Origin of the sequence: Enterobacter cloacae complex sp. 2015409 (genome assembly GCF_041365315.1) — a bacterium.
GTDB lineage: Bacteria > Pseudomonadota > Gammaproteobacteria > Enterobacterales > Enterobacteriaceae > Enterobacter > Enterobacter pseudoroggenkampii.
In genome coordinates, this window is sequence record NZ_JBFTVM010000001.1 from 230,687 (window position 1) to 288,357 (window position 57,671).

A 57,671-nucleotide genomic window follows, 5' to 3' on the forward strand; every position below is an offset into this window, starting at 1 on the left:
TACCGCAGGCGAACGCCTGTCAGATACCCGGCAAACACCCGGCGCCATCGCAGGATGATGGCGCTTCACTACACAATGGAGAGTAATTCCATGGCAATTCCTGTTTATCTTTGGCTGAAGGACGACGGCGGCGCGGACATCAAAGGGTCTGTTGACGTTCAGGATCGTGAAGGCAGCATCGAAGTGGTTGCACAGGAGCATAACCTGTACATCCCAACCGACAACAACACCGGCAAGCTGACCGGCACCCGCATCCACACGCCGTTCCTGTTCACGAAGGAAATCGATTCCTCCAGCCCGTATCTGTACAAGGCGGTGACAACCGGTCAGACCCTGAAATCCGCTGAGTTCAAGTGGTACAAAATCAACGACGCGGGCCAGGAAGTGGAGTACTTCAACACCAAACTGGAAAACGTGAAGGTAGTGAAAGTGAATCCTGAAATGTATGACATCAAGGATCCTTCTAAAGAGAAGCACAACCACCTTGAACGCGTTGAACTGCGTTACGAAAAAATCACCTGGACCTACAAAGACGGCAACATCATTCATTCCGATTCCTGGAACGAACGCGCCACGGCGTAATCCTGATGCGGGCAGGTTTTCCTGTCCGCAGTTTTTTGCTGAGTGCCTGAGATGCGGGCACTCAGCAAAGAAAAAACAATCTGCCTGCCTGACCTTATGCGCTTTGGTGAACAGCGAGGGGCGGTAGCGTGTCCAGGAACCGACAAAGAGAGAATCTCATGGAAAATCCAGCCATCCTGTTACGTCGTCTGAACCCTTACTGTGCCCGAGCGATGGAAGGCGCAGCTTCGCTCTGTCAGACCCGTGCGCATGCCGAAATTCTGCCGGAGCACTGGCTGCTGAAGCTGCTGGAGCAGGGGGAAGGTGACCTGACGGTGTTGGCGCGTCGCTATGAATGGGATATGGATGGCATCTGGCAGGATTTGCTTGGCTGGCTCGACAGACAACCTCGCTCCGTGCGCCATCGGCCCCAGCTCTCTGATGACATCCAGACTCTGATGCAGCAAGCCTGGCTACTGGCCTCACTCAATGGTGAAGAGCACATTCGCAGCGTCCATCTGCTTATGGCGCTGGTGGAAAAACCAAAACTGGCACGTTGTGACGGCCTTTGGCCGTTGTTAACGCTTGCTCAGAGCCAGCTGGAACGTCTGCGACCTTTGCTGGATGCGCAATCGGATGAGCGTCCGGAAATGCAGCGCGAAGCCGAGCTGGCACAGAACCACGGTGGCGAGGTGGAGTTTGTCGGGCGTCCGGCTGGTGCGGAAATGAAAGAGGGGGAACTGAGTCCTGCGCTGCAGAACGCGCTGGATAAATTCACCCTCGACGTCACCGCCAAAGCGAAGGAAGGGAAGATCGATCCGGTGTTTGGCCGTGACACAGAAATCCGCCAGATGGTGGATATCCTCTCTCGTCGCCGCAAAAACAACCCGATTCTGGTCGGCGAGCCGGGCGTGGGGAAAACCGCACTGGTTGAAGGTCTGGCATTGCGTATTGCCGAGGGTAATGTGCCTGAATCCCTGAAAACGGTCACTCTGCGTACCCTTGACCTGGGCCTGCTGCAGGCCGGTGCAGGCGTTAAAGGCGAGTTCGAACAGCGGCTGAAAAACGTCATCGATGCGGTGCAGCACTCCCCGTCCCCGGTCCTGCTATTTATTGATGAAGCGCATACCATCATCGGCGCGGGCAACCAGGCGGGGGGCGCCGATGCAGCGAACCTTCTGAAACCGGCGCTGGCGCGTGGTGAACTGCGTACCATTGCGGCCACTACCTGGAGCGAGTACAAGCAGTACTTCGAACGCGACGCGGCCCTGGAGCGTCGTTTCCAGATGGTAAAAGTCGATGAGCCTGACGACGACACCGCCTGCCTGATGCTCCGTGGTTTGAAATCCCGTTACGCCGAGCACCATCACGTGCACATTACCGACGATGCGGTGCGCGCTGCTGTTACGCTTTCCCGCCGCTATCTGACGGGCCGCCAGCTGCCGGACAAGGCGGTTGATCTGCTCGACACCGCCGCAGCGCGCGTCCGCATGAGCCTCGACACGGTGCCGGAACAGCTGACCTGCATTCGCTCGCAGATTACCTCTCTTGAAATGGAGAAGCAGGCGCTGCTGGAAGATATTGCTGTCGGCAATCAGAGCCATGGTGAACGCCTGACCGTCATTGAGCAGGAAGAGAACGCTCTGATCGTTGCTCTCGACGAGCTTGAAACGCAGTACGGGCAGGAACTGAAACTCACCGAACAACTGCTGGAAAGCCGTCAGGATATCTCCCGTCAAAGCGAGACGCGCGCGCTGCAGCAGGAACTGAACGGCATGCAGCACAGCAACCCGCTGCTCTCCCTGGATGTGGACGTACGCACCGTTGCCAACGTGATTGCTGACTGGACAGGCGTTCCGCTGTCATCGCTGATGAAAGATGAGCAGACCGAACTGCTGACCCTGGAAAATGAAATGGGTAAACGTGTGGTCGGGCAGGATGTAGCGCTCGAGGCCATCGCCCAGCGTTTGCGTGCGGCAAAAACGGGTCTCACCTCCGAGAATGGCCCGCAGGGCGTATTCCTGCTGGTGGGACCGAGCGGGGTGGGGAAAACCGAAACCGCGCTTGCGCTGGCCGATGTCATGTACGGCGGTGAGAAGTCACTCATTACGATTAACCTCTCAGAATACCAGGAGCCGCATACGGTTTCCCAACTGAAGGGCTCACCTCCGGGTTACGTCGGTTATGGCCAGGGAGGGATCCTGACCGAAGCCGTGCGCAAGCGCCCGTATAGTGTGGTTTTGCTCGATGAAGTCGAAAAAGCCCACCGCGACGTGATGAACCTGTTTTATCAGGTATTTGATCGCGGCTTTATGCGTGATGGCGAAGGGCGTGAAATCGACTTCCGTAACACTGTTATTCTGATGACCTCCAACCTCGGCAGCGACCACCTGATGCAGTTGCTCGACGAACAGCCGGAGGCCAGCGAAGGCGATCTCCACGAGCTGCTGCGTCCGATCCTGCGTGACCACTTCCAGCCCGCGTTGCTGGCCCGCTTCCAGACCGTCATTTACCGTCCGCTGGCGGAAGCGGCTATGCGTACCATCGTGGAAATGAAGCTGTTACAGGTTAGCAAGCGCCTGCATCGACACTACGGCCTGAGCACGCACATTGATGAAAGCCTTTATGACGCGCTGACCTCAGCCTGCCTGCTGCCGGACACCGGCGCACGCAACGTCGACAGCCTGCTCAATCAGCAAATTCTGCCGGTGCTGAGCCAGCAGCTGCTCACGCACATGGCCACGAAGCAGAAGCCACACAGCCTGACGCTGGGCTGGGATGACGAAGAAGGGATTGTGCTGGCGTTTGATTAACTGGTTTATCTAAAGGGTAGCAATTATGGACAGCGCAAAAGAGATTGCCAGAGATATGCTTGAGGCCATTCATATCGATGGGGCTGGGTTTATCGGTGCTGTGGCGAAAGGTGTTATTTCCTTACCCGTCAGCCTTGCCTATCTTGGCTATGATTTTATAGATACGGAACACCGCAGAGAGAATCAGGATGATAAATTTCGGTTAGCAGCACTGGTTAAAAAAGTAACTTTTAACGATGAGGTTATTTATAAGGTTATTAAACCATTTATAGATGATTTTGTTTCTCATGTAGATACGCATAAAATTTCATATTTTTCAAGAAATATATCTGGTAGTGTTATAGGTAAAATGATGTTCTCGCAGTTTACGGGGGGTAACCTCGGAAGGGCGATTATATCTCAAGGAGTTGGTGCCTTTTTTTCTGGTTCTGTTGCTGGTGGTGTATTGGGAGTTGGTGCTGAAGCATCAAGATCTATTTATACATCGCGGTACTTGCGTGAAAGAAACCCCATAATGTATGAGAAATTATACAGTATGGGTGATTTTGATCTTTTTTATTATCTTGTTGAGGACATTGTTAGGCCTTATGAGACGGCTTGTGAAATTGAAAAGATAAATCCTGAAGAGTTTAATAATGTCTGCGAATACTTCTTTGGGGGTTTATGAATATAAAAGATTTTATACTTATCATTGTTTCACGGATCGTAGCCAGTATCGGGATGACGCTAGGAACTATCAGTATGGTTTACTCTTTCTACTGTTTCTTTTTTTCAGCCGATCCTTACCGCTTTATTCTGGGTGGGGCAGGTATAGTAGCCTTTCTCATAGGTTATGGACTTTATAAATTCGCCTTGAAATATATTTATGATGAATGGGAACATTATAGGTAATATTTATAATGTTTGTTGAGTTTGGTTCTGTTTAATATCATTCTAACCCAGGACAGGAATTATAGAAATGGAAAATACATTTAAAATGACAGAGGGCATCCTTAATCGCTATAAACTGGATATTCCTTCCTGCCCTTATCCATTGGATGTGGAACGTTTTGATGGTTTAGAACAAATGAGTGCTCTCTATCATTACACCATTCGTTTTACCAGTTCACATCCGGATCTTACGGCTGAAATGATGTTAAGTAAAACCGTTACCCTGAGCATGGGGGTGGGGAAACTATTAGATTCTGTTGTCGGTAAAATTGTTCATGGTGTGGTGACAAATTTCCGACGCCTGACCGGTTCACGCGATCAGGTTGCGTATGAAATTATTCTGGAACCTTTTATATCCTTACTGGATAAGCAGTTTCGTACTCACCGTTTCTTCGTCAACAAATCAGTGCCTGAAGTGGTAGAGCAAATTCTTGGTGAGCATGGTTTGAAGGGGTGGGAATATGAATTCAAGCTTAAACAAACCTACCCAAAACGGGAACAGATAAATCAGTACCAGGAAAGTGACCTCGCGTTTATCGAACGTCTGCTGGCTGAGGTGGGGATTTTTTACTTCTTCACCCTTCAACCGGATACCCAGACTGAAGTGGTGCACTTTGCGGATAAGCAGAGCGCCTGGACATTCGATAAAAAACTGCCACTTAACAGCCCTTCGGGCACCAATGACAATGCCGTTGACTCGGTGTGGGATATCCACGTCTGGCACAACGTGGTGGAACGTTCGGTCACCGCCAGCGACTATAACCATCGCGAAGCGCAGAATATTCTGACGTCCGTCCCGGCAGACATGACCCGGGGCGACGGTGACGGTATCACTTATGGTGATGTGTATCACTATCGTCCGCGTCACCTCGAGCGGGGTGACAAAATTACCCCTGCAACCGAAACCGGTAACTTCTGGGCTCGTCTGGAGCATGAACGTTTTTTGTCCGCCCAGACTACAGTGACCGGCAGCAGTACGGACCACACCCTGGGCCCGGCGCAGGTTCTTACCATTACCGAAACCGCTATCTCGCCGACACTACCCCGTGAAACGGAGAATGGTGTTGTTATTATCCGCACTGGCTACTACGGCAGCCGTAAGAATGCCTTGAAAGTGACATGGGTAGCGATGCCGTACTACGAGAACCGATGCTGGCGTCCAGCCGCGAAAAAGCGTCCGGTGGTCAGCGGCACCCTGATGGCGCGTGTGACCAGTGCCAAAGATAACGACATCTACGCCTGGCAGGATGCATCCGGCATGTACCGGGTGAAGTTTGATGCCGACCGTGATGATAAAAAGCAGGGCATGGAAAGCATGCCAGTGCGCTTTGCCAAGCCTTATGGTGGGGACAAATACGGATTCCACTTCCCGTTGATCCAGGGTACTGAAGTCGCCATTGCCTTCCATGAAGGCGATCCGGATCGGCCGTATATTGCCCATGCCATGCACGACTCCCGCCACGTCGACCACGTCACTGAGGCCAACAGCACGCGCAATGTTATCCGCACAGCCGGCCTGAACAAGCTGAGGATGGAGGACAAGCGGGGTGAGGAGCATATCAAGCTCAGCACGGAGTACGGGGGTAAGACGCAGCTTAATTTAGGACACCTGGTTAATGCAGAAAGGGCATTGCGCGGTGAAGGCGCTGAGTTGCGAACGGATGACTGGGTGAGTATCCGGGGTGGAAAAGGAATTTTCATAAGCGCCGATGATCAACCCAAAGCGCAGGGAAAAATGTTGGATATGAATGCAGCTGTTGCACAGTTACAGGACGCGCTACAGCTGGTGACCTCCCTGGCAGAAAGCGCCAAAGCATCCGGAGCAATGGAAGCCGATACGGGGTCTCAACAACAGCTTGGTAAGGTTCTTGCGCAATTAAAAGGGGCTGGACTACTGGCTTCAGCGCCTGCCGGTATTGGTTTTGTGACACCAAAAAATATCCAGATTTCTGCAGGTCATACGCTGACTGCAACTGCAGGTGAGAATGTGGATATGGGCATAATGAAAAAACTCACTGTAGCTGCGGGTGAAGCCATAAGCTTATTTGCCCAAAAGATGGGGATGAAGATATTCGCCGCAAGAGGCAAAGTGGATATTCAGGCGCAAACCGATGCCATGCGACTTCAGTCTGACAAAGCAATGAACCTCAACAGCGTCAGCAGTGAGATTGTGTTGAACGCGGCTCAGGGAATAACCCTGACTAGTAAAGGTGGTGCCTATATAAAAATCAAAGACGGCGCAGTGGAAATCGGAGCTCCCGGTAAAATAGATCTCAAAAGCGGGTCTATCTTATGGGGGGGAAGTGCGTCGCTTGAACAGGCTCTTTCTCCTGTGACGGTGAGTGATCCCGAGTTTCATAATCCTATGAATGGTGGATTCCAAATAAAAGATCAGGCTAATAATCAGCCTAAACCGTACATTCCTTATCGGATCGAGACAGAGGATGGACAGGTTATTCGTGGCGTCACGGATGAGAATGGATATACACAGGCCCATTATGGTGTGGATCCTAAAGCAATCAAATTATTTTTTGAATAATCAGGGGGGGATAGTGAACAAACAAGGAACACCCGTTGCGGAACATTCTTTAAGTAAAGTCGAAAAAAATGTTAAAGTTGTTCTGCACAAGTCATGTCAGTGTTATTTTCGCATAGAGACGCTTGAGTTAATTTTTATTGATGAGGGCGATGCCGCGGAGCTTGAAAAACTGATGAGCAAGCTTAGCGAGGTAATAGATAAACAACATAAGGCCAAGATCAATTATTCTCAGGCAATAGAGGATTATGGTAATAATCTGAAAGATATTGCGAATAAAGATAAATTGCCTGGATATGAGGATAAGATCACTACGGCTGAAGCTGCTCTCGACAAAGCAACGAAAAATCTTCAGGCTGAACTAGGTGAATTTGATGAGAGTACGGGTTATAAACCCGTGGTTGAGATGATTCCTGTTCAACCCTTAAATAAAGGAATGTTTGGACGTTGCTACTCTTATATAAAACAGTCTGATTATGACGCGCTTAAAAGCAAATTTACTATTCTTTCGGTTGATACATTCAGCGGTGATGCGATCTTTACTAAGGATGATAAAGGCAATATTACCGGAATCAATATCGGTGCGTTAAAAACTAAGCTAGTTGCTGCACAAAATGCCATCAAGCAGATGATGGATAACACCATGACGGTCAGTGGAGATATTAGCTATGAAGCTACGCTGACTGAATGGGCTAATGCATGGAATAATCAATATAAAGAATATAGTAAAGACGGTAATTATATTGATGTTTCTGCTGGCGCGCAATTCTTGAGGCTTACGGCTAATGCCTCAACGTTGAATACCTGGAACCCGGATACGGGGAATGTACATATTAAAGGCGAGGCGAAAGCGGCTTTGACCGTCTTTTGCGGCAAAGTGAATTCAACTATTTATGTTCCAGATCGGGTCGGCTGGGAACTAAAATTTATGGTAAGTGATACCAAGGAAGCGAAAATTGGGATTTTGAGAGCAAAGATTGAGGGGGAGTTGAGGGGGTATGTAGGCGCCTCGGCGCAGGCGGAAGGCAACCTGCAGTTTGTTACGTTTGGTAATAAGCAGTTGCTGATGGGAAACCGAACGCCTGGTTCGCGTTTCGCTACCCGAAAAAAAGAAGGCGTAACAATTAAAGACAGCAAAGAGAACCCAAAAGGGTTGGAACTTAAAGGGGAAGCCTTTGGTGGCGCAAAAGTCGGTGGTAGCATGGGGGGGGCTTTGCAATGGTTAAAGCCTTTCGATTCGCTGGTTGACGAACTCCCGAATATGTTGCATACCTTTGGGCTGGATTCTCCGGCGCTAAAAGAAATTCTTCCTCCCATTAGTCAGTCAGAGAAGAAAAAAGGAGCGTATCTGGGGGAATTTCAGGATTTCGCTTCGCTAACTCTTGGGGGCGATGCGGAGTTAGGCATAGGTTTGAGTGGTGAATTTAAAGTCCGTTTCGTAAAAGGTAAGTTCAGATTCCATATTAAAGGTAGCCTCTGTCTGGGCGCAGGTGCGAAAGGCGAGGTAGAAGGTGAAATTACGCCTGAACTGTTTCCTGAGTTTGCTATCTGGGTTATTTATCAGTTATATGGCATTGATTATAAGCATTTGACTATAATTACTAAAGAAGCGTTTATGGCGTTATCTTATGTTTTGATTATGGGGGGGCGAGCTATTTATGAGGAATATTATAAGAGTATTTCTGCTGAATTTGAAGATATAAAGTCGGATTTTAATGATTTTATTGATAAAATATCAACGCAGCTAACTGATGCCAAGCGTAGATCAACAGAGCGTAATGATTTTGCGAACGTGATTAATGCTAAGCCTGGCAGTGTGTATCTATTTTCTCCTGAGGCAAAGGGTATTGCTCTATATATCCTTATGGGTGACGGTGCATATGACCGTATAGATATCAATAATCAGGGGGATGGTTTTTTACCTGACCCCAATAAAAATAGAAAGAAAGCTGTATTACATATTTTGTCCAGCATTCAGACGAAGCGGGAATGGAAGAAGGTGTTGACACGCATAACAAAAGATGGAAGCGTCCGCCCTGGCAAGGAAGAGGCAATCGTCAAGCTAGCTCAGGAAGATTTAGCAATATTCTTACAGATAGGATTCAACCGGGATAAAGAACTCGAGGCTATTATTGATAAGTTAAACCTGAGGGATTTTGATGAAGTCATGAGTCGCCTGAAAAATAGCCCTGCCTACGGATATGCATTCTCACCGAACTGTTCGAAACAGTATTTTTTACACTGTGACGAAAACCCGTTTTATTCCTCGTTATGTCATTTTGTGCCTGTAGATACCCAGTATAACCAAAAATGGGAGAGAAATGAATAATGTCAAAAAATCGTCTGGGTAAATATAGTCTCATTTTAATGGTTTTTGTCAGTGGTTGTGATAATTCAGCGAGTGCAATAAAGCATACACCGCAAGAGAAAGCAGAGATTCAGCGCTATCTAAGCCGTGTTAAAGCGGATTTAGTCTATGTCCATGGGGGTACCTTCTGGATGGGCGATTTCTGCAAGAAAATGAGGGATGGTGGTCCCTACTGCTCACCAGAGAAAGACACAAAACCACTTCATGAAGTAGAACTCAGTAGTTATTCGATAGGTAAATTTAAAATCACACATGAAGACTATAATTTTTATCTAAAAATGGCAGGTTTGCCAGAGAAGCGTTTCGAAAAAAAATGGAGGAATGATATATTAGCTGAAATGACGCACTTTAATAATAGTCCTGCTATAGTAACCTGGAATGAAGCAAATAACTACTGTAATTGGTTGAAATATGAAACTGGATTACCCTTTTCCCTCCCCACTGAAGCCCAATGGGAATATGCCGCACGTAGCCGTGGAAGGAATATTTTAGTGGCAACGGATGATGGGGTTTGGCGAGAAAATGAGAAAAATGGAGAAGGAGAAAACTATGCAACTGATGAAGACCGAAATAAAGTTGAAGAACGGTTTGGGGTAAATGGTTTGCTTGTGTTTTTTCCAGTTGATAAGTATCCACCAACTTCATTCGGTTTATATGGCATGGCAGATAATGGTTATGAATGGGTTAAGGATTGGTATGACCCTGAATATTATCAACACTCCCCAAGGAAAGATCCTCTGGGGCCAGAAAAACCTGTTGTTAAAGATGAGGATACCGGGCAGTACTGGAAGGTGCGGCGCGGAGGAGATCATCCGGATCCTACTGGCGATGTTGGTCTGACTTTTTTCCGCGGTTATAATATTCCAGATAGTGATTACCCTGATGGCACAACAGTCCGATGCGTGGTTAATAATGCGGAGCCTGTAAATTGAAAAATATAAAAAAGCAATGGAGTATTTTATTGGTTCTTATTATTTGCGGTTGTGATGATTCAACGAACTCAATAAAACATACCCCGCAAGAACAAGCAGAGATTCAGCGCTATCTAAGCCGTGTTAAAGCGGATTTAGTCTATGTAAAAGGAGGGACTTTCTGGATGGGCGATTTCTGCAAGAAAATGAGGGGAGACGGCCCATACTGCTCTTCAGAAAAAGATACTAAACCACTTCATGAAATTGAATTGAGCAGTTTTTCCATAAGTAAATTTAAAGTTACCCATGAGGACTATAAGTTCTACCTCAAAATTAATAATCTGCCTGCCCAAACATTCGACAAAAAATGGAAGAATGCTACATTGGCAGAAATGAATCATTTCAAAAATAGTCCAGCCATAGTGAATTGGACTGAAGCCAATAATTACTGTGTTTGGTTGGGAAGGGTAACTGGTTTACCCTTTTCACTCCCGACTGAAGCTCAGTGGGAATATTCTGCTCGTAGCCGTGGTCAGTATATTCTTGTAGCAACTGATGATGGTGTGTGGCGAGAAAATAAAAAAAATGGGAAGGGAGTAAATTATGCTACGGATGTGGATCGCCAGGCTGTAGAGGATATGGTCGGGATTAATAGCACATCCGTTCATTTTCCCGTCAATGCATATCCTCCATCGCCTCTTGGACTTTATGGCATGGCCGATAACGGTTATGAGTGGGTGAAGGATTGGTATGATCCTAATTATTATAATGTAGCCGACAAAAAAAATCCGCAAGGGCCTGAGAAACCTGTTATTAAGGATGAGCGAACAGGCCAATACCGAAAAGTATTGCGTGGCGGTAATAACCCAGACCCCACCGGTGATGTAGGATTAACATTTTACCGTGGTTTCAGAATTACAGATAACCCTTATCCTGTTAGCACTACGGTTCGATGTGTAGTTAATGCACCTGACCCAATAAAAGAATGACTGACTCACTTTTACTAATGTTCATTTATAAACACTTCAGGTATTTATAACGATAATAACAGGAGGTGATATGAATAGTGATCGAGTTATTCCTCTTTCGGAATTAAAATGTCGACTTATGGAATTGAATCAGGATGGCGGTATTCCGTTTTCTGTAATTGAGCAAGGAGATAAGCTAGTTGCTTCATGGAAGATTGTGGATGCGAAATGGATCGAGTTATTCGGCGTTGATGGCCTGAAGAAGCAATACAAACTGACATTGATTTTTAATGAAGCAAAGAACAGAGTGAGTTACAGAGAAAAATCAACCGATATCGAAACTGAACTAAGCATTGAGGCAGTGGGTTTAAAAAAACAAGTTCAATGGGGTAGTCGCAAAGAATTTAGTTTTGAAAAATCCTGGGGGATAAAAAAGATGGGGCGATTGGAGAACAGTATTCTTATAAATTTAGTTCATCAGATATAAAGAGTCCTGTATTTAGTATTGTCAATGGCTCAGGTTGGGAACTCAAAAAAAGCTTGGTGGATAAATATCGCTCCATATTTCTCTGGCTTATCTTTATCGCGATGGTGTTACTCGGGGCTATGTATTATCTGGTTTAAAGGAATAATTATGCAGGGTGTAATTCGAATTAATGATAAAACGACTCACGGTGGCACTGTAATTGAAGGAAGTTCCGGTGTGAAATTTATGGGGTTAGAGGTTGCTTGTCTGATGGATAAAGTAACCTGCCCTATGCATGGTCAAACGTTTATTGCAGAGGGCGATGAAGGTTCAAAAATTAATGGCAGACCTGTTGCATTACATGGCCATCGCTGCGGCTGTGGTTGTACGCTCATTTCTTCATTACTTGTTGCCGGAAAACGTTAATTATGCCAGTTGATCTTAAACAGATCCCGAAGGCAGAGCCATTACCCGTTCCTCCGAGTAAGTCTCGCTGGGTTCTAGCGATTGTTATTATCCTGATTGCGGGAGCCTTATTGGTGCTTTCTTTTTGGCCAAAAGGGTTGAGTACGCATTCCGCCTGGTTCTGGTTTTGTTCGCTTCTTATTCCTTTCTCGGTGGGAATGGCCGGTTATATTGCCAGATTAAGGCACTATGAGAACGAACGAGATCGCGTGATGTGGTGGAATCATTTACACCAAAAGCAGCATAATGAACAAGTTTTATTGGGGCAGCAAGCCGTTGGAGTGCTTGGGATGAGCTATACCACGCCTGTTGCCAGTAACAAACTTGCTGCAGCACTTTTGCAGGGATCAAATGCACTTCAGACAAACTATTATCCATCTCTTCAGTCCACGCTGACTTCGGCCTCACTCCATACGGCATCGAAAGTACGTAATGAAGCCGAGTATCTGTCCTTCCTGGATGTGGTACTGACCCGCGTTAGCCAGCAGTTACACGGAGAGATAGCAAAATTCACCGGTAACTTCGTTGTTCGCCTTCATCATGATGGCGTGTTGAAAGATGAGCAAATTTTCACTACCTGGCGAAGAGCTTTTCCTGAATTACATGCTGTTAACGACATTACCATCAGTACCGAAAACAATGGATTGATGTGGGTAGATGAGTGGCTCGACAAACAGGATGATACGCTGCTCCTTTCCGTTGAAATCAATTTATTTCTACTGGCCCGCGATCGACAGGCGGAATCGGTATCCGCTTTATTGCTGGCTTCTCCTTTGTGCATGGAGCGGCTGCATATTAAACCGCAAGCGTGGATACACCGCCCGGTTGTTGTGGGAGATGCCGAAAATAGTGTTGCGGATACTGCAAATTGGGGAAAAGTAACTTCTGGATTACCCTGGTATTTCTGGCGGGCCCAGGTGAAAAACGATGCACTGTCCGTTGTTCTTCAGATGATGGACAAGTGGGGATTTTTAACTGCTAAAAAAGGGGAGCAGGTTCTGGATGATGCCTTTGGCAGGCCAGCTGCTGCAGTGGGCAATATAACGCTGATTTGCGCTTGCGAACATGCTGTTACTTCGGGTTTGCCTCAGTGGTTACTTGTTGGCGCTCGTACTACCCAAATGGCTATTGTCCGCCCTGCATAATGCTACGCAAAGGATAGTGATGTGAAAAAGAAAAAACGCCTCAGTACCTGGCTAGTCGTACTGCTCATTGCGGCTATAGGCGGTGGACTGATATGGACTGAAAATCCCTTTGTTTATCTTCGTTCTCCAGAGAAAAAAATGGCGGCTTCCCTGGCTGTCTCGGGCTTATGTTTGTTCATTTTACTCTGTGATGATTTATTTGTCCGATTGTGGCAATGGTTTATTTCTTTAAGTTTTATGAAACAGCTTCGTGAATTAACCGGGAAAAGTCATCAAACGGAACACATATCGCGTGCGGAGCAAGGAAAATGCAGTGAAACGATTAATATTCTCCACCTTGCTATGCGCAACCTCTATGGCCGTCGCTGGGGACGCAAAACGCGCATCCTCCTGATAACCGGTACGGCGGCTGAAGTTGAGCAACTGAATCCCGGCCTCACCACCCAGCTCTGGCAGGAAGATCGCGGCACGTTGCTGTTGTGGGGCGGTGACCTCAACACCCCAGCCGACAGTGTCTGGCTGACCGCACTGCGTAAGCTGCGCCGCCGTCCGGTGGATGGCATGGTGTGGGTCACCTCAGCATTTGATAGGCTTTTAGCGCCGGGGTTGGAGCAACCGTTACCGGTTCCCTCTGAAAGCATCATGGATTCCCTGTCTCATGCCATCAGTAACCGCATGGATGCGCTTGGCTGGAAACTCCCCCTGTACGTCTGGTCCCTACATCCGCGCGCCGGTAAGCCGGAAGGCCGCATCGTGCAGGCGACAGGTTGTCTGCTGCCCGCCGGATGCAGTCTGGAAGCGCTGGCTGACCAACTCGCGGCACTGACGCCGGCATTGACCTCACAGGGTGTGCAGCAGACCTGTGACAAGGTAAGGCATAACTTCCTGCTGTCCCTTGCCGATCAGCTCATTCGTGAGCCGGAAAGCGTGACCGCACCGCTGTCGGTGATGCTCAATCCGTATCGCCCGCTGCCGCTGGCCGGTGTGGTGTTCAGTCAGCCTTCAGCCGGTGCAGAACGCACTGTGCCGCACCACTGGGGCATGGATAAGCGCTGGAATGTTCTGCCTGAATCAGTCCGGACGCTTCCTGACGGGCTGCGTCCTCGCAAGCCCGGTATTCCATGGCGCAAGGTAATGGCATCTGCTGCTGCGCTCACGATGGTGAGCTGGGTTATGTGGATGGGCATCGCGTATGTCACCAACCGCAGCCAGATTGCAGGTGCGAATGCCCAGACCGCACTTGCCGCCCTACAGAATCAGCCGCTGGAGCAGCGCCTGCACGCGCTGTCTGAACTTCAGAAAACCATGGCCCGTCTGCAGTACCGCTCTGAGCATGGCGTGCCGTGGTATGAAAAGGCCGGGCTGAGCCAGAATAACGCCCTGCTGGCCGCACTCTGGCCACGCTATCAGGACAGCGCGTTGCCGCTGTTGCGGGATGCGGCTGCAGACCATCTGCAGAAGCAGGTCAGTGCCTTTAACGCGCTGCCTCCGGATAGCCCGCTGCGCGAGCAGAGGGCAAAAGCGACCTATGACCAGCTGAAACTTTACCTGATGCTGGCGCGTCCTGAGCATATGGATGGTGCCTGGTTTAGCACGGTGCTGCTTCAGGACTGGCTGAAGCGTGACGGTGTGAAGGACGGTATCTGGCTAGGCGTGGCCCCGTCGCTGCTGTCGTTTTATGGTGCACAACTGGTCACACATGCTGAGTGGAAACTGCGAGCTGATGAAAACATGGTCAGCCAGGCGCGTTCCCTGCTGGTTCGCCTGATGGGGGTGCGTAATAGCGAATCGACTCTGTACCAGAAAATGCTTTCACAGGTGGCACATCTGTATGTGGATATGCGTCTTGAAGATATGACAGGTGATACCGATGCTGCCCGCCTGTTCAGCACCACCGAAATTGTACCTGGCATGTTTACCCGTCAGGCCTGGGAGCAGGCCGTTCAGCCCGCCATCGAGAAGGTGGTGAAGGCGCGCCGGGACGAGCTCGACTGGGTGCTGACTGACAGCAAACGTCCGGTCAATAAGCAGGATGAAATCTCCCCGGAAGCACTTAAAAATCGCCTGACGGAGCGTTATTTTGCCGATTTTGGCGGCGCCTGGCTGGAATTCCTCAACAGCCTGCGCTGGAACCAGGCCACCACGCTGTCGGACTCCATTGACCAGTTGACCCTGATGGCCGACGTGCGTCAGTCGCCTCTGGTGGCGCTGATGAACACTCTGAATGTTCAGGGGCGTACCGGACAGACAGGCGAAGCGATATCAGATTCACTGGTGAAATCAGCCAAAAATCTGCTGGGTGGCGACAACAAAGATGCCATTGACCAAAGTGCCGGTGTTCATGGCCCGCTTGATGCGACCTTTGGCCCGGTCCTGGCACTGATGGATAAAAGCCGCACGGGAGCACAAGAGCAGAGTCTGCAGTCGTATCTGACACGTGTGACGCAGGTGCGTCTGCGTCTGCAGCAGGTGACCAATGCCGCCGACCCGCAGGCGATGACCCAGACCATTGCCCAGACCGTATTTCAGGGTAAAGCTGTGGACCTCACCGAAACCCGCGACTACGGCAGCCTGATTGCCGCCGGTCTGGGGCAGGAGTGGAGCGGCTTTGGCCGAACGGTGTTTGTGAATCCAATGGAGCAGGCCTGGCAGCAGGTGCTGACCCCTGCGGCCAACAGCCTCAATGCCCAGTGGCAGCAGGCGGTAGTGGCTGAGTGGAACAGTGCCTTTGGTAGCCGCTATCCGTTTAACAACTCAAGTAGTGATGTCTCGTTGCCGCTGCTGGCCAAATACCTCAACGCGGATTCCGGGCGTATCGCTCAGTTCCTGCAGACCCGTCTCAAAGGCGTGCTGCACAAAGAAGGAAACCACTGGGTGCCGGACAGCATCAACTCGCAGGGGCTGGCCTTTAACCCAGAGTTCCTCAATGCCATTAACACCCTGAGTCATATCTCCGATGTGGCCTTCACCGAAGGCAATGCAGGGATGAACTTCGAACTACGTCCAGGTACTGCCGATGGCGTGATGCAGACCACCATGATTATCGACAGCCAGAAGCTGATATACGTTAACCAGATGCCAGCCTGGAAGCGCTTCACCTGGCCTGCGGATACTGAGGCTCCTGGTGCGAACCTGAGCTGGATAAGCACCCAGGCAGGCACCCGTCAGTATGCGGATATTCCAGGCGCCTGGGGCTGGATACGACTGCTCGACAAAGCTGCCGTCAGTGCTTATTCGGGCGTGGGTAGCAGCTACAGTCTGAGCTGGACGGCGCAGGACGGTCGAACACTCAATTACACCCTGCGTACCGAAGCGGGAGAGGGTCCTCTGGCGCTGCTGAAACTGCGTAATTTCCGCCTGCCAGAGACCATCTTCAGCACGAAAGGCGTGGCAGCATCAGACCAGGTCGCCAGCGCAAGCAATGATACAGAGGACGTATATTGATGAGCACGCTCAACGCTTTACTCCGCGCCTGCCAGACTGAGCAGGAACCACTCCTTGCGACCACCCGTGAGCGGGTTAGGCTCTGGGATAGCTGGCTGCAGCCGCTGTCCGGTCCATCTCCTCAGGGTGACGACCCGGGTTATGACGATGACTTTCAGCAGATGCGCGAGGAGGTCAACAAACTCTCAGGTGCAGATACCGAACTTATCTGCCAGCTTGCAGAGAAGCTTCTGACCACGACCGCCAAAGATATCCGTGTGGCCACCTACTACTGCTGGGCAAAGCTGCACCGCGAAGGTGAGCAGGGGCTCGCTGAAGGTCTTGAACTGCTGTGCGGCCTGCTGGAGCGCTTTGGTACACAACTGCATCCACAGCGTGAGCGCAGCCGTAAGGCGGCACTGGAATGGCTGGCGGGATCGCGAATGACTGACTCTCTTTCCCTGTACCCCGAAGTGGTCAGGAACGATGCGATACGTACCACCGGGGCACTGCTGTTGATAGAGCAACTGACGGAAAATGAGCCGGATGAAATCCGACCGGAACTCAATACGCTGTATGGTGCTCTTGAAAGCCGCTTGCAGAAAGCGGGTGGTGTGGATGCGGTTGTGCCGCAGAACGCCAGTGCCTGCGAAACCCCTGCGACTGCTAGCCACTACGATGCCCCGGTCATCGGACGTATCACCTCCGGTCAGGATTTGCTGGCACAGGCCCGCACGCTCGCCGAATATCTGCGCGAACAGCCGGACGGGTGGCTGTCCGCACACCATCTGATGAAGAGCCTGCGTCACGATACTCTGCGGGCAATTCCGGCCCCGGATGCGCAGGGCCGTACCCGCATCGAACCGCCAAGAGCAGACCAGCGCGCGTTACTTAAACGTCTCTATCTGCAGCAGAACTGGGTAGAGATGCTTGAAACGGCAGATAGCGCCTTTTCCCGCGGTGCTAATCACCTTTGGCTGGATTTGCAGTGGTACATCCACCAGGCCCTGACGAAATCAGGTCAGGACACTCTGGCTGGCATTATTGCCGCTGACCTGAAAGGGTTGCTCACCCGTCTGTCCGGTCTGGAAACGCTCGCGTTCAGTGACGGAACGCCATTTGCGGATGAAGTAACGCTGAACTGGATCCAGCAAAGCGTGATGGACACAACTGGCGGGTGGGGCAATGACACCCCATCCGCTCAGATGTCTGCCAGCAATGATGACATTCTGGCGCTGGAGCCAGAAGCCGTGGTGCTGGCGGACAGTGAAGGCCCGGATACTGCGCTGGCCTGGCTACAGAAGCGCCCGGGTGTGACCACCGATCGCCAGAAGTGGCTGTTACGTCTGCTGATGGGCCGCATTGCTGAGCAGTACGGTAAAAATGAGCTGGCGATGCATCTGTTTGCTGAACTGGGTGATCGCGCCAGAGACGTGACTCTCAGCAACTGGGAGCCTGAGCTGCTGTTCGAGGTACAGGCCCGTCATCTGAAACTCCTGCGCCTGAAAGCCGGCCGCAGTGAGGCTGATAAGGCACGACTTACACCGTTAATGGACAAGTTACTTGCCGGGCTGATCGCTGTCGATCCAGCACGTGGTGCCGTGCTTTGCGGTTAAATGCACAGGAGCAGAAAAAAATGGAAGATTTGACTCTGCGTTATTACGACGCGGAAATGCGCTACCTCCGTGAAGCGGCTAAAGAATTTGCCCAGACCCATCCGGACCGGGCAGCCATGCTGGACCTGGATAAAGCCGGCACACCCGATCCGTATGTAGAGCGCCTGTTTGAAGGCTTTGCTTTCTCTATGGGGCGGCTGCGCGAAAAGATTGACGACGACCTGCCGGAGCTGACTGAAGGACTGGTCAGTATGCTCTGGCCACATTACCTGCGGACCATTCCGTCACTCTCGGTGGTCGCGTTCACGCCTGCGCTTCAGACCGTTAAGATGGCAGAGGTGATGCCCGCGGGGCTGGAAGTGTACTCCCGCCCGGTGGGGCCGAAAAATACGGTCTGCCGTTACCGCACAACCCGCGATGTGATGCTCAACCCGCTGAATATCTCTCGGGTGACCATGACCACTGAGCCGGACGGGCGCTCGTTACTGCGAATGCGCTTTGCCTGCAGCACACAGGCGGACTGGTCCCATGCGGACCTCAGTGACCTGAGCCTCTATCTAGGGGCGGATGCACCGGTCAGCAGCCAGCTACACCTTATGCTGACCAAACGGCAGGCCGCACTCTATATGCGCCTGCCTGGTCAAACTGACCGTATCCGGCTTGACGGATATTTCTCACCGGGCGGCTTTCGTGACGAAGACTGCCTGTGGCCGAAAGGCGATACCGCGTTCAGCGGCTACCAGCTTCTGCTGGAGTATTTCACCTTCCGCGACAAGTTTATGTTTGTCCACCTTAACGGCCTTGAGGGCATCACGCCGCCAGCGGGGGCTGAGTATTTTGATGTTGAAGTGGTGTTCAGTACGCCATGGTCATCTGACCTACCGGTCACTGATGATGCGGTTCGCCTCCACTGCGTGCCGGTGATTAACCTGTTTACGCTGGAGGCTGACCCGCTCACCATCACCGGGCTTGAAAACGAATACCTGCTGCGTCCAAAACGTCTGCAGGACGGACATACCGAGATTTATTCGGTGGATTCAGTCACTGGCTCAAACCGCACCAATGACGCGGAGTATGTTCCGTTTAGCAGCTTCAGGCACAAGGGCGGGATGATGCGCCGTTATGCTCCCCCCCGTTATTACCACACCCGCGTTAAGCGCAGCGTGACCGGGCTCTATGACACCTGGCTTATCCTTGGCGGGCACCAGTGGGAAGATGACCGCCTGTTTGAGCGTGAGGCCGTGTCGCTGCAAATCACCGGCACCAACGGTCAGTTACCACGCCGGGCATTACAGAGCACACTGCTTGACCGCTGTGAGCAGGTGGTGAGTACGCAACTTTCAGTACGTAACCTCTGCAAACCAACGCTGCCAGTCTATCCGCCTTCTGAAGACCGCTTTCACTGGCGGGTTCTGAGCCACCTGGGATCCGGTTTCCTGAACATGATGAGTACCGCCGAAGTGCTGCGCGGCACGCTTGCCCTGTATAACTGGCAGGAAGATGAAATGAACACCCGGCGTCTGGAGGCGATTCAGCATGTAAAGCACCATCGCCTTCAACGCTTTGAACAGGGCTACCTGCTGCGGGGGCTGGATATTGAGGTAACCCTCGACAGCAACGGCTTCACCGGTGAGGGTGATATTCACCTGTTCGGTGAAATGCTCAACCGATTCTTTGCGCTGTATGCCGATATGAACCAGTTCAACCAGCTTACCCTCATTGTTCAGCCAGAAGGAAAATGCATCCGGTGGAAAGAGAATCACAGTCCGCGTCTGCCAGGCTGATAGCGCAACTGGGCGACCGGCTGCCGTACATGAATTTTTACCGTTTCTGTCAGCTACTGGAGCAGAGCCAGCCGGATAAACCGGTCACCGGCAGCACCTGGCAGGTGCGACATGAGCCGGTTCGTTTCCGACCCCATGCGGGGATGGGGTTCCCAGCCTCTGAAATCAAAGGAGCAGAGCTACCGGAACATCCGCACCTTCCACCCACAATCCGTACCACCTTTATGGGGCTCTACGGCGTGGAGTCTCCGCTGCCGACGCACTATATCGATGACATCGCTCAGCGACGGGAAGGGTACGAAGCTAACGCGGACTTCCTCGATATCTTCAACCACCGGCTGATTGCTCAGTACTACCGTATCTGGCGTAAATATTCGTATCCGGCAACGTTTGAAGAAGGCGGTAAGGACAAAACTTCACAGTATCTGCTGGGTTTGGCTGGGCTTGGGATTGACGGCTGCACAGAAAGTATAGCGGCGCCTGCCTCACGCTTTCTGGCGCTGCTGCCGGTGATGTTGTTGCCAGGACGTACTGCGGAAGGCATGGCTTCACTGGTACGTCTTCTGGCGCCTAATACGCAGGCGAAAATCTGGCACCACGACAGGCGTCGGGTACCGCTGAAGAAACCTTTGAGAATGAGCATTAGCCAGCCTGTCACACTGACGCATCGCCCGGTGATGGGCAGTTATGCCACCGATGTGAACAGCCAGGTACTGATGCGTCTGACCACCACAGACCCTGTGGAAGTACCGGGTTGGTTGCCCGGCGGGGTGCTTTACACGGATCTGATGGCGCTATTGCACGTCTATCTTGGCTCTCGCCTGGATGTCCGCCTGCAGCTGTGTGTCGACCGTAGACTGCTGCCGGACGCGACAATGAGCACTCAACCCAAAGCGGGTGCAGTGCAACTGGGCCGCACTGCCGTGATGCGACCGCTGAATGCGGCTAAGACAACATCACACCCAAAAACAATAACCATCAATCTTGGCCGCTACGAGCGCGTACAGGAAAACATTCACCGCAAGGAGACTGATGAAGATGGCGATTACCGCTGGTAAATTTCCTCTGGTTACGCTGGCTGTAGGCATTACGCTGATGCTGGCTGGCTGTGGACTTACTCAGAGTGTTACGGACGGCACTGTCGCCGTGACTAAATCGATTTTTTATAAGCAGGTGAAGATCCTGCATCTCGATATTCGTGCCCGTGAAGCCGTGAACAGCAATGCTGGAGGTGTCGCTCTGTCGACGGTGGTGCGTATTTATCAGCTTAAAGACCGCAAAACCTTTGACAGCATGGACTACCCGTCATTGTTTAAAGACGACAGCCAGGCCGTCAAGGCAGACCTCGTGGCGGAGAAAGATATAAGGCTGCAGCCGGGGGGGGCGGTAACGGTTGATATGCCAATGGAAAAAGATGCGCAGTACGTGGCAGTGGCCGGGATGTTTATGTCACCTGACCAGGAGAACAACACCTGGCGTGTAGTATTGAGCCGCGATGAGCTTGATCCGGAGAAGGCCCGGGTGATTGACGCGGGCAGCAATCGACTGACTCTGCAGGCGCTGAAAGATGAGTGAGTCATCCCGTCCTTCACTGTATGAAACACTTTATGGCAACTTCACCGGCGGCCTCGACCTGCATCAGGTCAGCGAGCAGAACCAGGTCATCCTCTCGGTACTGGATAACATGCAGCGTATCCTCAACTGTCGTGCCGGCACGCTGGCGCATCTGCCTGACTACGGCCTGCCGGATATGACCAAAATCCTGCAGGGCATGCCGGGAACGGCTCATGAGCTGATGGGCACATTGTCTGCCGTCCTGTTCAAATACGAACCACGCCTGAAAAAAATAACCGTTGTCCTGCTGGAACAGAACGTCCCCGGTGAACTGCGCTATGCCATTGATGCTGAACTTAAAGGGATTGGCCTGGTGCGCTACGGGACTGAATTTATGCCCGAAGGACGGGTCCTGTTAAGGCATCTCAGACAACAGCAGTATCTCGACGCCACTCTTCGTATATAAGGTCCGATAACATCATGTCTGTAAAATTACAGTTCCTGAAGAAGTTGCAGGCACGCCAACCTGCACCTGTTCCTGCCATCAGCAAGAGTCAGGCTGATATTGCAGAGTTTCGCCAGCGAATGGCCCAGCTTCAGGAGCAAATGGACGCGTGGCTGACGGATACGGGACTGAATGTGGAGCCACTGACAGTATCCGTTCCGGATCTGCTGGTGGAGGGCGGGGCTTTTGAGATTTCCGGTATCGTTTTGCGCTATGACAGCCGGGCGGTCAAATTTATGCCGATCTTTCTGTATGGGCTGGGCGTCGCAGGTTGTGTCGAGATAACTTTCTGTTCCGGGGACAAGGTGATTTCTCAAGGACGCCTGTTCATGAGGGTGGGGAACGCAAATGGCTGGATCTTTACTCCCCCTGATACCTCATCCCGGTCCGGACAACTATTTGATGAAGGTGTATTTTTCGGTCTGATTTTAGCGCTGCTGCCATAGCGATATTTATGAGTCATTGCACTTTTAAACGCAAAATAGCCCCTCACATCAACTGACGAAATTAACCACACGGATATGCAGGCCCTCCAGGATGACCACACATATAACGTTAAAAACCGGCGGTGACCCGCGCACGCTGCCAGATTACGCCGCCCTCCGCGATGAGCTCAGCAAGCTGACGCATCCTGCTCGCCCGGATGTGAACTGGCAATATGTCGAAAAACGCTGCCTCTCTCTGTTTGAACAAAACGGTGTGGAGTTGCAGACTGCGGCCTGGTTCACCCTTGCCCGGACTCACCTGTCTGGATTGGCTGGCCTGAACGAAGGGCTGGCGATTCTGGAGGCCCTGATTAGCCATCAGTGGGACGTTTTCTGGCCGAAGACGCTACATACTCGTCTGGAAATTCTTAGCGGCCTGAGCCAGCGCCTGCAGCAGCGCATGCGTATGCTTCCACTCAACAATAGCCATCTTAGTGAGCTTTATCGTGCTGAAGCGTTGCTTACCCGGCTGAGTGCGGTGCTCCAGCGCCTTGAACTGAAACACCTAAGCCAGTTCGATACGTTACGAACAATGATACGTTCGAATGCTGAACGGCTGGAAAGCAGTAATGACGCATCCGATCTGAATGCACGCATGATGCCCGGTTGCGAATTACCTCAGGAAAGGGCAGAGCCGGTTGACGAAGTGAAATGGGTTTATGTTGTGCAGCCGGAAAATCAGCCCAATGCAGAGGATCGTGCGACAGCGCATGGGGCTGTCAGACCATGGAAACCCTTTGTCGCCGGGATGTGTTCTATGCTGGTGGTCAGCGTCGCCGTGGCGTGGGGAGGGGGCTTTCTGTCCAGACCCGATCCCTTAACGGCTCAGGCTATTGCCTCGCTGGCACCGTTACCTGAAGCGCTTACACCTGCTCAGCAAGACGCGTTAGCACAGCGAGGCACTTTCCCGTCCACGTTTATCACAGAAACGCAGCAGCAGCTTGCCCGACTGGATAAATTGCCTCCTGACTGGAATATTTCCTACAGCCTTCAGCTGTTAGCGCAACTCCAGGCATTGCGGCCGGAGGAAGCAAAGCCGCTCGCCGTACAGTGGCAGCAAAAATTTAACGCGGCGGCGTTGCCTGCTGAGGCCATGAACAGCTGGTATCAGGGAATGATGAAGCTTCAGCAACTGAGCCACCGGCTGAGTAGTCTGGATGAACAAAAAGGAAAATACATCACGGTGAGTGAGCTTAAATCGGTGGTTTTTTCGACTATACAGTCATTTAACCAAACAATACCGGCTGAAGAACAACTCAGACGCCTGTCACAGCATCCAACAGGAGGTGTGCTTCCTGAAGCCGAAAAGACCCAGCTGGAGTTGCGTCTTAAACAGCTGGCAACGCGTTACGCTCAAATAAAACGGGATTCTTCTTCGCAGTGAATTCTGCGGTGGACAGGCGAATTTGTTCAACAACGCGTGGAAGTCAAAGTGTCCCCTGCAGGAATCGAACCTGCAACTAGCCCTTAGGAGGGGCTCGTTATATCCATTTAACTAAGGGGACGAGGCGGCACGAGTATAGCCTTATTTACACTGTGCGTTAAGCGCATCGCCGCCTGACTGCTCAAAGAGTCACCATTCAGGACAATTTTTTTGTCGATTTATCATCATTTTCCCGTGCCTTAAGCTCAGCTTTGCGTTTGTTCGACATGTCGTTACGGATTTGAGCATGGCTTAACAGCGCGAAGATAAACGTTCCGCCGCAGATGTTTCCTGCCAGCGTCGGAAGGGCGAACGGCCAGAAAAAATCGCTCCAGTGAAGCGTACCGTTGAAGACCAGATACAGTATTTCAACGGTACCGACCACGATATGCGTGGTGTCCGCGAGCGCAATCAGCCAGGTCATCAGTATGATCACCACAATTTTGGCGCTCCCCGCTGAAGGAAACATCCAGACCATTGTGGCGATGATCCAGCCGGAGATGATGGCATTCGAGAACATCTCCACCGGGGTGTTTTTCATCACATCCATGCCAATTTTCACAAACGCGTCCCGGGTGGGTTCATCAAAGATCGGCATGTGTTCAAACGCCCAGGCCGCGATGCCCGTGCCGATGATATTACCCAGCAGAACGACGCTCCACAGACGCATTAATAAACCGAAATTGCCGAGGGTGGGGTTTTGCATTACAGGCAGAACGGCGGTCACCGTGTTTTCGGTAAACAGCTGCTGGCGGGCCATGATGACAATAATAAAGCCGAAGGTATAGCCGAGATTCTCGAGTAAAAATCCGCCGGGTACACCCTCCAGCTGCACATGAAATATCCCTTTCGCAAGCAGAGATGCGCCCATTGAGAGCCCGGCAGCGATGGCTGACCAGAAGAGGGCCATCGCGTCGCGCTCCATCTCCTTTTCACCATCCTGACGTATATGTTCGTGGATGGCCATCGCGCGGGAGGGGAGGCGATCTTCATCAATTTCTATCTTCTCGCCGCGCGCTTTCTCCTCGCTTTCAATTTCAAGTTCCTCACTGTTCTCGCCAATTTTTTCTTCGCCCACGTCTTTCATATTTGCTCCCGGAGGTTGATCTTTTTGTTAAGCGTAGCGGCTTTTATCGGAATGCCTGTGGGGATGCTCTTAAATTGGCGGCAATGGCAACAAAGGTGATACATCTCTTTCAAAAGACATTATAAAATTGCCAGCGAAACGAATTCCAAAAGCCAGGCTATGCTGAGATCAGAGTCACGGTGGTTACTGCCCGTAATTGTGCTCATAGACATCGGTAAACGTGCTGTTACAATCGCTTGCACGTTTACAGACGGAGCGTCAACGGCTCCGTTACGGATGGCAATCAACGATAGCCATACTGAACAGGGAGATATTTATGAAACTTCGGCTGTCGGCGCTTGCGCTGGGCGCGACGATGCTTGTGGGCTGCGCCAGCTCCGGTGAGCAAACGGGACGCTCCGATCCTCTCGAAGGATTTAACCGCTCAATGTATAGCTTCAACTACAACGTGCTGGACCCGTATGTGGTTCGCCCGGTGGCAGTAGCATGGCGCGATTATGTTCCACAGCCCGCGCGTAACGGATTAAGTAACTTTACCAGCAACCTCGAAGAGCCTGCGGTAATGGTGAACTATTTCCTGCAGGGCGATCCGTATCAGGGGATGGTGCACTTTACCCGCTTCTTCCTGAACTCCATTCTGGGGATGGGCGGCTTTATTGATGTCGCAGGTATGGCGAACCCGAAACTGCAGCGTGAACAGCCGCACCGTTTTGGTAGTACGCTGGGGCATTATGGCGTTGGTTACGGCCCTTACGTTCATCTGCCGTTCTATGGCAGCTTCACCGTGCGTGATGACGGCGGCGATATGGTCGATACGCTATATCCGGTTCTGTCGTGGCTGACCTGGCCGCTTTCTGTGGGTAAATGGACGGTGGAAGGGATTGAAACCCGTGCGCAACTGCTCGACTCTGATGGTCTGCTGCGCCAGTCTTCTGACCCGTACATTATGGTGCGTGAAGCGTACTTCCAGAATCATGACTTTATCGCCAACGGCGGTAAGCTGAAGCCGGAAGAGAATCCAAACGCGAAGGCTATCGAAAACGAACTAAAAGATATCGATTCACAGTAAATAAAAAAGGTGAGCAATGCTCACCTTTTTTGATTCCAGTACGATTAGAACGCGTAGTTGAAGTTCGTACCGAACAGCCAGGCTTTACCTTCAGAGGTAAACTCGTAAGGGCCTTCCTGGAACGTCACTTTCTGACCGTGCATATAAGAAACGCCCGCATCGATGGATGCATTCTCGTTGAACGCATATGTCGCGCCTGCACTTAACCAGAAGCGGTCCTGATCCGGAATCGAAATGGAACGCTTGTCTGCCGGAACCGGGCTGTCGTCAAATGCGATACCGGAGCGGAAAGTCCAGTTTTTATCGTAGTAGTAGGTGGTACCCAGCGCAATACGATAGGCGTCGTGGAAGCTTTCGTCCTTATAGAACAGCGTTTGACCATTGGTTCCGGTCGCTTTCAGCTCCTGGAACTGGCTCCAGCTGGTATAGGCCAGGCTATAGTGAATAGCCCATTGTGGTGCAACGCGGTTGTAACCGGACACTTCCCACATTTCTGGCAAATGCAGCGACAGTGAACCTGGAACGGTCTGGTTTGACGTTCCCCAAGGAATGGTGGTACCTGCACCGGGAACCAGGTTGTTCACAGGCTTCAGGATGCCGCTCTTGTAATCGCCGTCGAAGTCAATTTTCACTTCGGAACGATAGGTCAGACCCCAGCGGTTGTTTTTATCCAGTTCGTACAGGATACCGGCGTTCCAGCCATAGCCCCACTCATCACCTTCAAGGCTGGCAATTTTATTGCTGTTTTTTGGCAGGCGAGCAGTCTGTTCCCCGGAATAACGTTCGATTTTGGCATCGGCGTAGACGGCATCAAAGCCCAGGCCAAAACTCCAGTTATCGTTCAGGCGATACGCACCGCTCAGGTTGAGGTTCAGCGTGGTAAGGTCTGTTTTACCGCCGTATTCACCTGCCGGGTAGTTGTTATTGAACTCGGTAGCAAGGCCGTAGTTAGACGTTACGGATGCACCCCAGCCAAACTGTTCATTGATAGGCGCAACGAAGTGCAGGTTAGGGATCCATGCTGTTGGGGCAATATTGTCCGCTTTAAGACTCGCACCCGTATAAGGCGACTTACCGGAAATGTTTACATCAGGATCGATATAAACCGCACCAGCAGAGAAGGTCGGACGATCAAACATCATGATCAATGCAGGGTTACGACTCGCGTTACCTGCATCATCAGCAATAGCGCCTTCCCCGGAATATGCGCGGCCAAGGCCAGAGGAAGAAAATTCGTTTAACTGAAAGCCCGCTGACCATGCGGAAGTGGAGACGAGTGCCACTGCGACTGCCAGCGCAGTCTTGTTGAACAGGGTTTTCTGGCTCATGACCATAACCTCATTGAGTTATTTTTATTCAATAATTGTTACATACCGTAACAGGAGCGCGAAGTGTAGGGTCTGAGGTATGACAGACAAATCAGACCAGTGGCCAGAGTATAGGTCTGACCAGCCGGAATGTTGCAAGTTTGTTTATTAATATTTTCAAACATGTTTCGTGAAACGAGATCTGGTTGGCAAAATTGTGACCATCGAGACTCACCCAAAAGGGTGGTTTTTGTTTTAGATCATTTTTTAGTGTGATATTGGTCACTTATCCGATTTTGCGCCATTAACGGCTGGAGAGAGCCCGCGCCGGGGCGTAAAATAGCAGCATCGTGTTTATCTCGCGCGCTGCGCGAATACAGAGGAAATTGAGCTATGAGTAAATGCAGTGCTGATGAAACCCCGGTTTGCTGCTGTATGGATGTTGGGACCATCATGGACAACACCGATTGCACCGCCTCTTACAGCCGCGTATTCACCAACCGTGCCGAAGCGGAAGAGACCCTGACTGCGCTGAGCAAGCGTGCGCGTGACGTTGAATCCGATCCTTGTGAAATCAAGTCTACCTTTACCGAAGTAGAAGGCGGCGTGAAGCTGGACATCGACTTTGTTTTCGCCTGCGAAGCAGAAACGCTGATTTTCCAGCTGGGTCTGCGTTAATTTCTGCGGCCTGATGCCCTCACCCCGACCCTCTCCCACGAGAGAGGGCGCAAACATTAAAACGGTAACCTACGGGTTACCGTTTTGCTTTTACCTTGCGCACCCGGCAACATACCGCACAAATGCCCCTGCTATGCAGGGGCATTTTCTTTTTCTTCTCTGTGTTTTAGCTCGCATTTTTTCGTTTCCCCGATTGGCTGAATGTAAAAAAATGGTTAAGACTATTATCAGGTCAGACCACTTTGTGTTTGCGAAAAATTTTTTACAGGGGAGTGTTATGAGTCAGGCATTACCGCTTATTACCCGTCAGGGCGATCGCATTGCCATAGTCAGTGGATTGCGCACGCCATTTGCGCGTCAGGCGACGGCGTTTCATGGCATACCGGCCGTCGACCTGGGGAAAATGGTAGTGGGGGAGATGCTGGCTCGCAGCGAAATTCCGCCTGAGGTCATCGAACAGCTGGTTTTCGGCCAGGTCGTGCAGATGCCTGAAGCCCCCAACATTGCGCGGGAAATCGTCCTTGGTACCGGGATGAATGTGCACACCGATGCCTACAGCGTCAGTCGCGCCTGTGCGACCAGTTTCCAGGCCGTGGCGAACGTCGCCGAAAGCCTGATGGCGGGGACTATCCGCGCCGGGATTGCGGGCGGGGCGGACTCCTCTTCGGTACTGCCGATTGGGGTCAGTAAAAAGCTGGCGCGTATCCTGGTCGATGCTAACAAAGCCCGTACGACGGGTCAGAAACTCAAACTCTTCTCGCGTTTACGTCTGCGCGATCTGATGCCCGTGCCACCTGCCGTAGCGGAATACTCCACTGGCCTGCGCATGGGCGATACCGCCGAGCAGATGGCGAAAACCTACGGCATTACCCGTGAACAGCAGGATGCGCTGGCGCATCGTTCACATCAGCTTGCGGCAAAAGCCTGGTCGGAAGGCAAGCTGACCGACGAGGTCATGACTGCCTACATTCCACCCTATCGCGAACCGCTTGCGGAAGATAACAATATTCGCGGCACCTCGACGCTGGCGGATTACGCCAAACTGCGCCCGGCGTTTGACCGCAAGCACGGCACGGTGACGGCGGCGAACAGTACGCCGCTGACGGACGGGGCCGCCGCCGTGATCCTGATGACCGAATCCCGAGCGAAGGAGCTGGGCATTACTCCCCTCGGCTATTTACGCAGCTACGCCTTCACCGCCATTGACGTCTGGCAGGACATGCTGCTAGGTCCGGCGTGGTCCACGCCGCTGGCGCTGGATCGCGCGGGGCTGACGCTGGCCGATTTAACTCTGATTGATATGCACGAAGCATTTGCCGCGCAAACCCTGGCCAACGTCCAGCTGCTGGCAAGCGAGCGTTTCGCCCGCGATGTGCTGGGCCGCGCCCATGCTACGGGCGAAGTGGATCAGAGCAAATTCAACGTGCTGGGCGGCTCTATCGCCTACGGTCATCCGTTTGCCGCCACCGGCGCGCGAATGATCACGCAAACATTACATGAACTTCGTCGCCGTGGCGGCGGGTTTGGCCTTGTTACCGCCTGTGCGGCGGGCGGCCTTGGCGCAGCAATGGTTCTGGAGGCTGAATAATGGATATGCCATCTGCATTTAATCTGACGGTTCGCCTCGATAACGTGGCCGTTATCACTATTGATGTGCCTGATGAAAAGATGAATACCCTGAAGGCCGAATTTGGTGTTCAGGTGCGCGCGATGCTAAAGCAGATCCGCGAGAACAAAGCCATTCGCGGCCTGGTGTTTATCTCTGCCAAACCCGACAACTTTATAGCCGGGGCGGATATCAACATGATCGCCCGGGCGCAAAGCGCGCTGGAAGCCGAAGAGCTGGCGCGTCAGGGCCAGCAGGTCATGGCGGAGATAAACGGCCTGCCGATCCCGGTTATCGCCGCGATCCACGGTGCCTGTCTGGGCGGCGGGCTGGAGCTTGCGCTGGCGTGCCACAGCCGTATATGTACCGACGATCCGAAAACCATTCTGGGTCTGCCGGAAGTGCAGCTGGGCTTGCTGCCAGGCTCCGGCGGAACGCAACGACTGCCGCGCCTGGTGGGCGTCAGCACGGCGCTGGAGATGATCTTAACCGGTAAACAGCTGCGAGCTCGTCAGGCGCTGAAGGCCGGTCTGGTCGATGACGTCGTGCCGCAGTCCATTTTGCTGGAGGCCGCCGTTGAGCTTGCGCTGAAAGGGCGTCAGGCAAGACGGCCTCTGCCGGTACGCGAGCGCGTGCTGGCAGGGCCACTGGGCAGAACGCTCCTGTTCAACATGGTGGGCAAAAAGACCGAACAAAAGACCAAAGGCAATTATCCGGCGGCAAAGCGGATCCTGGACGTGATCGAAACCGGGCTGTCGCAGGGCAGCAGTAGCGGCTATGCCGCGGAGGCCAAAGCCTTTGGCGAACTGGCGATGACGCCGCAGTCCCAGGCGCTGCGCAGCATCTTCTTCGCCAGCACGGACGTGAAAAAAGATCCCGGTAGCGAGGCGCAGCCCGCGCCGCTGCGTGCCATTGGCGTACTGGGTGGAGGACTCATGGGCGGCGGTATCGCTTTTGTTACCGCCAGCAAAGGCAAATTGCCTGTACGCATCAAAGACATCAATCCTAAGGGGATCAACCACGCGCTGCAGTACAGCTGGCAGAACCTTGATCAAAAGGTCAAACGCCGCCATATCAAGGCAAGCGAGCGCGATAAAACCCTTGCGATGATCTCCGGCACGACGGATTACAGCGGTTTTGCGCACCGCGATCTGGTGATTGAAGCCGTGTTTGAGGATCTGGCGCTTAAGCAGCAGATGGTGGCAGACGTTGAACAGCATTGTGCCCCGCATACCATTTTTGCTTCCAACACGTCGTCATTACCGATTGGCGATATCGCGGCGAAAGCCGTGCGTCCGGAGCAGGTGATTGGACTTCACTTCTTTAGCCCGGTCGAAAAAATGCCGCTGGTGGAAGTTATTCCACACGCAACCACCAGTCCGCAAACCATCGCCACGGTAGTCAAGCTTGCGAAGAAGCAGGGTAAAACGCCGATCGTGGTCGCAGACAAAGCCGGCTTCTACGTCAACCGCATTCTGGCGCCCTACATTAATGAAGCCATGCGGCTGCTGACGGAAGGCGAGAAGATCGAACATGTCGACGAGGCGCTGGTAAAGTTTGGTTTCCCCGTTGGCCCAATCCAACTTTTGGATGAGGTGGGAATAGACACCGGCACTAAAATTATACCTGTACTGGAGGCGGCTTATGGCGATCGTTTTAGCCCGCCTGCAAACATTGTTTCTGCAATTTTGAAGGACGATCGCAAAGGCAGAAAAAATGAACGCGGTTTCTATCTTTACGGCGCGAAAGGGCGTAAAAGCAAGAAACAGGTCGACCCTTCGGTTTATGGGCTTATTTCGACCACCGGTCAGGGAAAACTGTCCGCCGTTCAGTGCGCTGAACGCTGCGTGATGATGATGCTCAATGAAGCGGCGCGCTGCTTTGGTGAACAGGTGATCAAGAGCTCGCGCGATGGCGACATCGGCGCGGTATTTGGCATTGGTTTCCCGCCGTTCCTTGGCGGCCCGTTCCGTTACATGGATACGCTCGGCGCGGGTGAAGTGGTTGCTATCCTGCAACGTCTGGCTTCGCAATATGGTCCACGGTTTACACCGTGTGACGAATTATTGCAGATGGCGGAACGGGGCCAGACATTTTGGCCTGCAAGGGAAACTGTCCTCGTAAGCTGAGGTCAAAGAAGGGTAAATCCTGAAGTGAATGAACCTGTTCTGGCGATTTTGTAAACAGAGATTGACTATACTTACGCCATTGAGGTAAAAAACAGCGTTTCATTCACCGAATGGATCAGGCACAATGCCCGACCATCGGGTTTTCTACCTCGCAGCATTTATCGCGGGTAGTTAACGCCGGTGATTCTGGTTAACAAAAGCGGTGCAATATGCAAGTTTTTATCATGCGTCACGGCGACGCGGCACTCGATGCCGCCAGTGACTCAGTACGTCCTTTGACCGTCTGTGGCTGCGACGAATCTCGTCTGATGGCGAACTGGCTTAACGGTCAAAAAGTGGACATCGAACGCGTTCTGGTGAGTCCGTTCCTGCGTGCAGAACAGACGCTGGACGTGGTAGGGGAGTGTATGAACCTGCCATCCAGTGTGGATGTTCTCCCTGAACTCACCCCGTGTGGCGATGTCGGCCTTGTCAGCGCCTATCTTCAGGCGCTGTGCAATGAAGGTGTCGCTTCCGCGCTGGTCATTTCCCACCTGCCACTGGTTGGCTATCTGGTATCTGAGCTGTGCCCTGGCGAGACCCCGCCGATGTTCACGACATCTGCCATTGCCAATGTTTCTCTCGACGAAACGGGAAAAGGTGTCTTCAACTGGCAAATGAGTCCGTGCAACCTGAAGATGGCAAAAGCCATCTGACGTGACGTGCGATATGGCGGGGTGCAATGTGCTTCCCGCCATTCAGTCAGGGCAACTCTGGCGGCTGCCACTCTTCCACTTCAATCAACACCAGCAATGCGGCATCTCCGCCGTACTCTTTTGGTGCCTGATGAAACGCCATCACGTGTGGATGCTGAGCAAGCCACAGCGGCGTCTGCTGCTTGAGGATATGTTTACCGTGGCCATGCATCACGCAGGCGCAGAAAACATGTTCACGACGACAGGCTGCAATCAATGCCCCCAACTCCTGTTTCGCCTGCATCTGCGTTAAACCGTGCAGATCGAGAAACAGCTCCGGCGAATAATCTCCGCGACGTAACTTTTTGAGCTCAAAATGGCTGACGTCTTCGCGTACGTATTTCACCGCACCCTGAGTATTGAGCAGCGGCTGAAATTCATCTGAAAAATAGTGGCTGTTATCCGCCTGCTCCTGCAGCAGACGTTTGACCGGTACTTCGCTGATTTTTTTACGCTGCGGGCGATGGACAATGGTGTCCTGCGTGATTTTACGCGTCCCGGTCATTAGCTGCCGGAAGAGCGCCTGATCCTCCTCGCTGAGCGATGTTTTCTTTTTCATTCGTCATTCTCATCTCGTATTTCCGACAGTGTACCCGACTAAACGCATTTTTTAACCTCAAGCGAGACGCGTCATTGCTGATTTATCGCCGTCTTCATGGCAAACTAGCCGCCGAAAATTATGCGAGCATGCCCTGGAGGAAAGAGTGGATAAAATTTTTGTCGATGAAGCAGTAAACGAGCTGCATACCATACAGGACATGTTGCGCTGGTCGGTTAGCCGCTTCAGCGCCGCCAATATCTGGTACGGACACGGTACCGACAACCCGTGGGATGAGGCCGTGCAGCTGGTGCTGCCGTCCCTCTACCTGCCGCTGGATATCCCGGAAGACATGCGCACCGCGCGCCTGACATCCAGCGAAAAACACCGCATCGTTGAGCGCGTGATCCGCCGCGTGAACGAACGTATTCCGGTCGCCTATCTGACCAACAAAGCCTGGTTCTGCGGCCACGAGTTCTATGTCGATGAACGCGTGCTGGTGCCGCGCTCGCCGATTGGTGAGCTGATCAACAACCACTTTGAAGGCCTGATTGGCCATCAGCCGCAGCACATTCTGGATATGTGTACCGGCAGCGGCTGCATCGCCATCGCCTGCGCGTACGCCTTCCCGGAGGCGGAAGTAGACGCCGTTGATATCTCCACCGACGCGCTGGCCGTGACCGAGCACAACATCGAAGAGCATGGGCTGATCCATCACGTTACGCCAATTCGCTCTGACCTGTTCCGCGATCTCCCAACGCTGCAGTACGATCTGATCGTCACCAACCCGCCGTACGTTGATGCGGAAGACATGTCCGATCTGCCGAACGAATACCGTCACGAGCCGGAGCTGGGTCTGGCGTCAGGATCTGACGGCCTGAAGCTGACCCGCCGCATTCTGGCCTGCGCGCCGGATTATCTGACCGACGACGGCGTTCTGATTTGTGAAGTGGGCAACAGCATGGTACATCTGATAGAGCAGTACCCGGATGTGCCGTTCACCTGGCTTGAGTTCGACAACGGCGGTGACGGCGTCTTTATGCTGACGAAAGCGCAGCTGCTCGACGCGCGCGAACACTTCAGCATCTATAAAGATTAATCCAGCGGGCTTCGGCCCGTTTCACAACGCTCAAACACAAACAACAACATCGGAGCCGTGATGGCAGGAAACAGTATTGGACAGTTATTCCGCGTGACCACCTTTGGCGAGTCGCACGGGCTGGCGCTGGGCTGTATCGTTGATGGCGTACCGCCAGGCATCGAACTGACCGAAGCCGATTTGCAGCACGACCTCGACCGTCGTCGTCCGGGCACCTCTCGCTACACCACGCAGCGTCGCGAGCCGGACCAGGTCAAAATTCTCTCTGGCGTCTTTGAAGGACGCACTACAGGCACCAGCATTGGTCTGCTGATTGAAAACACCGATCAGCGCTCCCAGGACTACGGCGCCATCAAAGACGTGTTCCGTCCGGGCCACGCCGACTACACCTACGAACAAAAGTACGGCTTCCGCGACTATCGCGGCGGCGGGCGTTCTTCCGCGCGTGAAACCGCGATGCGCGTGGCGGCTGGCGCCATTGCCAAAAAATACCTGCAGCAGAAATTTGGTATCGTTATCCGCGGCTGTCTGACCCAGATGGGCGACATTCCGCTGGCGATCAAAGACTGGGATCTGGTCGAGCAAAACCCGTTCTTCTGTGCCGATGCCGACAAGCTGGACGCGCTGGACGAACTGATGCGCGGCCTGAAAAAAGAGGGCGACTCCATTGGGGCGAAAGTGACCGTCGTGGCGGACGGCGTCCCACCAGGCTGGGGCGAGCCGGTATTTGACCGTCTCGACGCCGACATCGCCCACGCGCTGATGAGTATCAACGCGGTGAAGGGCGTTGAGATTGGCGACGGTTTTGACGTGGTATCCCTGCGCGGCAGCCAGAACCGTGACGAGATCACGAAGGCGGGCTTCCAGAGCAACCACGCGGGCGGCATTCTGGGCGGTATCAGCAGCGGGCAGCAGATTATTGCCAACATCGCGCTGAAGCCAACCTCCAGCATTACCGTGCCGGGCCACACGATTAACCGCGATGGCGAAGAAGTTGAGATGATCACCAAAGGACGTCACGATCCGTGCGTGGGGATCCGCGCGGTGCCGATCGCTGAAGCGATGCTGGCGATCGTGCTGATGGATCACTTCCTGCGCCAGCGCGCGCAGAATGCGGATGTGACGACCACCATTCCACGCTGGTAAACATGAAAAAAACCGCAATTGCTCTGCTAGCGCTGCTCGCCAGTGGAGCCAGTCTGGCCGCAACGCCATGGCAAAAAATCACCCACCCGGTGGCGGGGAGCGCGCAGTCCATTGGCGCCTTTTCCAACGGCTGTATCGTCGGTGCCCAGGAGCTTCCTCTCCAGTCTGATACCTATCAGGTGATGCGCACCGATCAGCGGCGTTATTTCGGCCACCCGGATCTGGTGCTGTTCATCCAGCGTCTGGGAAATCAGGTGCATAACCTGGGGCTGGGCACGATGCTGATTGGCGATATGGGGATGCCTGCCGGCGGTCGCTTTAACGGTGGACACGCCAGTCACCAGACCGGACTGGATGTCGATATCTTCCTGCAGCTGCCGAAAACCCGCTGGACCTCCGCCCAACTGCTGAAACCGCAGGCGCTGGATCTGGTGGCGAGCGACGGCAAGCGCGTTGTGCCGTCCCTGTGGACGCGGGACGTATCCAGCATGATCAAGCTGGCGGCAGAAGATAACGACGTCACGCGGATTTTCGTTAACCCGGCCATCAAGCAGCAGCTTTGTCTGGATGCCGGAACCGATCGCGACTGGCTGCGCAAAGTGCGCCCGTGGTTCCAGCATCGTGCGCACATGCACGTTCGTCTGCGCTGTCCGGCGAATAGCCTGGAATGTGAAGATCAGCCGCTACCTCCGCCAGGCGATGGCTGCGGTGCGGAACTGCAAAGCTGGTTTGAACCGGCAAAACCTGGAACCTCAAAGCCTGAGAAGAAGACACCGCCTCCGTTGCCGCCTTCCTGCCAGGCGCTACTGGATGAGCATGTACTTTAATGGATAATTTCGTCAATCTGTTTATGGTGTCACCGCTGCTGCTGGTGGTGCTGTTCTTCGTGGCCATGCTGGCCGGTTTTATTGATGCCCTTGCGGGCGGTGGCGGGTTATTAACCGTACCCGCGCTGCTGGCGGCGGGCATGAGCCCGGCGCAGGCGCTTGCCACCAACAAGCTGCAGGCCTGCGGCGGCTCGCTCTCGGCGTCGCTCTATTTTATCCGCCGCAAGGTGGTGAGCCTGGCCGACCAGAAGCTCAATATCCTGATGACCTTTATCGGCTCCACGTCGGGCGCGCTGCTGGTTCAGCACGTGCAGTCGGATATTTTGCGCCAGATCCTGCCGGTTCTGGTCATCTGCATCGGTCTCTACTTCCTGCTGATGCCAAAGCTCGGCGAGGAAGACCGCCAGCGTCGTCTGCACGGCCTGCCGTTTGCCCTGATTGCCGGGGGCTGCGTCGGCTTTTACGACGGATTCTTCGGCCCGGGGGCAGGCTCGTTTTATGCGCTGGCGTTCGTGACGCTGGCCGGGTTTAACCTCGCCAAATCGACCGCTCATGCCAAAGTGCTCAACGCGACCTCGAACCTCGGCGGTCTGCTGCTGTTTATCATTGGCGGCAAGGTCATCTGGGCAACCGGATTCGTCATGATGGCAGGGCAGTTCCTGGGCGCACGCGCGGGTTCGCGTCTGGTGTTAAGCAAAGGACAAAAACTTATTCGCCCGATGATTGTCATCGTCTCGGCCGTAATGAGCGCCAAACTTCTTTATGACAGCCATGGACAGGAGATCCTCACCTGGTTGGGGATGAATTAATGAACAGTACGCATCACTACGAACAGCTGATTGCGATTTTCGACGGCTGTTTTGCTGACGATTTTAATACCCGTCTGATTAAAGGCGACGACGAACCGATCTATCTTCCTGCTGATGCAGAGGTTCCGTATAACCGTATCGTGTTTGCGCACGGCTTTTACGCCAGCGGTCTTCACGAGATTTCGCACTGGTGCATTGCGGGGAAAGCGCGGCGCGAGCTGGTGGATTTCGGTTACTGGTACTGCCCGGACGGACGTGATGCCGCCACCCAGGGGCAGTTTGAGGATGTGGAAGTGAAGCCGCAGGCGCTGGAATGGCTATTCTGCGTCGCGGCGGGTTTCCCGTTCAACGTGAGCTGTGACAACCTTGAAGGCGACTTCGAGCCAGACCGTATCGTCTTCCAGCGCCGCGTTCATGCGCAGGTGATGGAATATCTTGAGAAAGGCATCCCGGAACGTCCGGCGCGCCTGATCGAGGCCTTACAGAATTATTACCACACGCCGGCGATAGCGGCGGAATGCTTCCCTTGGCCGGAAGATCTTTAACAGAGGAAAGAAGATGATCGCAGAATTTGAATCACGCATTCTGGCGTTAATTGATGACATGGTGGAACACGCCAGTGATGATGAGCTGTTCGCCAGCGGTTATCTGCGTGGTCACCTGACGCTCGCGGTAGCCGAGCTGGAAGCGGGTGACGATCACTCTGCCGACGCCGTTCACGCTGAAGTCACCCGCAGCCTGGAAAAAGCCATTCTGGCCGGGGAGCTCTCTCCGCGCGACCAGTCACTGGTGCTGGGTATGTGGGACAATTTGTTCCAGCAGGCGAAAGCGAAGTAAGTGTTTCACCACCCTCTCCCTGTGGGAGAGGGACGGGTGAGGGCACCAGGCCGCCCCCTACTTAACCTTCTTCCCCTTCAGCAGTTTCCGTACCCACAAGCGATTCGGATTCAGCCCCGCAAGCGTAACACTGTCCAGCGGAACCGGCTCGTCGCTCATTTGCGCGGCCAACACTTCTGCCAGCAGCGGGGCAGAGCACAACCCGCGAGACCCTAATCCACCCAGCATATACAGCTCCGGATAAACCGGCGCGCTAACCGCTTTATCCCGGTTATCAGCAAGATCCTGATAGGCCTCAAGCGTCGCGTCGTAGTCCGGCACATTTCCCGCCATCGGCAGATGATCGCGGGTGGCACAGCGAACGCCGCAGCGCGCTTCCCCCTCGCTGACGTCAACCTCTTGCGCCCATGCCGCATCCGGGAAACAGTCAATCAGGCGCTGGCGGTTTTGCGCCTGATCCGCGTCGCTGTAGCGCATATCCGTTTCGCCACGATGATAGCTGGCCCCGATGCAGTGATGGCCGTTAGACGGATTTTGTGGCGTCAGGTAGCCGTCATAGCACAGCACCTGATGCAGTTTGCTCAGTTCGGGTGCGGAAGGAATATGGCTCACCTGGCCGCCGACCGGATAAACCGGCAACGTTTCTGTCTGGATAAACTGATTGATGTTATGCCCGTTTGCCAGCACAACGCTGGCATGGCTTACCGCTTTGCCATCCGCAAAACGCAGATTCCAGCGCTCGCTTCGGCTCAGCGATTCAACGGTGTGAGCATAATGCGCCGTCAGCCCGCGCGACTGCGCCAGGGAAATGACCGCCGCGGTCAGTTCAGCCGGGCACAGCCAGCCGCCGAGCGGATACTGAATGCCCCCACAGCCGGTTTCCACGCCAGCGGTGGCTGCCATCTCCTGCGCGCTTACCGCGCGGGCAATCTCGCCAGGCAGGCCCAGCGACAGCATCTGCGTGATTTTTTGCTGGCTCTTTTCATCCCAGCCGAGCTGCGTCACGCCGCACCAGTCATGATCGAACGCCACAGGCAGGGCGTCGTAGAGGCGACGAGCAAAGGTAAACGCCGCCGGGAAAAACCGGAACAGGGCCGGGTCGTGCGCGCTTAAAAGCGGATAGAGCGCCCCCTGGCGGTTGCCGGACGCGCCGCTAGCTGGCACATCGTCAGCACAGTAGAGCGTGACCTGCCAGCCACGGTGGAGAAGCGCGAGAGACAGCAGGGCGCTGGCGATCCCCCCGCCGACTATCGCCACCTCACGTGATGCACTGGCGCGGCGTGCAAACCAGGGCGCCTGAGCGGGAACGTCCAGCGTCTGATCCATCCTGCCGACCAGCATGTCGCGCTTGCGGCCAAAGCCTTTGGTCTTCTGCATGGTAAAGCCCGCCTCCTGCAGCCCGCGGCGGACAAAGCCCGCCGAGGTGAAGGTGGCAAGCGTTGCGCCAGGGCGCGCCAGCCGCGCCATCGCGCTAAACAGGTGCTGGCTCCACATGTCCGGGTTTTTGGCGGGGGCAAAGCCGTCCAGGAACCACGCGTCCACCGTCTGATTCATCGAATCATCGAGCGTATCGGTCAGGTCATTGATGTCGCCAAGCCATAAATCCAGCGTCACGCGTCCGCCGTCCAGAATCAGACGGTGGCAGCCGCCGATGTGAGGCGGCCACTGTGCCTGAAGCTGTTCCGCCCAGGTGGCAAGCTCTGGCCAGCGCTGATGAGCGAGCCGCAGATCGTGCGCGGTGAGCGGGAATTTTTCGAAACTGATGAAATGTAATCTTTGTAGCGTAGCCTCAGGGTGTGCAGCGTGAAACTGGTTAAACGCCTGCCAGAGGGTTAAAAAATTCAGCCCGGTACCGAACCCACTTTCCGCGACCACAAACAGGCTCCGCGGATGCACCGGGAAGCGGGTGCTGAGCTGGTTTCCGTCGAGGAAAACATAGCGAGTTTCTTCGAGCCCGTTATCATTAGAAAAATAGACGTCATCAAAATCTCGGGAAACAGGTGTACCCTCAGCGTTGAATTCGAGGTTGGCGGGTTGTATAGCGTTTTGTTTCACGTAAGTTACTCGTCTGACAGGCAGTGGCACGATCTTAACGATGTGAGTCCATCGGTGCAAATTTCCGCAGAAAATGTCTGATCGGACTTGTTCGGCGTACAAGTGTACGCTATTGTGCGACTCGAAACTTACTATAGTGCGACTTACAGAGGTATTGAATGAAACGTGCAGTGATTACTGGCCTGGGCATTGTTTCCAGCATCGGTAATAACCAGCAGGAAGTCCTGGCATCTCTGCGTGAAGGACGCTCCGGGATCACTTTCTCTGAAGAGTTTAAAGATTCAGGTATGCGTAGCCACGTATGGGGTAACGTCAAACTGGACACCACCGGTTTGATTGACCGCAAAGTGGTTCGTTTCATGAACGATGCCTCTATTTATGCTTATCTCTCCATGCAGGAAGCGATCAAAGATTCTGGCCTGAGCGAAGAGGTTTATCAGAACAACCCGCGCGTGGGTCTGATCGCCGGTTCCGGCGGTTCATCTAAAGCGCAGGTATTCGGTGCTGACGCAATGCGTAGCCCGCGTGGTCTGAAAGCGGTAGGTCCGTACGTGGTCACCAAAGCCATGGGTTCTGCGGTTTCCGCGTGCCTGGCGACCCCATTCAAAATCCACGGTGTGAACTACTCCATCAGCTCCGCGTGTGCGACTTCCGCGCACTGCATCGGTAACGCTGTTGAGCAGATCCAGCTGGGTAAACAGGACATCGTATTTGCTGGCGGCGGCGAAGAGCTGGGCTGGGAAATGGCCTGTGAATTCGACGCGATGGGCGCACTGTCCACCAAGTACAATGAGACCCCGGACAAAGCATCTCGTACCTACGATGCACACCGTGACGGTTTCGTTATCGCGGGCGGCGGCGGTATGGTTGTGGTTGAAGAGCTGGAGCACGCACTGGCGCGTGGCGCGCACATCTACGCTGAAATCGTGGGCTACGGTGCAACGTCTGACGGCGCCGACATGGTTGCGCCATCCGGCGAAGGCGCGGTGCGCTGCATGAAGATGGCGATGCACGGCGTTGACACCCCAATCGACTACCTGAACTCTCACGGTACCTCTACGCCGGTAGGCGACGTAAAAGAGCTGGGTGCGATCCGTGAAGTCTTCGGCGACAACAGCCCGGCGATCTCCGCGACCAAAGCCATGACTGGTCACTCTCTGGGGGCGGCTGGCGTTCAGGAAGCGATCTACTCGCTGCTGATGCTGGAAAACGGCTTTATCGCCCCAAGTATCAATATCGAAGAGATGGACGAGCAGGCTGCTGGCCTGAACATCGTGACCAAACCAACGGAAGCGACGCTGACTACCGTCATGTCCAACAGCTTCGGTTTCGGCGGTACCAACGCCACGCTGGTCATGCGTAAGCTGAAAGCATAAGTTTTATGTTTGATTCAGAAGGGGAGCCATAAGGCTCCCTTTTTTATGCATTGACAAGCAGCTGATCTCACAGGCAAACTTCACCCCTCAACATTATCCTCACGATAATGCGTAAGCGTTTAACGTCAACCAACGCACCTTAATCCTGATTATCAGGTAGAGGGGGCGTGGCATTTCCCCGCCTTACTCTTCATTTCGGAGTAAAGCATGACTGCAGTAACTCAAACAGAAACAACCCCTTCAGCGAACGTCTCGCTGTTCCGTATCGCCTTTGCGGTATTCCTGACCTATATGACCGTTGGCCTGCCGCTGCCGGTGATCCCGCTGTTCGTTCATCAGGAGCTGGGCTATGGCAACACCATGGTCGGCATTGCCGTGGGCATTCAGTTTTTAGCCACGGTATTAACCCGCGGTTACGCCGGACGGCTGGCGGATCAGCACGGTGCTAAACGCTCGGCGCTGCAGGGGATGTTTGCCTGCGGGCTGGCGGGCGGCGCCTGGCTGCTGGCGGCTCTCCTGCCGGTAGACGCCGCGTATAAATTTGCGCTGCTGGTGCTGGGCCGTTTAATTCTTGGCTTCGGTGAAAGCCAGCTGCTGACCGGCACCCTGACCTGGGGAATGGGGCTGGTGGGGCCAGCACGTTCCGGCAAGGTGATGTCCTGGAACGGCATGGCCATCTACGGCGCGCTGGCCGCCGGTGCACCGCTTGGCCTGCTGATCAACAGCCATTTCGGGTTTGCGGCGCTGGCTGCAACGACCATGGCGCTGCCGCTGGTGGCATGGGCGTTTAACGGCTCGGTGCGTAAGGTACCTGCGCACAAAGGCGAGCGTCCTTCCCTGTGGAGCGTGGTCGGCCAAATCTGGCAGCCGGGCCTGGGACTGGCGCTGCAGGGCGTGGGTTTTGCGGTAATAGGGACGTTTGTATCGCTCTATTTTATGAGCCGCGGCTGGGCGATGGCCGGTTTTACGCTTACCGCGTTTGGCGGCGCGTTTGTGCTGATGCGCGTGCTTTTTGGCTGGATGCCGGATCGCTTCGGCGGTGTGAAGGTGGCGGTGGCATCGCTGGTCATTGAAGCTATCGGTCTTCTGCTGTTGTGGAATGCTCCCGTGGCATCCGTGGCCCTGCTGGGTGCTGCGCTGACCGGCTGCGGCTGTTCTCTGATCTTCCCGGCGCTGGGCGTTGAAGTGGTGAAGCGCGTGGCCCCGCAGGTGCGCGGGACGGCGCTCGGCGGCTATGCGGCGTTTCAGGATATCTCATACGGGGTAACCGGGCCGTTGGCCGGGGTGTTAGCCACCTCGTTTGGCTATCCGTCCGTCTTTCTGGCCGGTGCGGTTTCTGCGGTGGTGGGGATCGTGGTGACGCTGGTGGCGTTTCGCAGGCGTTGAGCCGTTGTTGCCGGGTGACGGCTGTGCCTTACCCGGCCTGCGATTCGAGCCGTTGTAGGCCCGGTAAGCGCAGCGCCACCGGGCAAAACCTCAGGCAACCAGCCAGAAAATCGCCAGCGCAATCAGCAGTGCAATAAACATCAACCCCGGACGCGCAGAGAGCGTTCTGAATGTCTCGACGACCGGCGCAAACAGCGGGCTGTAGATCGGCTGAATGTTTCTCACCTCCGGCACGCCGCCTTCACGTTCGGCGCGACGAACGAAGATTTGATTGAGCAGATCCTGCACCTGCGCGGTGGTCAGCACCGTCTGCGGCGTGGCCTGCCAGTTTTGCTGGGCGTAATCCCGAATCACGTCGAACTCGTGCGGCTCAAGCGGCTGTTTCAGTGCCGCCTGGACGGTATGCAGGGTAGGGGCATTCTGGGTGCTGAGCGTCTGGCGCGCCTGGAGCCAGGTCACCAGATGAGTAAACTGTTTGGCCGGGATCAGTTCACCCGCCTTCACGCCGGACAGCTCCAGCATGGATTGCCAGATAAGCTTCGTCGGTTCGCCAGTGGCCGCAGCCAGCTTTGTCACCATCTGCTTGAGCGTGTTGTGCTCGGCGGGCAGCAGCGGACGCTCGGTCGACGGGCGCACCTGAGGCTGCGGAATAGACAGCTCGTTGTTCTGCAGCAGGGTCAGTACGGTTTTAAGCTGGTCGGGCGTCAGCTGCCCTAGCGCGGTCTGACCATACTGCTGGCGAATAAAATCACTCACCGCCTGGCGGTTATTACCCTGGCCCAGCAGCTCCGTCAGCTGAGCAACAATCTGGCGCGTGGTGTGGTTCTGCTGCGCGGTCGTAATACGCTGGTTCAGATTTTGCTCGGCAGCAGGGAAATGACGCGACTGCAGCGGTGCGTCGTTCCTCACGCCTAAATCATGCTTTACCCCGGCCCAGACTTCCGCATTCTGCTGTGAAGTCAGCGCAATCAGGCGCGTGATCAGTCGCTCCAGCACGGTGCGCTGTTGCGTGGATAGCGGTTGTTCACCGGCAACGTTTGGCGTGACGGGGCCTTCACCCGGAGGGCGTGGCGGCGTACCTGAAATGGGCTGCATCGTCAAAAATCCTTAAAGTCAAAACTCAGCGTAAACCAGGTATACGTATATGCCTGGCGGCCAGATTATGGCACACTTGGCAGGTTTTCTTCCTCTCAAACAGGTACTCAGACGTGAAAATCCTCGTTGATGAAAATATGCCTTATGCCCGTGAGCTGTTTAGCCGCCTGGGTAACGTTAAGGCTGTCCCTGGTCGCCCGATCCCGGTCAACGAACTGGATGACGCAGACGCGCTGATGGTGCGTTCGGTGACCAAAGTAAATGAGGCGTTGCTCGCCGGTAAAGCGATTAAGTTTGTCGGAACCGCAACGGCAGGGACCGATCATGTGGATGATAAGTGGCTGACGCAGGCTGGAATCGGTTTTTCCGCCGCGCCGGGCTGTAACGCCATTGCCGTTGTGGAATACGTTTTCTCCTCGCTGCTGATGCTGGCCGAGCGCGACGGGTTTGCGCTGAAGGACCGCACCGTGGGGATTGTTGGCGTGGGTAACGTCGGCGGACGCCTGCAAAAGCGTCTTGAAGCGTTAGGGATCCGCACGCTGCTGTGCGATCCGCCGCGCAAAGACAACGGTGATGACGGGGATTTCCGCTCGCTGGACGAGCTGGTCGAACAGTGCGACGTGCTGACTTTCCACACGCCGCTGTTTAAAGAGGGGCCGTATAAGTCGCTGCATCTTGCTGACGAGGCGCTGATCCGTCGGCTGAAGGCTGGCACTATTCTGATAAATGCCTGCCGTGGCCCTGTGGTCGATAACGCTGCGCTGCTGACATGTCTGAATGAAGGACAAGACCTCAGCGTGGTGCTGGACGTCTGGGAGCCGGAGCCGGATCTCAACGTTGAGTTGCTTAACAAGGTGGACGTGGGCACAGCGCATATCGCCGGTTATACCCTCGAGGGGAAAGCGCGCGGCACGACGCAGGTCTTCGAGGCCTACAGCGCTTTTATCGGCCATCCGCAGCAGGTGGCGCTGGATACCTTACTCCCCGCGCCTGAATTTGGCCGCATTACCCTGCATGGTCCGCTCGATCAGGCAACGCTGAAAAGGCTGGTGCATTTGGTGTATGATGTGCGCCGCGATGATGCGCTGCTGCGTAAAGTGGCGGGGATCCCGGGTGAGTTTGATAAGCTGCGCAAGAACTATGTTGAGCGCCGCGAGTGGTCTTCCCTGTATGTAATGTGCGACGACGCCTCGGCGGCGACGCTGCTGCATAAGCTGGGGTTTAACGCCGTTCATCATCCGGCACGTTAATGTCTTCTTAATGCTCCCTGTCGGATACTCCGACAGGGACGCTTTTTTATTTCTGGAGTAAACCACCATGTCTGAAGGCTGGAACATTGCCATTTTAGGTGCCACGGGTGCCGTGGGCGAAGCCCTGCTCGAAACCCTTGCTGAGCGTCAGTTCCCGGTGGGCGATATCTATGCGCTGGCGCGTACCGACAGTGCAGGTGAGCATCTGCGTTTTAACAGTAAATCCGTGATGGTCCAGGACGCGGCAGCATTCGACTGGACCCAGGCGCAGCTGGCGTTTTTCGCTGCGGGCGCTGAAGCCACTGCTGCGTACATTGAAGAGGCGACCAATGCAGGCTGCCTGGTGATCGACCTGAGCGGCCTGTTCTCGATGGAGCCGGATGTGCCGCTGGTGGTGCCGGACGTGAACCCGTTTGTGCTGGCTGACTACCGCAACCGTAACGTCATTGCGGTGCCGAACAGCCTGACCAGCCAGCTGCTGACTGCCCTGAAACCGCTGATCGACGACGGCGGCCTGTCGCGCATTACCGTCACCAGCCTGCTGTCCGCGTCCGCGAACGGTAAAAAGGCCGTTGACGCGCTGGCCGGGCAGAGCGCGAAGCTGCTGAACGGTATCCCGATTGATGAAGATGATTTCTTTGGCCGCCAGCTGGCGTTCAACATGCTGCCGCTGCTGCCGGACCGCGAGGGTTCCGTGCGCGAAGAGCGTCGTATCGTCGATGAAGTGCGTAAGATTTTGCAGGACGATGGCCTGATGATCTCTGCGAACGTCGTGCAGTCCCCGGTCTTTTACGGCCACGCGCAGATGGTCGGCTTTGAAGCGCTGCGTCCGCTGGCGGCAGAAGAGGCGCGCGATGCGTTTGGCCGCGGTGAAGACATCGTGCTTTCTGAAGAGAGCGAGTTCCCGACCCAGGTGGGCGATGCCACCGGCAGCGCGCATCTTTCCGTTGGCTGCGTGCGTAACGATTACGGCATGCCGGAACAGGTTCAGTTCTGGTCCGTTGCCGACAACGTTCGCTTTGGCGGCGCGCTGATGGCGGTCAAAATCGCTGAAAAACTGGTGCAGGAGTACCTGTACTGATGTCAGACGTGGAACAAAAGCCGGTCCATAGAATTGCCCTCGGCATTGAGTACGACGGCAGTAAGTATTATGGCTGGCAGCGTCAGAACGAGGTGCGCAGCGTCCAGGAGAAGCTGGAAAAAGCGCTCTCTCAGGTGGCAAACGAGCCGATTAACGTCCTGTGCGCAGGACGTACGGACGCGGGTGTTCACGGTACGGGGCAGGTCGTGCACTTTGAAACCACCGCCGTGCGTAAGGATGCCGCCTGGACCCTGGGTGTAAATGCGAATTTGCCTGGTGACATTGCGGTGCGTTGGGTAAAAGCTGTGCCGGATGATTTTCACGCGCGTTTCAGCGCCACGGCGCGTCGCTATCGTTATGTCATCTACAACCAGCGCCTGCGTCCGGCGGTGTTAAGCCAGGGCGTGACGCATTTTTATGAACCGCTTGATGCTGAACGTATGCATCGCGCGGCGCAGTGTCTGATTGGTGAAAATGACTTTACGTCGTTTCGTGCGGTGCAGTGTCAGTCCCGCACGCCGTGGCGAAACGTCATGCACATAAACGTCAGCCGTTTTGGCGCGTATGTGGTGGTGGATATCAAAGCCAATGCCTTTGTACATCATATGGTTCGGAATATTGTGGGCAGCCTGATGGAAGTGGGCGCCGGACACCAGCCGGAGAGCTGGATTGCAGACCTGCTGGCAGCGAAGGACAGAACGCTTGCGGCAGCTACGGCGAAAGCGGAAGGGTTGTATCTGGTCTCGGTAGACTATCCGGATCGGTTTGACCTGCCGAAACCGCCAATGGGCCCGCTTTTTTTAGCGGACTAAACAAAGGTGCAATTAGGGCTTAGACAATATGGACGTAATTCGTTTTTTGATTGATTTCATCCTGCATATTGATGTTCACCTGGCGGAGCTGGTCGCGCAGTATGGCGTCTGGGTTTACGCCATTCTGTTCCTCATTCTGTTTTGTGAAACCGGTCTGGTCGTTACCCCATTCCTGCCAGGGGATTCCCTGCTGTTCGTTGCCGGCGCGCTATCGGCGTTACCCACTAACGATTTGAACGTGCATCTTATGGTGGTGCTGATGGTGATTGCCGCCATCGTCGGTGATGCCGTCAACTACACGATTGGACGCGTATTCGGTGAGCGGCTGTTCAGCAATCCGGATTCGAAAATTTTCCGTCGCAGCTATTTAGACAAAACCCATGCGTTTTATGAACGCCATGGCGGAAAAACCATTATCCTTGCGCGCTTTGTGCCTATTGTGCGCACATTTGCACCGTTTGTGGCGGGAATGGGGCATATGTCCTATCGTCATTTTGCCATGTATAACGTCGTGGGGGCGCTGTTGTGGGTGCTGTTGTTTACCTATGCAGGCTACCTGTTTGGCGATCTCCCGGTGGTTCAGGAAAATCTTAAGTTACTGATTGTAGCGATTATTGTGCTTTCCGTACTGCCGGGCGTTATCGAAATTATTCGTCATAAACGTGCGGCGGCAAAACAAGCGAAGTAAATGCACGCTGGCGGTTCGACCACTTTTTTATCCAAAGTTTCGGGCTGTTATGTTTTAATGTGCAACATTCATGGTCTGTTGGAGGCAAAAATGGCATTATTCGCCTCTTATAGCAAAACTGGCAAACGACCAGGTTCAGGCAGAAAGGTTATCAATGAGCTGGATTGAACGAATTAAAAGCAACATTACCCCAACGCGTAAAGCGAGCATTCCTGAAGGGGTATGGACGAAGTGTGATAGCTGCGGTCAGGTTCTGTATCGCGCAGAGCTGGAGCGCAACCTTGAGGTGTGTCCGAAGTGTGACCACCATATGCGTATGTCGGCGCGTAACCGCCTGCATAGCCTGCTGGACGAAGGCTCTCTGGTAGAGCTGGGTAGCGAACTTGAGCCAAAAGACGTGCTGAAGTTCCGCGATTCCAAAAAATACAAAGATCGTCTGGCCTCTGCACAGAAAGAGACTGGCGAGAAAGACGCGCTGATCGTCATGAAAGGCACCCTGCATGAGATGCCGGTTGTTGCCGCTGCGTTTGAGTTCTCCTTTATGGGCGGCTCAATGGGCTCTGTGGTTGGTGCGCGCTTCGTGCGTGCCGTTGAGCAGGCGCTGGAAGACAACTGTCCGCTGATCTGCTTCTCTGCCTCCGGCGGTGCGCGTATGCAGGAAGCGCTGATGTCACTGATGCAGATGGCGAAAACCTCTGCTGCGCTGGCGAAGATGCAGGAGCGCGGTCTGCCGTATATCTCCGTGCTGACCGACCCAACCATGGGCGGCGTCTCCGCGAGCTTCGCAATGCTGGGCGATCTGAACATCGCTGAGCCAAAAGCGCTGATCGGCTTTGCGGGTCCTCGCGTTATCGAGCAGACCGTTCGTGAAAAACTGCCGCCGGGCTTCCAGCGCAGTGAGTTCCTCATCGAGAAAGGCGCCATCGACATGATCGTCCGCCGTCCGGAAATGCGCCTGAAGCTGGCGAGCATCCTGGCGAAGCTGATGAATCTGCCAGCGCCGAACCCGGATGAGCCGCGCGAAGGCGTGGTGGTACCGGATCAGGAACCCGAGGCCTGATAACTGAAAAGGGCAGGGCCGGTTGGCGCTGCCCTTTTGCTTTCTAATCTGTTAATGACAACCGGGCATTATGGAAAATAAAAGCATTCCCCAAGCCACGTCGCCCCTGGCCGCGTGGCTTTCTTATCTGGAAAACCTGCACAGTAAAACCATCGATATGGGGCTTGAGCGCGTAAGCCAGGTCGCCGCGCGTCTTGATGTGCTCAAACCGGCACCTTTCGTGTTCACCGTCGCGGGGACCAACGGTAAAGGCACGACCTGCCGCACGCTGGAATCTGTCCTGATGGCCGCAGGTTACAAAGTTGGCGTGTACAGCTCGCCACACCTGGTCCGCTACACCGAGCGCGTTCGTGTGCAGAACCGCGAACTGTCGGAATCGGCGCATACGGCGTCGTTCGCGGAAATTGAAGCCGCACGCGGTGAGATCTCATTAACCTATTTTGAATACGGCACCCTGTCGGCGCTGTGGCTGTTCAAACAGGCGCAGCTGGATGTGGTGATTCTTGAGGTTGGCCTCGGCGGACGTCTTGATGCGACCAATATGGTGGATGCGGACGTGGCGGTGGTCACCAGCATCGCGCTGGACCATATCGACTGGCTGGGACCGGATCGTGAAAGCATTGGCCGCGAGAAGGCCGGTATTTTCCGCGCAAATAAGCCCGCGGTGGTTGGCGAGCCGGATATGCCGCATACCATTGCTGACGTGGCGAACGAGAAGGGCGCGCGTCTGGTGCGCCGCGACGTTGACTGGCAGTACGAGGTCCAGGATAACGGCTGGCGCTTTAGCGACGCGCAGGGCGCGCTCGACAACCTGCCGCTGCCGCAGGTACCGCAGCCGAACGCAGCAACCGCGCTGGCGGCACTGCGCGCCAGTGGCCTCACGGTCAGCGAGCAGGCGATCCGCGACGGCATTAAGAATGCGCTGTTGCCCGGGCGTTTCCAGATCGTCAGCGAGTCACCGCGCCTGATTCTGGACGTGGCGCATAACCCCCATGCGGCGGCGTATCTCGCGGGACGTCTCAATTCGTTACCAAAAACCGGGCGCGTGCTGGCGGTTATCGGTATGCTTCATGATAAAGATATCGGCGGGACGCTGGCCTGCATGGAGAGTGTGGTCGATAGCTGGTATTGTGCTCCTCTGGAGGGGCCGCGCGGCGCGACGGCTGAGCAACTGATGGAACATCTCGGCAAAGGCGCAATCTACAGTAGCGTGGCTCAGGCCTGGCATGCCGCGATGGCGGATGCTAAACCAGAAGATACCGTGCTGGTGTGTGGGTCATTCCACACGGTGGCACATGTCATGGAAGTGATGGACGCGGGGAGAACCGGTGGCGAGTAAGTTTCAGAACCGTTTAACAGGAACCATTGTGCTGGTCGCGCTCGGGGTGATTATTCTCCCGGGTCTGCTCGACGGGCAGAAAAAGCATTATCAGGATGAGTTTGCCGCTATTCCGCTGGTGCCAAAACCGGGTGACCGCGATGAGCCGGATATGCTGCCCGCGGCGACGCAGGCGCTGCCTGCTCAGCCGCCGGAAGGGGCGGCGGAAGAGGTGCGTGCAGGCGATGCCGCCGCACCATCGCTCGATCCGTCTCGCCTGGCGGCAGCGAGCAACAGCGATATCGATCCGGTGCCGGTCGAGCAGCCTAAACCGGTTGAAAAACCGAAGCCAGTTGAGAAGCCGCAGCCGAAACCGCAGCGGGATAAAGCCGCAGAACAGCTAGCCGCGGCGTCAGAGACACCTCCGCCAGCAAAACCGGCGCAGCAGGATGCCGCCGCCCCAACGGGTAAAGCCTACGTGGTGCAGCTTGGTGCGCTGAAAAACGCCGATAAGGTCAACGAGGTCGTGAGCAAACTGCGCAGTGCGGGATATCGTGTTTACACTTCACCTTCCACGCCGGTGCAGGGTAAAATTACCCGTATCCTCGTGGGGCCAGAAGCGTCCAAAGATAAGCTTAAAGGTTCGCTCGGTGAGCTGAAGCAGATCTCCGGCCTGAGCGGTGTGGTGATGGGCTACAGCGCGAACTGATAAGATCTTACCCATCCCCGGAATGGTTTGCTCCCTCTCCCTTGAGGGAGAGGGTTGGGGTGAGGGGGAGCAGACGTCCACAGAGACGTCAAATGGACCGTGGCGTTGAACATTTTTTCAGCGCCTTTTTTATTTACGCGCGGGAAGGAAATCCCTACGCAAACGTTTTCTTTTTCTGTTAGAATTCGCCCCGAACTGGATGACAGGGCGTTAAATCGTGGGACACATATGGTCTGGATTGATTACGCCATCATTGCGGTGATTGGTTTTTCCTGTCTGGTTAGCCTGATCCGTGGCTTTGTTCGTGAAGCGTTATCGCTGGTGACATGGGGTTGTGCTTTCTTTGTTGCCAGTCATTACTACACTTACCTGTCTGTCTGGTTCACGGGCTTTGAAGATGAACTGGTCCGAAATGGAATCGCTATCGCGGTGCTGTTTATCGCAACGCTGATTGTCGGCGCTATCGTGAATTACGTGATAGGTCAGCTGGTCGAGAAAACCGGTCTGTCAGGAACGGACAGGGTGCTCGGGATCTGTTTCGGGGCATTACGAGGCGTGCTGATTGTGGCCGCGATCCTGTTCTTCCTGGATACCTTCACCGGGTTCTCCAAAAGCGAAGACTGGCAAAAATCGCAGCTCATTCCAGAGTTCAGCTTCATCATCAGATGGTTCTTTGACTATCTGCAAAGCTCGTCAAGTTTTTTGCCCAGGGCATAAACCCTGAGATGTGGCTTAACGAGGAAAAGACGAATGTGCGGTATTGTCGGTATCGCCGGTTTCATGCCGGTAAACCAGTCGATTTATGACGCGTTAACGGTGCTTCAGCACCGTGGGCAGGATGCTGCGGGTATCATCACCATTGATGCAAACAACTGCTTCCGTTTACGCAAGGCGAATGGCCTGGTAAACGATGTGTTTGAAGCCCGCCATATGCAGCGTCTGCAAGGTAATATGGGGATCGGTCACGTTCGTTATCCTACTGCTGGCAGTTCCAGCGCCTCTGAGGCACAGCCTTTCTACGTCAACTCACCGTATGGCATTACTCTTGCTCATAACGGAAACCTGACCAACGCGCATGAGCTGCGTAAAAAGCTGTTCGAAGAGAAACGTCGCCACATTAACACCACCTCTGATTCTGAAATCCTGCTCAATGTGTTCGCCAGCGAGCTGGATAACTTCCGTCACTATCCGCTGGAAGCAGACAACATTTTTGCCGCGATTGCCGCGACAAACCGTCAGATCCGCGGCGCGTACGCCTGCGTTGCGATGATCATCGGTCACGGTATGGTCGCCTTCCGCGATCCTAACGGCATTCGTCCGCTGGTGCTCGGTAAGCGCGACCTCGGCGATGGCCGTACTGAATATATGGTTGCCTCTGAAAGCGTGGCGCTGGATACCCTGGGCTTTGAATTCCTGCGCGACGTTGCGCCGGGCGAAGCGGTCTATATCACCGAGAAGGGCCAGCTGTTTACCCGCCAGTGTGCCGACAACCCGGTCAGCAACCCGTGCCTGTTTGAATACGTTTACTTTGCCCGTCCGGATTCCTTCATCGACAAGATTTCCGTCTACAGCGCGCGCGTCAACATGGGCACGAAGCTCGGCGAGAAGATTGCCCGCGAGTGGGACGATCTGGACATCGACGTGGTGATTCCTATCCCGGAAACCTCCTGCGATATCGCGCTGGAGATCGCCCGCATTCTGGACAAGCCATACCGTCAGGGCTTCGTGAAGAACCGCTACGTTGGCCGCACGTTTATCATGCCGGGGCAGCATCTGCGCCGTAAGTCAGTGCGCCGCAAGCTGAACGCCAACCGCGCGGAATTCCGCGATAAGAACGTTCTGCTGGTGGATGACTCCATTGTTCGTGGCACCACCTCTGAGCAGATTATCGAGATGGCGCGCGAAGCGGGTGCGAAGAAAGTCTATCTGGCCTCTGCTGCGCCGGAGATTCGCTTCCCGAACGTGTACGGCATCGATATGCCAACCGCCAACGAGCTGATCGCTCACGGGCGTGAAGTGGATGAAATTCGCCAGATCATCGGTGCCGACGGCCTGATTTTCCAGGATCTGAACGATCTCATCGACGCGGTGCGTGCCGAGAACCCTGAAATTCAGCAGTTTGAATGCTCCGTGTTCAACGGTATTTACGTGACCAAAGACGTTGACCAGCAGTACCTCGACTATCTTGATTCGCTGCGCAACGACGATGCGAAAGCCGTCCAGATGCAGAACGATCTCGAAAGTTTAGAGATGCACAACGAAGGTTGATGCTCCGGCAGGTGAGGGCGAATGCCCTCACTTGCAACTCCCCGCAAAATCCTGCACAGTCTGCCCTGAAATCAGTAAGGGCGAAAATCATGAAACGACTCATTGTTGGGCTCAGCGGCGCCAGCGGCGCGATTTACGGCGTACGTCTGTTACAGGTTCTGCGTAACGTGGCGGAAGTCGAGACCCATCTGGTGATGAGCCAGGCGGCGCGTCAGACCCTCTCTCTGGAAACCGATCTCTCCCTGCGCGATGTTCAGGCACTGGCGGACGTGGTTCACGATGCCCGTGATATCGCCGCCAGCATCTCCTCAGGCTCGTTTAAAACGGCTGGCATGGTTATCCTGCCCTGTTCCATTAAAACGCTCTCCGGCATTGTGAACAGCTATACCGATACCCTGGTAACGCGCGCGGCGGATGTGGTGCTGAAGGAGCGTCGTCCTCTGGTGCTCTGCGTGCGGGAAACGCCGCTGCACCTGGGCCATCTGCGCTTAATGACGCAGGCTGCGGAGCTGGGAGCCATCATCATGCCGCCGGTACCGGCATTTTATCATCGCCCGACCTCGCTGGATGACGTGATTAATCAGACCGTTAACCGCGTGCTGGATCAGTTTGACATCGACCTGCCTGAAGATCTCTTCACCCGCTGGCAGGGTGCCTGAATCTGTGCACAAACCAGGTGCATGAAAAGACAAGTTGCCCTGTTTCAGGGCAATTATGCAACGGCGATCATATCCTCGACATTTAATTCGTTTTTTCCCTTTTTCTCTCTCCGGTTCGTTCGGCAGACCTGCTATCTTTCACCATTAAGGCAGTATCGCAACGTTTTATTAACATATTTAACGTCGAAGTTTTGACCAGACGGCAATGTGGCATAAGACCTGCAAGATGAAGCCTGCAACACAACACAATACATAATAAAATCACGGTACTTGAGGGTAAATGTATGAAGAAGACGGTTCTGGCTCTGTCTTTGCTCGTGGGGTTAAGTGCGGCAGCAGGTAGCTACGCAGCGCTTCCACAGACGGTTCGTATCGGTACAGACGCAACCTACGCGCCATTCTCTTCCAAGGATGCGAAAGGCGATTTCGTGGGGTTTGATATCGATCTGGGAAATGAAATGTGCAAGCGCATTGCGGTGAAATGCACATGGGTGGGCAGCGACTTTGACGCGTTAATCCCGTCGCTGAAAGCCAAGAAAATCGACGCCATTATCTCTTCTCTCTCCATCACCGAAAAACGCCAGCAGGAGATTGCCTTCTCTGACAAGCTCTACGCCGCGGATTCTCGCCTGATTGCGCCAAAAGGCTCCCCGATTAAGCCAACCATCGACTCGCTGAAAGGCAAGCATGTTGGCGTGCTTCAGGGATCGACCCAGGAAGGTTATGCCAATGCCACCTGGCGTGAGAAGGGTGTCGACGTGGTGGCTTACCAGAACCAGGATCTGATCTATTCTGACCTGGCGGCAGGCCGTCTGGATGCGGCATTCCAGGATGAAGTCGCCGCGAGTGAAGGCTTCCTGAAACAGCCTGCGGGGAAAGACTACGCGTTTGCGGGCCCGTCGGTGAAAGACAAAAAATACTTTGGTGACGGCACCGGTATTGGCCTGCGTAAGGATGATACCGAGCTGAAAGCCGCCTTCGACAAAGCCTTTGCAGAGCTGCGTAAAGACGGTACTTACGACAAACTGGCGAAGAAATACTTCGACTTCAACGTATACGGTGAATAATACCTGACGCTAACGCACCGGAAAGGTGCGTTACGGGAACGGTTGACCCAATACGGTGCGTTCGTTGCACCGTATTGGATCGCTTTGTGCATACTTACGCATTTATAATGCAAAAATTCCCGCCTGAAGGGCATTAGTCTTTGCCTGTCAGAGGGAATTAATGGCACATTAGCACCACCCCGTCGTCGTAAAAAACCCGTATGAAGACAGTTTGTTGAGGACAAATATGAAAAAACTCGTGTTGTCACTATCTCTGGTGCTGGCCTTTTCCAGCGCTACCGCGGCATTCGCAGCCATTCCGCAGAAAATTCGGATCGGTACCGATCCCACCTATGCGCCGTTCGAATCGAAGAATTCAAAGGGTGAACTGGTTGGTTTTGACATCGATCTGGCCAATGAGCTGTGCAAACGCATCAAAGCACAGTGTACCTACGTTGAGAACCCGCTGGATGCGCTGATCCCGTCCCTGAAAGCGAAAAAAATCGACGTGATCATGTCCTCCCTCTCCATCACCGAAAAACGCCAGCAGGAGATTGCCTTCACAGACAAACTCTACGCGGCCGATTCTCGTCTGGTGGTGGCTAAATCGTCTGACGTTCAGCCAACGCTGGAGTCCCTGAAAGGTAAACGTGTCGGCGTGCTGCAGGGCACTACCCAGGAAACCTACGGTAACGAACACTGGGCGCCGAAGGGGATTGAAATCGTCTCCTATCAGGGCCAGGAAAATATCTACGCTGACCTGACGGCAGGCCGGATTGATGCGGCATTCCAGGATGAAGTCGCGGCAAGCGAAGGCTTCCTGAAAACGCCGGTCGGTAAAGATTACAAGTTTGGCGGCCCGTCCATTAAGGACGTGAAGCTGTTTGGTGTGGGCACCGGTATGGGCCTGCGCAAAGAAGACAATGAGCTGCGTGAGGCGCTGAACAAAGCGTTTGCTGAAATGCGCGCTGACGGCACCTACGACAAGCTGGCGAAAAAGTACTTTGATTTTAATGTTTACGGCGGCTAATCGCCCCGTCAAATAACGTGCGGCCCCTCCCTCCGTGGGAGGGGGAAAGACACGGTTCCACCACTCACGATACGACAGGGCTCGCGGTATGCTGTACGGATTTTCTGGCGTTATTTTACATGGCGCGCTTGTCACCCTTGAGCTGGCTATCAGCTCCGTGGTGCTGGCGGTGCTGATAGGTCTGGCAGGCGCAGGGGCGAAGCTTTCGGCTAACAAACCGCTGGCGCTAATTTTTGAAGGCTACACCACGCTTATTCGCGGCGTTCCCGATCTGGTGCTGATGCTGCTTATCTTTTACGGTCTGCAGATTGCGCTGAACAGCGTGACGGACGCGATGGGCATGGGACAAATTGATATCGACCCGATGGTGGCCGGTATTATTACCCTCGGTTTTATCTACGGTGCCTACTTCACCGAAACCTTCCGCGGTGCTTACATGGCCGTGCCGAAGGGCCACATTGAGGCGGCAACCGCATTTGGTTTTACCTCTTCACAAACGTTTCGTCGGATTATGTTCCCGGCCATGATGCGTTATGCGCTTCCGGGCATCGGCAACAACTGGCAGGTTATCCTCAAAGCGACAGCGCTGGTCTCGCTGCTCGGTCTGGAAGACGTCGTGAAAGCGACTCAGCTGGCGGGCAAGAGCACCTGGGAGCCGTTCTACTTTGCGGTGGTCTGCGGCGTGATTTATCTGGTCTTTACGACCGTCTCCAATGGTGTGCTGCTTCTGCTCGAGCGTCGCTACTCCGTGGGTGTGAAGAGGGCTGACCTGTGATTGAGATCATTCAGGAATACTGGAAATCGCTGCTGTGGACAGATGGCTACCGCTTTACCGGCGTGGCGATTACGCTCTGGCTGCTGATCTCCTCCGTGGTGATGGGCGGCATTCTGGCGGTGTTTCTTGCCATTGGCCGCGTGTCGAACAATAAATTTATCCAGTTCCCGATCTGGCTGTTTACCTACGTGTTTCGCGGTACGCCGCTGTACGTACAGCTGCTGGTGTTCTATTCGGGGATGTATACGCTTGAGATCGTAAAAGGCACTGAGATGCTGAATGCGTTCTTCCGCAGCGGTCTGAACTGTACGGTGCTGGCGTTGACGCTCAACACCTGCGCCTATACCACCGAGATTTTCGCGGGAGCCATTCGTTCGGTTCCGTATGGTGAAATTGAGGCGGCGCGCGCGTACGGCTTTTCCTCAGTGAAACTTTATCGCTGCATTATTCTGCCGTCGGCACTGCGTATCGCGTTACCGGCGTACAGTAACGAAGTGATTTTGATGCTGCACTCCACCGCGCTTGCCTTTACCGCGACGGTGCCGGATCTGCTCAAAATCGCGCGCGATATTAACTCCGCGACCTATCAGCCGTTTACCGCGTTTGGCATTGCGGCGGTGCTCTATTTAATTATCTCTTATGTTTTGATTAGCCTGTTCCGTAAGGCTGAAAAACGCTGGTTGCAGCATATAAAACCTTCTTCGACGCACTGAGAAAGATGATGGCTGAGAACAAATTAAACGTTATTGATTTGCACAAACGCTACGGCGAACATGAAGTGCTGAAAGGGGTGTCGCTGCAGGCTAACGCAGGCGATGTAATCAGTATCATCGGTTCATCCGGCTCGGGTAAAAGTACTTTCCTGCGCTGCATTAACTTCCTGGAAAAGCCGAGCGAAGGCTCGATCGTGGTGAGCGGGCAGAACATCAACCTGGTGCGTGACAAAGACGGCCAGCTGAAGGTGGCGGATAAACACCAGCTGCGCCTGCTGCGTACGCGCCTGACGATGGTGTTCCAGCATTTTAACCTCTGGAGCCACATGACGGTGCTGGAGAACGTGATGGAAGCGCCGGTTCAGGTACTGGGGCTGAGCAAGCAGGAAGCCCGCGAGCGTGCGGTGAAATATCTGGCAAAAGTGGGCATCGACGAGCGCCAGCAGATGAAATACCCGGTGCATCTCTCCGGCGGTCAGCAGCAGCGTGTCTCCATCGCGCGCGCGCTGGCGATGGAACCCGAGGTGCTGC

52 protein-coding genes and 1 tRNA gene (2 of these 53 running past the window's edge) are annotated in these 57,671 nt (G+C 54.2%); 47 read left to right on the forward strand and 6 right to left on the reverse strand.

Features of this window, described 5'->3' with window-relative positions; all coding sequences use genetic code 11:
- From ACDO57_RS01075 to ACDO57_RS01165, 19 genes are all read left to right on the forward strand, one after another.
- Positions 1-86, forward strand: the 3' portion of a protein-coding gene (locus tag ACDO57_RS01075; protein ID WP_157189526.1) for an OmpA family protein. The gene continues 1,639 nt to the left of window position 1, outside the view; only the last 86 of its 1,725 coding nucleotides appear in the window; its start codon lies off the left edge, out of view; its stop codon occupies positions 84-86.
- Between the two features lie 4 nt (positions 87-90).
- Positions 91-582 carry a type VI secretion system effector Hcp gene (hcp, locus tag ACDO57_RS01080; protein ID WP_023325816.1) on the forward strand — a complete coding sequence of 164 codons (492 nt, stop codon included), beginning with the start codon at positions 91-93 and terminating at the stop codon, positions 580-582.
- 158 nt (positions 583-740) lie between these two features.
- Positions 741-3,374, forward strand: coding sequence for a type VI secretion system ATPase TssH (gene tssH / locus ACDO57_RS01085; RefSeq protein ID WP_370883428.1), 2,634 nt, complete (start codon positions 741-743; stop codon positions 3,372-3,374).
- 25 nt (positions 3,375-3,399) lie between these two features.
- The gene (locus ACDO57_RS01090) at positions 3,400-4,041 is read left to right on the forward strand and encodes a hypothetical protein (protein WP_248165301.1); all 642 of its coding nucleotides are present in this window, start codon (positions 3,400-3,402) and stop codon (positions 4,039-4,041) included.
- Between the two features lie 291 nt (positions 4,042-4,332).
- Positions 4,333-6,843 (forward strand): type VI secretion system Vgr family protein, encoded by a 2,511-nt coding sequence (locus ACDO57_RS01095; protein WP_024907642.1) that lies wholly within the window; start codon positions 4,333-4,335, stop codon positions 6,841-6,843.
- Positions 6,844-6,856: 13 nt separating this feature from the next.
- The gene (locus ACDO57_RS01100) at positions 6,857-9,169 is read left to right on the forward strand and encodes a hypothetical protein (protein WP_370883429.1); all 2,313 of its coding nucleotides are present in this window, start codon (positions 6,857-6,859) and stop codon (positions 9,167-9,169) included.
- The gene (locus tag ACDO57_RS01105) at positions 9,169-10,140 is read left to right on the forward strand and encodes an SUMF1/EgtB/PvdO family nonheme iron enzyme (protein ID WP_090420016.1); all 972 of its coding nucleotides are present in this window, start codon (positions 9,169-9,171) and stop codon (positions 10,138-10,140) included. Before ACDO57_RS01100 ends, ACDO57_RS01105 begins: the two co-directional genes overlap by 1 nt.
- Positions 10,137-11,108: a formylglycine-generating enzyme family protein gene (locus ACDO57_RS01110; RefSeq protein WP_370883430.1), complete on the forward strand. Its 972-nt coding sequence runs from the start codon at positions 10,137-10,139 to the stop codon at positions 11,106-11,108. The genes ACDO57_RS01105 and ACDO57_RS01110 overlap by 4 nt, the downstream gene beginning before the upstream one ends.
- A 70-nt stretch (positions 11,109-11,178) precedes the next feature.
- Positions 11,179-11,574, forward strand: a complete 396-nt coding sequence (locus ACDO57_RS01115; protein WP_024907646.1) for a hypothetical protein — start codon at positions 11,179-11,181, stop codon at positions 11,572-11,574.
- Between the two features lie 147 nt (positions 11,575-11,721).
- Positions 11,722-11,979: a PAAR domain-containing protein gene (locus tag ACDO57_RS01120; RefSeq protein WP_071994475.1), complete on the forward strand. Its 258-nt coding sequence runs from the start codon at positions 11,722-11,724 to the stop codon at positions 11,977-11,979.
- A gap of 2 nt (positions 11,980-11,981) precedes the next feature.
- On the forward strand, positions 11,982-13,163 hold the full coding sequence (locus tag ACDO57_RS01125) for a hypothetical protein (RefSeq protein WP_061714699.1): 1,182 nt from the start codon (positions 11,982-11,984) through the stop codon (positions 13,161-13,163).
- Between the two features lie 21 nt (positions 13,164-13,184).
- Positions 13,185-16,607: an ImcF-related family protein gene (locus ACDO57_RS01130; protein WP_032645225.1), complete on the forward strand. Its 3,423-nt coding sequence runs from the start codon at positions 13,185-13,187 to the stop codon at positions 16,605-16,607.
- Positions 16,607-18,202 (forward strand): type VI secretion system protein TssA, encoded by a 1,596-nt coding sequence (gene tssA / locus ACDO57_RS01135; RefSeq protein ID WP_024907649.1) that lies wholly within the window; start codon positions 16,607-16,609, stop codon positions 18,200-18,202. Before ACDO57_RS01130 ends, tssA begins: the two co-directional genes overlap by 1 nt.
- Before the next feature lie 20 nt (positions 18,203-18,222).
- Positions 18,223-19,986, forward strand: coding sequence for a type VI secretion system baseplate subunit TssF (gene tssF / locus ACDO57_RS01140; protein WP_061714702.1), 1,764 nt, complete (start codon positions 18,223-18,225; stop codon positions 19,984-19,986).
- Positions 19,941-21,044 carry a type VI secretion system baseplate subunit TssG gene (tssG, locus tag ACDO57_RS01145; RefSeq protein WP_061714703.1) on the forward strand — a complete coding sequence of 368 codons (1,104 nt, stop codon included), beginning with the start codon at positions 19,941-19,943 and terminating at the stop codon, positions 21,042-21,044. The genes tssF and tssG overlap by 46 nt, the downstream gene beginning before the upstream one ends.
- Entirely contained in the window at positions 21,025-21,561 is a 537-nt protein-coding gene (tssJ, locus tag ACDO57_RS01150; RefSeq protein ID WP_024907652.1) for a type VI secretion system lipoprotein TssJ, read from the forward strand. The genes tssG and tssJ overlap by 20 nt, the downstream gene beginning before the upstream one ends.
- The gene (gene tssE, locus ACDO57_RS01155; protein ID WP_024907653.1) at positions 21,554-22,006 is read left to right on the forward strand and encodes a type VI secretion system baseplate subunit TssE; all 453 of its coding nucleotides are present in this window, start codon (positions 21,554-21,556) and stop codon (positions 22,004-22,006) included. Before tssJ ends, tssE begins: the two co-directional genes overlap by 8 nt.
- A 14-nt stretch (positions 22,007-22,020) precedes the next feature.
- The gene (locus tag ACDO57_RS01160) at positions 22,021-22,491 is read left to right on the forward strand and encodes a hypothetical protein (RefSeq protein ID WP_024907654.1); all 471 of its coding nucleotides are present in this window, start codon (positions 22,021-22,023) and stop codon (positions 22,489-22,491) included.
- A 91-nt stretch (positions 22,492-22,582) separates the two neighbouring features.
- Positions 22,583-23,914: a VasL domain-containing protein gene (locus ACDO57_RS01165; protein ID WP_061714704.1), complete on the forward strand. Its 1,332-nt coding sequence runs from the start codon at positions 22,583-22,585 to the stop codon at positions 23,912-23,914.
- Between the two features lie 49 nt (positions 23,915-23,963).
- Here ACDO57_RS01165 and ACDO57_RS01170 read toward each other — a convergent pair.
- Positions 23,964-24,035 (reverse strand) — tRNA-Arg (locus ACDO57_RS01170).
- A gap of 75 nt (positions 24,036-24,110) precedes the next feature.
- Entirely contained in the window at positions 24,111-25,040 is a 930-nt protein-coding gene (locus tag ACDO57_RS01175) for a formate/nitrite transporter family protein (RefSeq protein ID WP_024907656.1), read from the reverse strand.
- Positions 25,041-25,356: 316 nt separating this feature from the next.
- Here ACDO57_RS01175 and mlaA point away from each other — a divergent pair, with 316 nt between their 5' ends.
- A complete protein-coding gene (gene mlaA, locus ACDO57_RS01180; RefSeq protein WP_024907657.1) occupies positions 25,357-26,109 on the forward strand; it encodes a phospholipid-binding lipoprotein MlaA in 753 nt (250 codons plus the stop codon).
- A gap of 44 nt (positions 26,110-26,153) precedes the next feature.
- Here mlaA and fadL read toward each other — a convergent pair whose 3' ends face one another.
- On the reverse strand, positions 26,154-27,437 hold the full coding sequence (gene fadL / locus ACDO57_RS01185) for a long-chain fatty acid transporter FadL (protein WP_024907658.1): 1,284 nt from the start codon (positions 27,435-27,437) through the stop codon (positions 26,154-26,156).
- A gap of 372 nt (positions 27,438-27,809) precedes the next feature.
- Between fadL and ACDO57_RS01190 the strand changes: the two genes are divergently transcribed.
- From ACDO57_RS01190 to sixA, 4 genes are all read left to right on the forward strand, one after another.
- Positions 27,810-28,094 (forward strand): YfcZ/YiiS family protein, encoded by a 285-nt coding sequence (locus ACDO57_RS01190; protein ID WP_024907659.1) that lies wholly within the window; start codon positions 27,810-27,812, stop codon positions 28,092-28,094.
- Between the two features lie 277 nt (positions 28,095-28,371).
- Positions 28,372-29,682 (forward strand): acetyl-CoA C-acyltransferase FadI, encoded by a 1,311-nt coding sequence (gene fadI / locus ACDO57_RS01195; RefSeq protein WP_021241580.1) that lies wholly within the window; start codon positions 28,372-28,374, stop codon positions 29,680-29,682.
- On the forward strand, positions 29,682-31,829 hold the full coding sequence (gene fadJ, locus ACDO57_RS01200; protein WP_048992650.1) for a fatty acid oxidation complex subunit alpha FadJ: 2,148 nt from the start codon (positions 29,682-29,684) through the stop codon (positions 31,827-31,829). Before fadI ends, fadJ begins: the two co-directional genes overlap by 1 nt.
- A 209-nt stretch (positions 31,830-32,038) precedes the next feature.
- Complete coding sequence (gene sixA / locus ACDO57_RS01205; protein WP_024907662.1) at positions 32,039-32,524, forward strand: phosphohistidine phosphatase SixA; 486 nt, start codon at positions 32,039-32,041, stop codon at positions 32,522-32,524.
- Between the two features lie 46 nt (positions 32,525-32,570).
- On the opposite strand, the gene smrB is transcribed toward sixA, so the two are convergent.
- The gene (gene smrB / locus ACDO57_RS01210) at positions 32,571-33,122 is read right to left on the reverse strand and encodes an endonuclease SmrB (RefSeq protein ID WP_032646638.1); all 552 of its coding nucleotides are present in this window, start codon (positions 33,120-33,122) and stop codon (positions 32,571-32,573) included.
- A gap of 145 nt (positions 33,123-33,267) precedes the next feature.
- On the opposite strand from smrB, the gene prmB reads away from it, so the two are divergent.
- Genes prmB through ACDO57_RS01240 form a run of 6 tightly spaced genes read left to right on the forward strand, consistent with a single transcriptional unit; the run spans position 33,268 to position 37,819 of the window.
- On the forward strand, positions 33,268-34,200 hold the full coding sequence (gene prmB / locus ACDO57_RS01215; protein ID WP_008502612.1) for a 50S ribosomal protein L3 N(5)-glutamine methyltransferase: 933 nt from the start codon (positions 33,268-33,270) through the stop codon (positions 34,198-34,200).
- 60 nt (positions 34,201-34,260) lie between these two features.
- Positions 34,261-35,346, forward strand: a complete 1,086-nt coding sequence (gene aroC, locus ACDO57_RS01220; RefSeq protein ID WP_024908934.1) for a chorismate synthase — start codon at positions 34,261-34,263, stop codon at positions 35,344-35,346.
- A 2-nt stretch (positions 35,347-35,348) separates the two neighbouring features.
- Positions 35,349-36,173: a penicillin-insensitive murein endopeptidase gene (gene mepA, locus ACDO57_RS01225; protein ID WP_024908935.1), complete on the forward strand. Its 825-nt coding sequence runs from the start codon at positions 35,349-35,351 to the stop codon at positions 36,171-36,173.
- Positions 36,173-36,982, forward strand: a complete 810-nt coding sequence (locus tag ACDO57_RS01230) for a sulfite exporter TauE/SafE family protein (RefSeq protein ID WP_370883431.1) — start codon at positions 36,173-36,175, stop codon at positions 36,980-36,982. The genes mepA and ACDO57_RS01230 overlap by 1 nt, the downstream gene beginning before the upstream one ends.
- Complete coding sequence (locus tag ACDO57_RS01235) at positions 36,982-37,527, forward strand: elongation factor P hydroxylase (protein WP_048992652.1); 546 nt, start codon at positions 36,982-36,984, stop codon at positions 37,525-37,527. Before ACDO57_RS01230 ends, ACDO57_RS01235 begins: the two co-directional genes overlap by 1 nt.
- Positions 37,528-37,540: 13 nt before the next feature.
- Positions 37,541-37,819, forward strand: coding sequence for a YfcL family protein (locus tag ACDO57_RS01240; RefSeq protein WP_024908938.1), 279 nt, complete (start codon positions 37,541-37,543; stop codon positions 37,817-37,819).
- Between the two features lie 57 nt (positions 37,820-37,876).
- Here ACDO57_RS01240 and mnmC read toward each other — a convergent pair whose 3' ends face one another.
- Positions 37,877-39,874 carry a bifunctional tRNA (5-methylaminomethyl-2-thiouridine)(34)-methyltransferase MnmD/FAD-dependent 5-carboxymethylaminomethyl-2-thiouridine(34) oxidoreductase MnmC gene (gene mnmC / locus ACDO57_RS01245; protein ID WP_048992654.1) on the reverse strand — a complete coding sequence of 666 codons (1,998 nt, stop codon included), beginning with the start codon at positions 39,872-39,874 and terminating at the stop codon, positions 37,877-37,879.
- 158 nt (positions 39,875-40,032) lie between these two features.
- On the opposite strand from mnmC, the gene fabB reads away from it, so the two are divergent.
- Together fabB and ACDO57_RS01255 are read left to right on the forward strand one after the other, a co-directional pair.
- Positions 40,033-41,250 carry a beta-ketoacyl-ACP synthase I gene (fabB, locus tag ACDO57_RS01250; protein WP_014832795.1) on the forward strand — a complete coding sequence of 406 codons (1,218 nt, stop codon included), beginning with the start codon at positions 40,033-40,035 and terminating at the stop codon, positions 41,248-41,250.
- Positions 41,251-41,457: 207 nt separating this feature from the next.
- Entirely contained in the window at positions 41,458-42,636 is a 1,179-nt protein-coding gene (locus ACDO57_RS01255) for an MFS transporter (protein ID WP_248272512.1), read from the forward strand.
- Positions 42,637-42,726: 90 nt separating this feature from the next.
- Here the strand turns inward: ACDO57_RS01255 and flk are convergent, their stop codons facing one another.
- A complete protein-coding gene (gene flk / locus ACDO57_RS01260) occupies positions 42,727-43,731 on the reverse strand; it encodes a flagella biosynthesis regulator Flk (protein WP_061714708.1) in 1,005 nt (334 codons plus the stop codon).
- Between the two features lie 113 nt (positions 43,732-43,844).
- Here flk and pdxB point away from each other — a divergent pair, with 113 nt between their 5' ends.
- The 15 genes from pdxB to hisP all read left to right on the forward strand — a co-directional run.
- Positions 43,845-44,981 carry a 4-phosphoerythronate dehydrogenase PdxB gene (pdxB, locus tag ACDO57_RS01265; RefSeq protein ID WP_024908942.1) on the forward strand — a complete coding sequence of 379 codons (1,137 nt, stop codon included), beginning with the start codon at positions 43,845-43,847 and terminating at the stop codon, positions 44,979-44,981.
- 67 nt (positions 44,982-45,048) lie between these two features.
- A complete protein-coding gene (locus ACDO57_RS01270) occupies positions 45,049-46,062 on the forward strand; it encodes an aspartate-semialdehyde dehydrogenase (protein ID WP_148770463.1) in 1,014 nt (337 codons plus the stop codon).
- Entirely contained in the window at positions 46,062-46,874 is an 813-nt protein-coding gene (gene truA, locus ACDO57_RS01275) for a tRNA pseudouridine(38-40) synthase TruA (RefSeq protein ID WP_023312566.1), read from the forward strand. Before ACDO57_RS01270 ends, truA begins: the two co-directional genes overlap by 1 nt.
- 28 nt (positions 46,875-46,902) lie before the next feature.
- Entirely contained in the window at positions 46,903-47,562 is a 660-nt protein-coding gene (locus tag ACDO57_RS01280; RefSeq protein ID WP_008502599.1) for a DedA family protein, read from the forward strand.
- A 154-nt stretch (positions 47,563-47,716) separates the two neighbouring features.
- Complete coding sequence (gene accD, locus ACDO57_RS01285; protein ID WP_003861408.1) at positions 47,717-48,622, forward strand: acetyl-CoA carboxylase, carboxyltransferase subunit beta; 906 nt, start codon at positions 47,717-47,719, stop codon at positions 48,620-48,622.
- Positions 48,623-48,692: 70 nt separating this feature from the next.
- A complete protein-coding gene (folC, locus tag ACDO57_RS01290) occupies positions 48,693-49,961 on the forward strand; it encodes a bifunctional tetrahydrofolate synthase/dihydrofolate synthase (RefSeq protein ID WP_370883432.1) in 1,269 nt (422 codons plus the stop codon).
- A complete protein-coding gene (gene dedD / locus ACDO57_RS01295; RefSeq protein ID WP_148770464.1) occupies positions 49,951-50,649 on the forward strand; it encodes a cell division protein DedD in 699 nt (232 codons plus the stop codon). Before folC ends, dedD begins: the two co-directional genes overlap by 11 nt.
- Before the next feature lie 228 nt (positions 50,650-50,877).
- The gene (cvpA, locus tag ACDO57_RS01300) at positions 50,878-51,366 is read left to right on the forward strand and encodes a colicin V production protein (RefSeq protein ID WP_000262116.1); all 489 of its coding nucleotides are present in this window, start codon (positions 50,878-50,880) and stop codon (positions 51,364-51,366) included.
- Between the two features lie 33 nt (positions 51,367-51,399).
- Entirely contained in the window at positions 51,400-52,917 is a 1,518-nt protein-coding gene (purF, locus tag ACDO57_RS01305; RefSeq protein WP_024908947.1) for an amidophosphoribosyltransferase, read from the forward strand.
- Between the two features lie 89 nt (positions 52,918-53,006).
- Positions 53,007-53,576, forward strand: coding sequence for a UbiX family flavin prenyltransferase (locus ACDO57_RS01310; RefSeq protein WP_029740194.1), 570 nt, complete (start codon positions 53,007-53,009; stop codon positions 53,574-53,576).
- Between the two features lie 284 nt (positions 53,577-53,860).
- Positions 53,861-54,643, forward strand: coding sequence for a lysine/arginine/ornithine ABC transporter substrate-binding protein ArgT (argT, locus tag ACDO57_RS01315; RefSeq protein WP_023312560.1), 783 nt, complete (start codon positions 53,861-53,863; stop codon positions 54,641-54,643).
- A gap of 226 nt (positions 54,644-54,869) precedes the next feature.
- Positions 54,870-55,652, forward strand: coding sequence for a histidine ABC transporter substrate-binding protein HisJ (gene hisJ, locus ACDO57_RS01320; protein WP_024908950.1), 783 nt, complete (start codon positions 54,870-54,872; stop codon positions 55,650-55,652).
- An 88-nt stretch (positions 55,653-55,740) separates the two neighbouring features.
- Positions 55,741-56,427: a histidine ABC transporter permease HisQ gene (locus tag ACDO57_RS01325; RefSeq protein ID WP_024908951.1), complete on the forward strand. Its 687-nt coding sequence runs from the start codon at positions 55,741-55,743 to the stop codon at positions 56,425-56,427.
- A complete protein-coding gene (locus tag ACDO57_RS01330; RefSeq protein WP_008502590.1) occupies positions 56,424-57,140 on the forward strand; it encodes an ABC transporter permease in 717 nt (238 codons plus the stop codon). Before ACDO57_RS01325 ends, ACDO57_RS01330 begins: the two co-directional genes overlap by 4 nt.
- 8 nt (positions 57,141-57,148) lie before the next feature.
- On the forward strand, positions 57,149-57,671 hold the 5' portion of the coding sequence (hisP, locus tag ACDO57_RS01335; protein ID WP_010433274.1) for a histidine ABC transporter ATP-binding protein HisP. The gene runs 251 nt beyond the window's last position; 523 of the gene's 774 nt are visible here — the first part of the coding sequence; it begins with the start codon at positions 57,149-57,151; the stop codon falls past the right edge of the window.

Bases quoted from the DNA above. Each gene is read 5' to 3' on its own strand.
- hcp (WP_023325816.1), top strand. From the start codon at position 91: ATGGCAATTCCTGTTTATCTTTGGCTGAAGGACGACGGCGGCGCGGAC.
- tssH (WP_370883428.1), top strand. From the start codon at position 741: ATGGAAAATCCAGCCATCCTGTTACGTCGTCTGAACCCTTACTGTGCC.
- ACDO57_RS01090 (WP_248165301.1), top strand. From the start codon at position 3,400: ATGGACAGCGCAAAAGAGATTGCCAGAGATATGCTTGAGGCCATTCAT.
- ACDO57_RS01095 (WP_024907642.1), top strand. From the start codon at position 4,333: ATGGAAAATACATTTAAAATGACAGAGGGCATCCTTAATCGCTATAAA.
- ACDO57_RS01105 (WP_090420016.1), top strand. From the start codon at position 9,169: ATGTCAAAAAATCGTCTGGGTAAATATAGTCTCATTTTAATGGTTTTT.
- ACDO57_RS01115 (WP_024907646.1), top strand. From the start codon at position 11,179: ATGAATAGTGATCGAGTTATTCCTCTTTCGGAATTAAAATGTCGACTT.
- ACDO57_RS01120 (WP_071994475.1), top strand. From the start codon at position 11,722: ATGCAGGGTGTAATTCGAATTAATGATAAAACGACTCACGGTGGCACT.
- ACDO57_RS01125 (WP_061714699.1), top strand. From the start codon at position 11,982: ATGCCAGTTGATCTTAAACAGATCCCGAAGGCAGAGCCATTACCCGTT.
- tssA (WP_024907649.1), top strand. From the start codon at position 16,607: ATGAGCACGCTCAACGCTTTACTCCGCGCCTGCCAGACTGAGCAGGAA.
- tssF (WP_061714702.1), top strand. From the start codon at position 18,223: ATGGAAGATTTGACTCTGCGTTATTACGACGCGGAAATGCGCTACCTC.
- tssG (WP_061714703.1), top strand. From the start codon at position 19,941: ATGCATCCGGTGGAAAGAGAATCACAGTCCGCGTCTGCCAGGCTGATA.
- tssJ (WP_024907652.1), top strand. From the start codon at position 21,025: ATGGCGATTACCGCTGGTAAATTTCCTCTGGTTACGCTGGCTGTAGGC.
- tssE (WP_024907653.1), top strand. From the start codon at position 21,554: ATGAGTGAGTCATCCCGTCCTTCACTGTATGAAACACTTTATGGCAAC.
- ACDO57_RS01160 (WP_024907654.1), top strand. From the start codon at position 22,021: ATGTCTGTAAAATTACAGTTCCTGAAGAAGTTGCAGGCACGCCAACCT.
- ACDO57_RS01165 (WP_061714704.1), top strand. From the start codon at position 22,583: ATGACCACACATATAACGTTAAAAACCGGCGGTGACCCGCGCACGCTG.
- ACDO57_RS01175 (WP_024907656.1), bottom strand. From the start codon at position 25,040: ATGAAAGACGTGGGCGAAGAAAAAATTGGCGAGAACAGTGAGGAACTT.
- mlaA (WP_024907657.1), top strand. From the start codon at position 25,357: ATGAAACTTCGGCTGTCGGCGCTTGCGCTGGGCGCGACGATGCTTGTG.
- fadL (WP_024907658.1), bottom strand. From the start codon at position 27,437: ATGAGCCAGAAAACCCTGTTCAACAAGACTGCGCTGGCAGTCGCAGTG.
- ACDO57_RS01190 (WP_024907659.1), top strand. From the start codon at position 27,810: ATGAGTAAATGCAGTGCTGATGAAACCCCGGTTTGCTGCTGTATGGAT.
- fadI (WP_021241580.1), top strand. From the start codon at position 28,372: ATGAGTCAGGCATTACCGCTTATTACCCGTCAGGGCGATCGCATTGCC.
- fadJ (WP_048992650.1), top strand. From the start codon at position 29,682: ATGGATATGCCATCTGCATTTAATCTGACGGTTCGCCTCGATAACGTG.
- sixA (WP_024907662.1), top strand. From the start codon at position 32,039: ATGCAAGTTTTTATCATGCGTCACGGCGACGCGGCACTCGATGCCGCC.
- smrB (WP_032646638.1), bottom strand. From the start codon at position 33,122: ATGAAAAAGAAAACATCGCTCAGCGAGGAGGATCAGGCGCTCTTCCGG.
- aroC (WP_024908934.1), top strand. From the start codon at position 34,261: ATGGCAGGAAACAGTATTGGACAGTTATTCCGCGTGACCACCTTTGGC.
- mepA (WP_024908935.1), top strand. From the start codon at position 35,349: ATGAAAAAAACCGCAATTGCTCTGCTAGCGCTGCTCGCCAGTGGAGCC.
- ACDO57_RS01230 (WP_370883431.1), top strand. From the start codon at position 36,173: ATGGATAATTTCGTCAATCTGTTTATGGTGTCACCGCTGCTGCTGGTG.
- ACDO57_RS01235 (WP_048992652.1), top strand. From the start codon at position 36,982: ATGAACAGTACGCATCACTACGAACAGCTGATTGCGATTTTCGACGGC.
- ACDO57_RS01240 (WP_024908938.1), top strand. From the start codon at position 37,541: ATGATCGCAGAATTTGAATCACGCATTCTGGCGTTAATTGATGACATG.
- fabB (WP_014832795.1), top strand. From the start codon at position 40,033: ATGAAACGTGCAGTGATTACTGGCCTGGGCATTGTTTCCAGCATCGGT.
- ACDO57_RS01255 (WP_248272512.1), top strand. From the start codon at position 41,458: ATGACTGCAGTAACTCAAACAGAAACAACCCCTTCAGCGAACGTCTCG.
- flk (WP_061714708.1), bottom strand. From the start codon at position 43,731: ATGCAGCCCATTTCAGGTACGCCGCCACGCCCTCCGGGTGAAGGCCCC.
- ACDO57_RS01270 (WP_148770463.1), top strand. From the start codon at position 45,049: ATGTCTGAAGGCTGGAACATTGCCATTTTAGGTGCCACGGGTGCCGTG.
- truA (WP_023312566.1), top strand. From the start codon at position 46,062: ATGTCAGACGTGGAACAAAAGCCGGTCCATAGAATTGCCCTCGGCATT.
- ACDO57_RS01280 (WP_008502599.1), top strand. From the start codon at position 46,903: ATGGACGTAATTCGTTTTTTGATTGATTTCATCCTGCATATTGATGTT.
- accD (WP_003861408.1), top strand. From the start codon at position 47,717: ATGAGCTGGATTGAACGAATTAAAAGCAACATTACCCCAACGCGTAAA.
- folC (WP_370883432.1), top strand. From the start codon at position 48,693: ATGGAAAATAAAAGCATTCCCCAAGCCACGTCGCCCCTGGCCGCGTGG.
- cvpA (WP_000262116.1), top strand. From the start codon at position 50,878: ATGGTCTGGATTGATTACGCCATCATTGCGGTGATTGGTTTTTCCTGT.
- purF (WP_024908947.1), top strand. From the start codon at position 51,400: ATGTGCGGTATTGTCGGTATCGCCGGTTTCATGCCGGTAAACCAGTCG.
- ACDO57_RS01310 (WP_029740194.1), top strand. From the start codon at position 53,007: ATGAAACGACTCATTGTTGGGCTCAGCGGCGCCAGCGGCGCGATTTAC.
- argT (WP_023312560.1), top strand. From the start codon at position 53,861: ATGAAGAAGACGGTTCTGGCTCTGTCTTTGCTCGTGGGGTTAAGTGCG.
- hisJ (WP_024908950.1), top strand. From the start codon at position 54,870: ATGAAAAAACTCGTGTTGTCACTATCTCTGGTGCTGGCCTTTTCCAGC.
- ACDO57_RS01325 (WP_024908951.1), top strand. From the start codon at position 55,741: ATGCTGTACGGATTTTCTGGCGTTATTTTACATGGCGCGCTTGTCACC.